The 57671-nt window shown below is 69.4% G+C and carries 46 protein-coding genes and 6 rRNA genes (1 of these 52 running past the window's edge); 40 read left to right on the top strand and 12 right to left on the bottom strand.

Annotation, left to right across the window (positions count from 1 at the left end; genetic code table 11):
- From F8A92_RS08555 to mutM, 4 genes are all read left to right on the top strand, one after another.
- Window positions 1–436 carry the 3' portion of a YceD family protein gene (locus F8A92_RS08555; protein ID WP_153504742.1) on the top strand. 137 nt of this gene lie to the left of the window's left edge, so 436 of the gene's 573 nt are visible here — the last part of the coding sequence; its start codon lies beyond the left edge, outside the window; it ends in the stop codon at window positions 434–436.
- Between the two features lie 54 nt (window positions 437–490).
- Entirely contained in the window at window positions 491–670 is a 180-nt protein-coding gene (gene rpmF / locus F8A92_RS08550; protein ID WP_153504741.1) for a 50S ribosomal protein L32, read from the top strand.
- Between the two features lie 35 nt (window positions 671–705).
- The gene (rnc, locus tag F8A92_RS08545) at window positions 706–1425 is read left to right on the top strand and encodes a ribonuclease III (RefSeq protein WP_153504740.1); all 720 of its coding nucleotides are present in this window, start codon (window positions 706–708) and stop codon (window positions 1423–1425) included.
- A 77-nt stretch (window positions 1426–1502) separates the two neighbouring features.
- Complete coding sequence (gene mutM / locus F8A92_RS08540) at window positions 1503–2348, top strand: bifunctional DNA-formamidopyrimidine glycosylase/DNA-(apurinic or apyrimidinic site) lyase (protein WP_153504739.1); 846 nt, start codon at window positions 1503–1505, stop codon at window positions 2346–2348.
- A 126-nt stretch (window positions 2349–2474) separates the two neighbouring features.
- Here the strand turns inward: mutM and F8A92_RS08535 are convergent, their stop codons facing one another.
- From F8A92_RS08535 to F8A92_RS08515, 5 genes are all read right to left on the bottom strand, one after another.
- Window positions 2475–3887 (bottom strand): amidase family protein, encoded by a 1413-nt coding sequence (locus tag F8A92_RS08535; protein ID WP_153504738.1) that lies wholly within the window; start codon window positions 3885–3887, stop codon window positions 2475–2477.
- Window positions 3884–5299, bottom strand: a complete 1416-nt coding sequence (locus F8A92_RS08530; RefSeq protein ID WP_228389304.1) for a YlbE family protein — start codon at window positions 5297–5299, stop codon at window positions 3884–3886. Before F8A92_RS08530 ends, F8A92_RS08535 begins: the two co-directional genes overlap by 4 nt.
- The gene (locus tag F8A92_RS08525) at window positions 5296–6822 is read right to left on the bottom strand and encodes an FdrA family protein (RefSeq protein ID WP_153504737.1); all 1527 of its coding nucleotides are present in this window, start codon (window positions 6820–6822) and stop codon (window positions 5296–5298) included. The genes F8A92_RS08530 and F8A92_RS08525 overlap by 4 nt, the downstream gene beginning before the upstream one ends.
- A complete protein-coding gene (locus F8A92_RS08520; protein WP_153504736.1) occupies window positions 6815–7600 on the bottom strand; it encodes a DUF2877 domain-containing protein in 786 nt (261 codons plus the stop codon). The genes F8A92_RS08525 and F8A92_RS08520 overlap by 8 nt, the downstream gene beginning before the upstream one ends.
- A gap of 131 nt (window positions 7601–7731) precedes the next feature.
- Complete coding sequence (locus F8A92_RS08515; protein WP_153504735.1) at window positions 7732–8286, bottom strand: AAA family ATPase; 555 nt, start codon at window positions 8284–8286, stop codon at window positions 7732–7734.
- Window positions 8287–8336: 50 nt separating this feature from the next.
- On the opposite strand from F8A92_RS08515, the gene F8A92_RS08510 reads away from it, so the two are divergent.
- The 6 genes from F8A92_RS08510 (at window position 8337) to F8A92_RS08485 (ending at window position 11809) form a co-directional block, all read left to right on the top strand.
- Window positions 8337–8831: a PH domain-containing protein gene (locus tag F8A92_RS08510; RefSeq protein ID WP_153504734.1), complete on the top strand. Its 495-nt coding sequence runs from the start codon at window positions 8337–8339 to the stop codon at window positions 8829–8831.
- Window positions 8828–9262 (top strand): SseB family protein, encoded by a 435-nt coding sequence (locus F8A92_RS08505; RefSeq protein WP_194291417.1) that lies wholly within the window; start codon window positions 8828–8830, stop codon window positions 9260–9262. Before F8A92_RS08510 ends, F8A92_RS08505 begins: the two co-directional genes overlap by 4 nt.
- A gap of 348 nt (window positions 9263–9610) precedes the next feature.
- Window positions 9611–10207, top strand: coding sequence for a translation initiation factor IF-3 (gene infC / locus F8A92_RS08500; protein WP_153504732.1), 597 nt, complete (start codon window positions 9611–9613; stop codon window positions 10205–10207).
- Window positions 10208–10270: 63 nt separating this feature from the next.
- Complete coding sequence (gene rpmI, locus F8A92_RS08495; protein WP_153504731.1) at window positions 10271–10465, top strand: 50S ribosomal protein L35; 195 nt, start codon at window positions 10271–10273, stop codon at window positions 10463–10465.
- 39 nt (window positions 10466–10504) lie between these two features.
- Entirely contained in the window at window positions 10505–10882 is a 378-nt protein-coding gene (gene rplT / locus F8A92_RS08490; RefSeq protein ID WP_153504730.1) for a 50S ribosomal protein L20, read from the top strand.
- Window positions 10883–10894: 12 nt separating this feature from the next.
- Window positions 10895–11809, top strand: a complete 915-nt coding sequence (locus F8A92_RS08485) for a TrmH family RNA methyltransferase (protein ID WP_228389303.1) — start codon at window positions 10895–10897, stop codon at window positions 11807–11809.
- 154 nt (window positions 11810–11963) lie between these two features.
- Here the strand turns inward: F8A92_RS08485 and F8A92_RS08480 are convergent, their stop codons facing one another.
- Complete coding sequence (locus F8A92_RS08480) at window positions 11964–13316, bottom strand: dihydrolipoyl dehydrogenase family protein (RefSeq protein WP_153504729.1); 1353 nt, start codon at window positions 13314–13316, stop codon at window positions 11964–11966.
- A 17-nt stretch (window positions 13317–13333) separates the two neighbouring features.
- On the opposite strand from F8A92_RS08480, the gene F8A92_RS08475 reads away from it, so the two are divergent.
- The 15 genes from F8A92_RS08475 (at window position 13334) to tyrS (ending at window position 31333) form a co-directional block, all read left to right on the top strand.
- Window positions 13334–14746, top strand: coding sequence for an amidase (locus tag F8A92_RS08475; RefSeq protein ID WP_153504728.1), 1413 nt, complete (start codon window positions 13334–13336; stop codon window positions 14744–14746).
- On the top strand, window positions 14743–15186 hold the full coding sequence (locus F8A92_RS08470) for a globin domain-containing protein (protein WP_153504727.1): 444 nt from the start codon (window positions 14743–14745) through the stop codon (window positions 15184–15186). Before F8A92_RS08475 ends, F8A92_RS08470 begins: the two co-directional genes overlap by 4 nt.
- Before the next feature lie 130 nt (window positions 15187–15316).
- On the top strand, window positions 15317–16384 hold the full coding sequence (gene pheS, locus F8A92_RS08465) for a phenylalanine--tRNA ligase subunit alpha (protein WP_153504726.1): 1068 nt from the start codon (window positions 15317–15319) through the stop codon (window positions 16382–16384).
- Between the two features lie 4 nt (window positions 16385–16388).
- Window positions 16389–18866, top strand: a complete 2478-nt coding sequence (pheT, locus tag F8A92_RS08460) for a phenylalanine--tRNA ligase subunit beta (RefSeq protein WP_153504725.1) — start codon at window positions 16389–16391, stop codon at window positions 18864–18866.
- Window positions 18867–18945: 79 nt separating this feature from the next.
- Window positions 18946–19662, top strand: a complete 717-nt coding sequence (locus F8A92_RS08455) for an HAD family hydrolase (RefSeq protein ID WP_153504724.1) — start codon at window positions 18946–18948, stop codon at window positions 19660–19662.
- The gene (locus F8A92_RS08450; RefSeq protein WP_228389302.1) at window positions 19659–22166 is read left to right on the top strand and encodes a glycoside hydrolase family 65 protein; all 2508 of its coding nucleotides are present in this window, start codon (window positions 19659–19661) and stop codon (window positions 22164–22166) included. The genes F8A92_RS08455 and F8A92_RS08450 overlap by 4 nt, the downstream gene beginning before the upstream one ends.
- A 108-nt stretch (window positions 22167–22274) precedes the next feature.
- Window positions 22275–23303, top strand: coding sequence for an N-acetyl-gamma-glutamyl-phosphate reductase (gene argC, locus F8A92_RS08445; RefSeq protein WP_153504723.1), 1029 nt, complete (start codon window positions 22275–22277; stop codon window positions 23301–23303).
- A complete protein-coding gene (gene argJ, locus F8A92_RS08440; protein ID WP_153504722.1) occupies window positions 23300–24454 on the top strand; it encodes a bifunctional glutamate N-acetyltransferase/amino-acid acetyltransferase ArgJ in 1155 nt (384 codons plus the stop codon). The genes argC and argJ overlap by 4 nt, the downstream gene beginning before the upstream one ends.
- A complete protein-coding gene (gene argB / locus F8A92_RS08435; protein WP_153504721.1) occupies window positions 24451–25371 on the top strand; it encodes an acetylglutamate kinase in 921 nt (306 codons plus the stop codon). Before argJ ends, argB begins: the two co-directional genes overlap by 4 nt.
- Window positions 25371–26531: an acetylornithine transaminase gene (locus F8A92_RS08430; protein WP_153504720.1), complete on the top strand. Its 1161-nt coding sequence runs from the start codon at window positions 25371–25373 to the stop codon at window positions 26529–26531. The genes argB and F8A92_RS08430 overlap by 1 nt, the downstream gene beginning before the upstream one ends.
- Window positions 26528–27451 carry an ornithine carbamoyltransferase gene (argF, locus tag F8A92_RS08425; RefSeq protein WP_153504719.1) on the top strand — a complete coding sequence of 308 codons (924 nt, stop codon included), beginning with the start codon at window positions 26528–26530 and terminating at the stop codon, window positions 27449–27451. The genes F8A92_RS08430 and argF overlap by 4 nt, the downstream gene beginning before the upstream one ends.
- Window positions 27448–27933, top strand: coding sequence for an arginine repressor (argR, locus tag F8A92_RS08420; protein WP_153504718.1), 486 nt, complete (start codon window positions 27448–27450; stop codon window positions 27931–27933). The genes argF and argR overlap by 4 nt, the downstream gene beginning before the upstream one ends.
- Before the next feature lie 30 nt (window positions 27934–27963).
- The gene (gene argH / locus F8A92_RS08415) at window positions 27964–29385 is read left to right on the top strand and encodes an argininosuccinate lyase (protein WP_153504717.1); all 1422 of its coding nucleotides are present in this window, start codon (window positions 27964–27966) and stop codon (window positions 29383–29385) included.
- Window positions 29364–29996 carry a DNA-3-methyladenine glycosylase gene (locus F8A92_RS08410; protein ID WP_228389301.1) on the top strand — a complete coding sequence of 211 codons (633 nt, stop codon included), beginning with the start codon at window positions 29364–29366 and terminating at the stop codon, window positions 29994–29996. The genes argH and F8A92_RS08410 overlap by 22 nt, the downstream gene beginning before the upstream one ends.
- Window positions 29997–30058: 62 nt before the next feature.
- On the top strand, window positions 30059–31333 hold the full coding sequence (tyrS, locus tag F8A92_RS08405; RefSeq protein WP_153504716.1) for a tyrosine--tRNA ligase: 1275 nt from the start codon (window positions 30059–30061) through the stop codon (window positions 31331–31333).
- On the opposite strand, the gene F8A92_RS08400 is transcribed toward tyrS, so the two are convergent.
- Entirely contained in the window at window positions 31330–33387 is a 2058-nt protein-coding gene (locus tag F8A92_RS08400) for an acyltransferase family protein (protein ID WP_153504715.1), read from the bottom strand. The two genes, tyrS and F8A92_RS08400, sit on opposite strands and share 4 nt — an antisense overlap.
- 754 nt (window positions 33388–34141) lie before the next feature.
- Here F8A92_RS08400 and F8A92_RS08395 point away from each other — a divergent pair.
- The 3 genes from F8A92_RS08395 (at window position 34142) to rrf (F8A92_RS08385) (ending at window position 39326) form a co-directional block, all read left to right on the top strand.
- Window positions 34142–35663 (top strand): 16S ribosomal RNA (locus tag F8A92_RS08395).
- 359 nt (window positions 35664–36022) lie between these two features.
- A 23S ribosomal RNA gene (locus F8A92_RS08390) occupies window positions 36023–39118 on the top strand.
- Between the two features lie 91 nt (window positions 39119–39209).
- Window positions 39210–39326 (top strand): 5S ribosomal RNA (gene rrf, locus F8A92_RS08385).
- Together the 16S, 23S and 5S rRNA genes form the textbook arrangement of a ribosomal RNA operon.
- An 86-nt stretch (window positions 39327–39412) precedes the next feature.
- On the opposite strand, the gene F8A92_RS19325 is transcribed toward rrf (F8A92_RS08385), so the two are convergent.
- The 3 genes from F8A92_RS19325 to F8A92_RS18580 all read right to left on the bottom strand — a co-directional run bounded on the left by F8A92_RS19325 (window position 39413) and on the right by F8A92_RS18580 (window position 40754).
- A complete protein-coding gene (locus F8A92_RS19325) occupies window positions 39413–39973 on the bottom strand; it encodes a Mu transposase domain-containing protein (protein WP_407643687.1) in 561 nt (186 codons plus the stop codon).
- A gap of 120 nt (window positions 39974–40093) precedes the next feature.
- Window positions 40094–40219 (bottom strand): hypothetical protein, encoded by a 126-nt coding sequence (locus F8A92_RS19205; RefSeq protein WP_267130039.1) that lies wholly within the window; start codon window positions 40217–40219, stop codon window positions 40094–40096.
- A 178-nt stretch (window positions 40220–40397) separates the two neighbouring features.
- Window positions 40398–40754 carry a hypothetical protein gene (locus F8A92_RS18580; RefSeq protein WP_194291416.1) on the bottom strand — a complete coding sequence of 119 codons (357 nt, stop codon included), beginning with the start codon at window positions 40752–40754 and terminating at the stop codon, window positions 40398–40400.
- 1107 nt (window positions 40755–41861) lie between these two features.
- Here F8A92_RS18580 and F8A92_RS08375 point away from each other — a divergent pair.
- From F8A92_RS08375 to rrf (F8A92_RS08365), 3 genes are all read left to right on the top strand, one after another.
- Window positions 41862–43383 (top strand): 16S ribosomal RNA (locus F8A92_RS08375).
- Between the two features lie 359 nt (window positions 43384–43742).
- Window positions 43743–46838, top strand: a 23S ribosomal RNA gene (locus tag F8A92_RS08370).
- A gap of 91 nt (window positions 46839–46929) precedes the next feature.
- A 5S ribosomal RNA gene (gene rrf, locus F8A92_RS08365) occupies window positions 46930–47046 on the top strand.
- A 34-nt stretch (window positions 47047–47080) separates the two neighbouring features.
- On the opposite strand, the gene F8A92_RS08360 is transcribed toward rrf (F8A92_RS08365), so the two are convergent.
- Window positions 47081–48682: a hypothetical protein gene (locus tag F8A92_RS08360; RefSeq protein ID WP_153504714.1), complete on the bottom strand. Its 1602-nt coding sequence runs from the start codon at window positions 48680–48682 to the stop codon at window positions 47081–47083.
- Between F8A92_RS08360 and F8A92_RS08355 the strand changes: the two genes are divergently transcribed.
- The 3 genes from F8A92_RS08355 (at window position 48671) to F8A92_RS08345 (ending at window position 50848) form a co-directional block, all read left to right on the top strand.
- Window positions 48671–49285 carry a tetratricopeptide repeat protein gene (locus tag F8A92_RS08355; protein ID WP_153504713.1) on the top strand — a complete coding sequence of 205 codons (615 nt, stop codon included), beginning with the start codon at window positions 48671–48673 and terminating at the stop codon, window positions 49283–49285. The two genes, F8A92_RS08360 and F8A92_RS08355, sit on opposite strands and share 12 nt — an antisense overlap.
- A 212-nt stretch (window positions 49286–49497) precedes the next feature.
- Complete coding sequence (locus tag F8A92_RS08350; protein WP_153504712.1) at window positions 49498–49863, top strand: single-stranded DNA-binding protein; 366 nt, start codon at window positions 49498–49500, stop codon at window positions 49861–49863.
- On the top strand, window positions 49832–50848 hold the full coding sequence (locus F8A92_RS08345; protein WP_153504711.1) for an HAD-IIA family hydrolase: 1017 nt from the start codon (window positions 49832–49834) through the stop codon (window positions 50846–50848). Before F8A92_RS08350 ends, F8A92_RS08345 begins: the two co-directional genes overlap by 32 nt.
- Window positions 50849–50921: 73 nt before the next feature.
- On the opposite strand, the gene F8A92_RS08340 is transcribed toward F8A92_RS08345, so the two are convergent.
- Complete coding sequence (locus F8A92_RS08340) at window positions 50922–51251, bottom strand: SCP2 sterol-binding domain-containing protein (RefSeq protein WP_194291415.1); 330 nt, start codon at window positions 51249–51251, stop codon at window positions 50922–50924.
- Window positions 51252–51308: 57 nt separating this feature from the next.
- Here F8A92_RS08340 and F8A92_RS08335 point away from each other — a divergent pair, with 57 nt between their 5' ends.
- The 6 genes from F8A92_RS08335 (at window position 51309) to F8A92_RS08310 (ending at window position 57615) form a co-directional block, all read left to right on the top strand.
- Entirely contained in the window at window positions 51309–51830 is a 522-nt protein-coding gene (locus tag F8A92_RS08335; protein WP_153504709.1) for a hypothetical protein, read from the top strand.
- Window positions 51808–52620, top strand: a complete 813-nt coding sequence (locus F8A92_RS08330) for a TlyA family RNA methyltransferase (protein ID WP_153504708.1) — start codon at window positions 51808–51810, stop codon at window positions 52618–52620. Before F8A92_RS08335 ends, F8A92_RS08330 begins: the two co-directional genes overlap by 23 nt.
- 49 nt (window positions 52621–52669) lie before the next feature.
- Window positions 52670–53587 carry an NAD kinase gene (locus F8A92_RS08325; protein ID WP_153504707.1) on the top strand — a complete coding sequence of 306 codons (918 nt, stop codon included), beginning with the start codon at window positions 52670–52672 and terminating at the stop codon, window positions 53585–53587.
- A gap of 7 nt (window positions 53588–53594) precedes the next feature.
- Complete coding sequence (recN, locus tag F8A92_RS08320; protein WP_153504706.1) at window positions 53595–55349, top strand: DNA repair protein RecN; 1755 nt, start codon at window positions 53595–53597, stop codon at window positions 55347–55349.
- A 152-nt stretch (window positions 55350–55501) separates the two neighbouring features.
- Entirely contained in the window at window positions 55502–56686 is a 1185-nt protein-coding gene (gene steA, locus F8A92_RS08315; protein WP_153504705.1) for a putative cytokinetic ring protein SteA, read from the top strand.
- Window positions 56683–57615, top strand: coding sequence for a copper transporter (locus tag F8A92_RS08310; RefSeq protein WP_153504704.1), 933 nt, complete (start codon window positions 56683–56685; stop codon window positions 57613–57615). Before steA ends, F8A92_RS08310 begins: the two co-directional genes overlap by 4 nt.
- Window positions 57616–57671: the final 56 nt, after the last annotated feature.

Genomic DNA, 57671 nt, shown 5'->3' with positions numbered 1-57671 from the left:
AGACCTCATCAAGGTCCCCCCGGGCAGCCCGCTCGATCTCGACCTGCGACTGGAATCGGTCGCCGAGGGCGTTCTCGTCACCGGCACCGTCACCGCGCGGGCCGAGGGGGAGTGTGGGCGCTGCCTGGACCCCGTGGCCGAGACGGTGCAGGTCCAGCTGGTCGAGCTGTTCGCCTACCCGGGCAGCGTTACCGACGAGACCACCGACGAGGACGAGATCGCGCGGCTGGTAGAGGACCGCATCGATCTCGAACCGGTGATCCGCAACGCGATCGTGCTGGCGCTGCCGCTCACGCCGCTGTGCGACCCCGACTGTGCGGGGTTGTGCGCCGGCTGCGGTGAGCGGCTCGACGACCTGCCGAAGGACCACACGCACGAGATGATCGACCCCCGCTGGGCGGGGCTGCGCGAGAAGTTCGACAGCCCCGAGCAGTAACGCGGCGTACGCCGCAGCACGACTAGTCAGCAGTATCAACCGTAGGAGAAGACAGTGGCCGTTCCGAAGCGCAAGAAGTCCCGGGCGAACACCCACTCGCGTCGCTCGATGTGGAAGACCACCGCGACCGCACTGACCACGTGCGCCAACAAGGCCTGCGGCGCCCCGGTGCGTCCGCACACCGCATGCGCCAACTGTGGCCACTACGCGGGTCGACAGGTCCTCGAGGTCTGAGACCCGCGGGGCGACCCGTGAGCGCGACACCATCGATGAGCGATCAGCCGGACGAGGCGATCGCTCATCTTTGCGCGTCCTTGGGCATCGACGAGCCGCCGGCGTCCCTGGAGCTCGCCCTCACGCACCGCTCGTACGCCTACGAGCACGGCGGCATCCCGCCGAACGAGCGGCTGGAGTTCCTCGGCGACGCCGTCCTCGGGCTGCACGTCACCGAGCACCTTTACCGCGCCTACCCGGACCTGCCCGAGGGCAGGCTCGCCAAGCTGCGCTCCGCGGTGGTCAACATGCGCGCGCTCGCCGACATCGCCCGCCGGCTCGGTGACGACGGCCTCGGGCCGCTGATCCTGCTGGGCCGCGGCGAGGTCGTCACCGGCGGCGCCGACAAGGACTCCATCCTCGCCGACTGCTTCGAGGCGGTCCTCGGGTCGATCCACCTCGACCTCGGGCCGGACGTCGCCGCGCAGGTCGTACGCCGGCTGCTGATCCCGGAGATCGACGCGGCGGTGCAGACCGGGGCCGGCCTGGACTGGAAGACGCACCTGCAGGAGCAGTGCGCCGCCGGCGCGCACGGGCTGCCGGTCTACCGCGTCGAGCAGACCGGACCCGACCACAGCAAGTCCTTCACCGCGACCGTCGTCCTCGGCGAGCGCGAGTACGGCTCGGGCACCGGGCGCAGCAAGAAGGAGGCCGAGCAGGAGGCCGCTCGGCAGACCTCGCTGATGCTGTCGGCACCGCATCCCGTCACGCCGTAGTGCTCGCGCTACCCGAGGTGCCGTAGTGCCCGAGCCTGCCGAGGTCCCGTAATGCCCGACCGTCCCGAGGTCCCGTAGTGCCCGAGCTGCCCGAGGTCGAGGTCGTGCGCCGCGGCCTGCACGAGCACATCGTCGGCCGCACCGTGGCCGGTGTCGCCGTCCACAACCTCCGCGCCGCCCGCCGCAACACCGCCGGCCCGCTGCCCGACCTGCTGCCCGGCGCGACGGTGACGGGCACCGCGCGGCGCGGCAAGTACGCCTGGCTGGTCCTCGACGACGAGGACGCGCTGCTGATGCACCTGGGGATGTCGGGGCAGCTGCTCGTCGTCCCCGCCGATGCGCCGGGCGCCGTCCACGAGCGGGCCCGGTTCACCTTCACCGACGGCGGCCCCGACCTGAGCTTCGTCGACCAGCGCACGTTCGGGCACCTGCTGCTCGACCGCGGCGGGGCCGGCCTGCCGGCGCCCATCGCGCACATCGCGCGCGACCCGCTCGACCCCGAGTTCGACCAGGACGCCGTCGTGGCCCGGATCCGGCGGCGCCGTACCGGCCTGAAACGGGCGCTGCTGGACCAGAGCGTCGTGTCGGGGATCGGCAACATCTACGCCGACGAGGCGCTGTGGCGCGCCCGGCTGCACGGCGGTCGGCCCACCGAGCGGTTGACCCGCGCGGAGGTGAACCGCACCCTCGACGCGGCCCGCGAGGTGATGACCGCGGCGCTCGAGCAGGGCGGTACGTCGTTCGACGCGCTGTACGTCAACGTCAACGGTGCCTCCGGCTACTTCGACCGGTCGCTGAACGCCTACGGGCAGCGCGACCGCCCATGCCCCAGGTGCGGGACGCCGATCGTCCGCGAGCAGTTCATGAACCGCTCGTCGTACTCGTGCCCGACCTGCCAGCCGCGCCCCCGGAACCCCCGCTAGTTCTCGCGGTGGCTTGTACCCCGCTCTCCCCGGATGCGGTGGCTTCTGCCCCGGTAATCGCGCGAGAGCGGGGCGGAACCCGCCGCATCAGGGTGGGCCACGCGGGTCGATGACCGCGGCCGTGGGCTACAGGTCCGGGCGGGTCTGCCCGTAGCCGGTGACCGCCTCGAACGCCTTCGCCATCGCCAGCACGCCGAGCTCGTCGCGGTGCCGCCCGACGAGCTGGACGCCGGCCGGCGAGCCGGCGGGCGTGAACCCGGCCGGGACGGCGATCGCCGGGTGCCCGGTGACGGTGACGTCGAAGCACGACTCCATCCAGCCGAGGTAGTCCGGCATCGCGGTGTCGGCGACGATCGTCGGGAACTCCTGCTCGCAGTCGAAGGCGCCCAGCGGCGCGACCGGCAGCAGCAGGCCGTCGTACCGCTCGAGGAACTCCCGCATCCGGTGGAACAGCGCGGTACGGGCGAGCGCGGCCGCGCCGACCTCGGGACCGGTGAGGTCCCGGCCGCGGGCCATGTTCTCGTACAGCGACGGGCGGACGACGTCGCGGTGCGCGTCGAGGTGCGCGCCCATGCCGGCCTCGAACGCCCAGGCCCGCAGCGTGCGGAACGCCGCGGCCGCCCCGGTGAGGTCCGGGCAGTCCTCGACGACCTCCGCGCCGGCGGCGCGGCAGGATTGCGCGGCCTTCTCGACGAGGGCGGCGATGTCGGGTTCCACCGCGATCGCGCCACCGAGGTCGGGCGAGTACGCGATGCGCCTGCCGCGCAGCCCGTCCTCGGGGACCTGCGCGAACGCCGCGCCCGGCGTCTCCAGCGAGTTCGGCGCCAGCCGCGACGGCCCCGCGATCACCGACAGCATGAGCGCGACGTCGTCCACCGAGCGGGCCATCGGCCCGTGCACCGACAGCCCGAGCAGCCCGTCGGCGGCCGGCCACACCGGCACCCGGCCGGCCGACGTGCGGAACCCGACGACGTTGCAGTACCCGGCGGGCAGCCGCAACGAGCCGCCGAAGTCGTTGCCGTCCGCCAGCGGCGCCATCCCCGCAGCCAGCGCCGCGGCGGCGCCCCCGGAGGACCCACCGGCAGTGAGCCGCAGGTCGTACGGGTTGCGGGTGACGCCGAAGACGTCGTTGAAGGTGTTGCCGCCCGCGACGAACTCCGGGATGTTCGTCTTCCCGATCGTCACGCAGCCGGCGGCCTGCAGGCGGGCGACCGTGAGGTCCGTCGAGTCCGGGACGTAGCCGGCGCGCGAGCGGGATCCGAAGGTGGTGCGGATCCCGGCCGTCAGGTGGTTGTCCTTGTGCGCGATGGGCAGCCCGTGCAGCGGCCCGAGCAGCGTGCCGCCAGCGATCGCCTCATCCGCCAGCCGCGCCTTCTCGTAGGCGATCTCCGGCACCAGCGTGACGATCGCGTTGACGCGGCCGTTGACGTCATCGATGCGAGCGAGGTGCGCATCGAGGACCTCCCGCGCCGAGAGCTCCTTGCGCGCCATCCGAGCGACGAGGCTGCTCGCCGAGTCGTAGACGATGTCGGCGTTCATCGCCCCACGCGCTCGGCCAGCGCCAGCACGGCCGCGGTGAAGCACTCCCGCGGCGGGTTCACCAGCCCGGCGCCGACCTGCCCGGTGCCGGCCACCCGGCCGGCCATGCCGGTGTTGATCTGCGGCAGGATGCCGGTGCGCAGCACCCGCGTGACGTCGATGCCGGTCGGTGCGCCGCGGAACTCCAGGATCGGCACGGCGAACGCGGGGTTCTCGCCCTCGGTGATCTCGTACATGCGCGCGGTCGTCTCCAGCGCGTCGGGGACGGCGCCCCCGACCAGCCGGACGATCGCGGGCGCGGTGGCCATCACCATGCCGCCGATGCCCATCGTCTCGGTGATCGCCGAGTCGCCGATGTCCGGGTTGGCGTCGTCCTCGCCGTACCCCGCGAGGAACAGCCCGACCGGGGTTCCTGCCGGGCCGGTGAACCACCGGTCGCCGGTCCCGGAGACCTGGATGCCGAAGTCGGTCCCATTGCGGCACATCACGGTCACCACCGACGAGCCCGGGATGCCGGAGGCCGCCATGCCCATGAGCTTGCCGGTCGGCATGACCACGTTGAGGAAGAAGTGGTCGTTGGCGCCGACGAACCGGCACACCTCGGCGATGTCGGCGCTCGGGAAGCCGCTCGAGACGAGGGCCGGCAGGATCTCGCGCAGCAGCATCAGCGTGCCGGCGCGGTTGCGGTTGTGCCCCTCGTCGCCCATCTGCACCATCTGCCCGACGATCGCGGTGGCGTCGATGGGTCCGGTGGCGCGCACGGCGGCCTGCAGGACCGGGCCGAGCACGTCGGCCATCCAGCGCAGCCGGGCGATCACCTCGTCGTTGTACGCGCCGTACCGCAGCACCTTGCCCAGGCCCTCGTTGAGCGAGCAGTACGCCGTGTTGCCGGTCGAGGTGTCGCGCAGCTTGAACAGGTACATGCTCGGCGAGACGATGCCGGCCATCGGGCCGACCGCGTCGTGGTCGTGGCACGGCGACCACGTGAGGCCGTCACCGGCCGCCAGCCGCCGCTCGGCCTCCTCGGCGTCCGCGGCGAGCCCCTCGAAGATCATCGCGCCGATCAGGCCGCCGCGCATCGGTCCGGACGCGCGCTCCCAGGTGATCGGCGGTCCCGCGTGGAAGAACTCGCCCTCCCGCATGCCCAGCTCGTCACCGGCCCGGACGACGTCGACGATCATCGCGCGAACGTCGCTCATCCGGCGGACCGCCTCGGCGTTCGCCTGCGCGCGTCGCGGGTCGGCCAGCACGGTCGCGAGCGCGTCGGCGACCGCGGGGTCGTCGAACGCGGGCGGGGTGAAGTCGACCGGGACGACGTCGACGGCCTGGTCGCGGAGGGTCTGGGCCAGCAGGTCGACGCCGGCGGTGATGACGGCCGGGGGCGTGCGCAGGACAGATGCGGGCTCGTTCACGTCGCTGCTCCTTCGGATCCGGCGGCGATCGCGGCCGCCGCCCGCGCCGCCTCGGCGTTGGAGGCGTACACGGCCGCGCCGGCCGCGGCGAGGGCCTGTGCCTGCCGCTCGCGGCCCTGCGGATCGGCGTCCGTGCCGCACAGCGACACGACCACCGCCAGCGGGCGGCCCGCCGCGCCGACGGCGTCCCGCAGGACCGGGGCCAGGGTGGCCGCCGGGTCGGGCTCGGCGCCGTGGCCGAGGACGACGTCCAGCAGGATCACCGAGACCTCCGGATTCGCGGCGGCGGCGCGGATCAGCTCGAGCTTGAGGCCGGGGTCGATCATCGGGTGGGGCCGCCCGCGGGTGAGCTCGTCGTCGCCGAGGTCCACCACGACGTGGCCGAGGCCGGCCAGCCGCGGGACGCCGTTCGCGGCGGCGGCGGCCGGGAGCGCCAGCTCGGGCCGCAGCGGGATGTTGGAGCGGATGTCGCCGAGCCGGGCGCCCGCGACGAGCATCGCCTCGTCGGCGAGGGTGCCGCCGGAGAACAGCCCGCGAAGGACGCCGGGGCCGGCGGCGGCCGGCGCGCGCCACGTCCGCCAGGTCGGCACCTCGCGGCCGAGGTCGCGCAGCACCGCGGCGGCGCCGTCGCTGATGGTCGGGCGGCCCTCGCCGAGCAGGATCAGGCTCACCGGCGTGCTGAGCCGCTCGGCGGCCTCGGTGACGGCCCGCGCCACCGCGGGGTGCGGCGGCTTGGAGATCAGCACGATCCGCGCGGTGGCCGGATCCTCGTCGAGCATCCGCAGCGCGCGCAGGGCGCTCCGGCCGCCGACCGCCTCCGACAGGTCGCGGCCGCCGACACCGAGGACGTGCGAGATCCCCACCCCGGCGTCGTCGAGCAGGCAGGTCAGCTGCTGGGCGCCGGTGCCCGAGGCGGCCACCACGCCGACGCCGGCGCCGTCGTGCTCGGCGAGCACGTTGGCGAATCCGAGGCCGACGCCGCCGACGATGGCGGTACCGCAGTCCGGACCCATCACCAGGACGCCGGCCTGCTCGGCCGCGTCCTTGAGTGCGATCTCGTCGCGGACCGGCACGTTGTCGCTGAAGATCATCACGTGCCGCCCGGCGCCGATGGCGTCCAGCGCCTCGCCGAGCACCGCCGGCCCGGGCACGGAGAGCAGCACGAGGGAGGCGTCGGGCCGGGCGTCGGCGGCGGCGCGCACCGAGCGCGGCGTCGGCCCGGAGCCGAGGCCGCCCGCGGTGCGGCCCGCTGCGAGGGCGTCGGCGACCGCGGTCTCGAAGGCGGCGATGCCGGCCTCGATCGCCGCCTCGTCGGCACCACGCAGCGTGATCAGCAGGTCGTTGGGGGTGATCCCCTCGGGGACGGCGAACCCCATGCCGCGGGCCAGATCGACGTTGAGGCCGGTCGCCATCGCGACCTGCGCGTCGGAGATCCCCGCGGCGAGCCGCGCCGACTGGCTGATCCGCAGCAGGGTCACCGAGTCGAAGTAGACGCCGCTGCGGACCTCGATGTGCTCAGCCATCGACGGCCGTGGCGGCGCGGCCGCGGGGCGCGCCCGCGAGGGTCTCCAGGTGCAGCAGCACCCCATGGGCGAGGTCGGCGCCGGAGCTGTGGCCCAGGCGCAGCAGGTCGTCGTACGCCGGGCGCCACGGCCCGCGGGCCAGCCCGATCAGCAGCTCGCGCAGCTCGCCGGCCACGTGGCCCTCGTACGCCGAGCGCAGGAACTGGGCGGACAGGTCGGTCGTCCCGGCGAGGTGCGGGACGATGCGCTGCCAGAGGCGCGACACCTCGTCCGGTCCGCTCCACGCGTGCGCTGCGGCGAGCACGCCGCACAGCAGGTCGTCGCCGGACGGCGTCAGGCCCTCACCGCGGCCGACCAGCGCAGCCGGCTGCAGCTCCGTCGACAGCGGGAGCGCGTGCCGGGACGAGTGCAGCGCGGTCCACAGCTCGCCGGGGATGCGCTCGGGCGGCCGCCGCATGGCACGCACCCGGGTGTCCCACGTGCGGCGGACCTCGATGGCCAGCTGGCCGCTCACCAGCGCCTGCGCCTGGACGTCGAGGTAGGTGGCGGTGGCGAGGTCGGCGAAGGTCTGCGGGTCGACGCGCACGGCGCACACCGAGTGGCTCGCCGTCCGGTCGGTGACGGCCACCAGGCCGCGGCACCCCGCGTACAGGTGGGTGTGCGCGAAGCTGTGCACGCGGCCCAGCACGTCGCCGGGCACCAGCAGCGCGCGCGCCGACCGGGCGGCGCTCGCGACCCGGGTGGTCGAGGGGATGCGGTGGGCGACGCTGGAGCGCACGGGACCTCCACGAGACGGCTCATCGGACGCACCGACAGTAATGGGCCGGATCCCGCCGGGTGCACCCGACCTGCGGCGTACTGCGGTACCGGATCGCCGCCGGTTCGGTACCGCAGTGCGTCGCGAGCGGCTCAGCGCACCGGGTAGCGGCCGTCGATGATCACGTCGGCGCGCTCGCGGGTGGCGTTCGCCGCGAAGTGCGCCTCCTCCTGCCGGGCCCACCGCGCCCAGTTCGCCGCGTAGGACGGGCCGTCCCGCTCGATCGCCCGGTCGCGGCGCAGCTGCGGTGGTGCCTCGACCCACACCAGCGCGTCGACGAGGTCGGCGAGGGAGCGCGCGCCGCTGCCGCAGCCCTCGAGGACAACGGTGCCGGCGGGGGAGCGGTGCAGCTCGGCGCCCCAGCCGTCGCGCGCCCAGTCCCACGTGCGGTACGTCGCGGGGCGGCCCGCCCGCAGGCGCGCGAGGACCGGGCGGATGAGGCGCACCGACTCCTCGAGGCCGTCCCAGCCGGGGACGACGTGGTCCATCCGCACGACGGTGCTCGGGCCGAGCGCCTTGGCGATGCGCCGCGACAGCCGGCTCTTGCCGGCCCCCGAGGGCCCGTCGAGCGCCACCACGAGCGGGCTGCCCGGGATGCGGTGCGCGGCGAGCTGGTCCGCGATCGCGCTCAGGTCGTACGTCGGCACGTGCGCATCGTAGTCGCGGCACGACGCGCGCGATCTGGGACAATGGAGACGTGCCCACTGAAGATCCCCTGGAAGCCCGGTACTCCGACGAGCCGCTCGAGCTGATCGCTCGGCCCCGCAAGCTGATCATCTGGTCGGTGATCGCGGCGGTGGTCATCGTCGTGACGTTCGTGGTGATGGGGGTGCTGCTCAAGCAGTCCGAGGCCGGCACCATCTTCACGCTGTCCGACCAGATCGGCATCGGCGGCATCGGGGTGATCCTGGCCGCCGGTGCGCTCATGTTCACCCGGCCCCGGGTGTGGGCCAACAGCGAGCGGATCAAGGTCCGCAACGTGTTCACCACCAAGTCGCTGCCGTGGGGCGTCATCCGCGACGTCGGCGTGTCGCAGGGCTCGGCGTGGGGGATCCTCGACCTGCACGACGACGACCGGCTCTCCATGCTCGGCCTGCAGGTGGCCGACGGGCAGCGCGCCGTCGACGCCATGCGTCGGCTGCGCCAGCTGCACGCGGCGGCGCTGCACACCGGTACCGAGGACGACGCGTGATCGGCGCCGAGGGCCCCGACGGCGCGCGCCCGCTGCCGCACAGCCTCGCGAAGTCCGCGGACGACGGCCTCCCCGACCCCGAGCTGGAGGCGGCGCTGTACGCGTGGGCGACCGCGGAGGGCGACACGGCGGCGCACCAGCGGGCCGTCGTCGAGGCGTTCCGCAAGGCGCGGGTGTACGTGCCGGCGGTCGCGCCCGAGCCGGACAAGCTCGGCATGATCGCGCTGCGCCGCGAGGACGGCATGACCGCGGTCGCGGCCTTCACCGGCATCGACCGGCTGGTCGCCTGGCGTCCGGACGCGCGTCCGCTGCCGCACGTCGGCGCGGTCGTCGCGTCGATGGCCGCCGACGAGGGCCACCTGGTGTGCATGCTGGACATCGACGGGCCGATCACCGCCACCCTCCCGATCGCGAACCTGCTCGACGACTAGCCCCGTTGTGTTGTTACCGCTTCGGGCGACGTCGCCCGAAGCCGGCACGACACAACGGGCCGGAAGCTGTGACTCGCGCCGCGCGCCCGGATCTTGGGCCGCCACGGCAAGGCTGCTAGACTAGTGAACTGCGACCGCGCGATATCCGTATCGCGTAGCAAGTGGAGTTCACTCCCACCTGAGCGTTCGACCGATTCTCATCGTCACGTCTTGGGTCACGAGGTCGGCGTACGGCGCACCGCCGCACGCCAACGGCCGGCACACCGCCGGCGGTGCCGCTCCGGTACCTCGGAAGTGGCTTCCTCCTTGCACAGTTGCGGCAACAGTCAGTGCTACTGAGGAGGACTCATCAGCGTAGAGCCACGTATCAACGATCGCATCCGTGTTCCTGAGGTGCGGCTTGTCGGCCCCGAGGGCGAACAGGTCGGCATCGTCAAGATCGAGGACGCGCTTCGCCTTGCCCAGGAAGCAGATCTCGACCTCGTCGAGGTCGCTCCCGACAGCCGCCCGCCGGTCTGCAAGCTCATGGACTACGGAAAGTTCAAGTATGAGGCCGCGCAGAAGGCCCGCGAGGCTCGTCGTAACCAGTCGCTGACGGTCATCAAGGAGATGAAGCTCCGCCCGAAGATCGATCAGCACGACTACGACACGAAGAAGGGCCACGTCGTCCGTTTCCTGAAGGCGGGGGACAAGGTCAAGATCACCATCATGTTCCGCGGTCGCGAGCAGTCGCGTCCCGAGCTGGGCTTCCGCCTGCTGCAGAAGCTGGCCAACGACATCGAGGAGCTCGGCTTCGTCGAGTCGGCCCCGAAGCTGGACGGCCGGAACATGATCATGGTGGTGGCCCCGCACCGCTCCAACGCCACCCGCAAGAACCCGCAGAAGGCCGCCCCGCCGGCCCCCGCGAACCCCAAGACTGACGCCGGCTCGGCGCAAGCGCAGTAGCCGGCGCACGCCGGTCGTGCCACCACGACCCGGCACGCACCCAACAGAGGAAATCGATTCCAGATGCCAAAGCAGAAGACCCACAAGGGCACCGCCAAGCGCGTACGCGTGACCGGTTCGGGCAAGCTCGTCCGCGAGCGTTCCAACCGCCAGCACAAGTTCGAGTACAAGACCTCGACCCGCAAGCGCCGCCTCGACGGCATCGAGGTGCTCAGCCCCGCTGACACCAAGCGCATCAAGAAGATGCTGGGCAAGTAGCCCTCGTACTCGTACCGACACTGAAGGACTGAACTACTCATGGCACGTGTAAAGAGGGCCGTCAACGCCCACAAGAAGCGCCGCTCGATCCTCGAGCAGGCCAGCGGCTACCGCGGGCAGCGCTCGCGGCTGTACCGCAAGGCCAAGGAGCAGGTGCTGCACTCGGCGACCTACTCCTACCGCGATCGCAAGGCGAAGAAGGGCGACTTCCGCCAGCTGTGGATCCAGCGCATCAACGCCGGCGCCCGCGCCAACGGCATGACCTACAACCGCTTCATCCAGGGCCTGAAGGCCGCCGGTGTCGAGGTCGACCGCAAGATCCTCGCCGACCTGGCCGCCACCGACGAAGCCGCGTTCGCGGCCCTCGTCGAGGTCGCGCGGGCCAACGTCCCGGCGCAGGCCACGCCCGCCGCCTAGCCGGCCGGCGACTTGCCACTGAACCACCAGCAACCCGGGCCGACCGCCACCGTGCGGTCGGCCCGGGTTGTTGCTGCGCGCAAGCTGCTGCGGCGCGCCGTACGCCGCAGCGAAGGGGCGTTCCTCGCCGACGGGCCGCAGGCCGTCCGTGAGGCGCTGCGCTTCCACTCGCCGAATGGTGGGATCGGCGCCGACCATCCCGTCTACGGTGACGTCGGCGCCAAGCCCACCGGTGGTCCGGCGGGGCGCGGCGGTGTCGTCCAGGTGCGCGAGGTGTACGTCGACGCCGAGCACGCCGAGCGGCACGCCGACCTGCTGGCGCTCGCCGATCGGGCCGGTGTCCGGGTCTTGCCGTGCGAGCCGAAGGCGATAGCGTCGCTGTCCGAGGCGGTCACCCCGCAGGGCATCGTCGCGCGCTGCGCGGTCCTCGACGTCCCGCTCGATCGGGTGTGCGCGGGCGCGCCCCGGTTGCTCGCGGTACCGGTCGACGTCCGCGACCCCGGCAACCTGGGCACCATCATCCGGTGCGCCGACGCCTCCGGGGCGGACGGCGTCGCGATCCTCGGTGACAGCGTCGACCTCTACAACTCCAAGACCGTCCGCGCGACCGCCGGTTCGATCTTCCACCTGCCGATCGCGTTCGAGCACGACGCCGCCGCGGCGATCGGCGCGCTGCGCGCGGCCGGGCTGCAGGTGATCGCGACCGAGGGCGAGGCATCGACGGATCTCGATGACTTCATCGACGCCGGGGGACTCGCCGCGCCGACCGCCTGGCTGTTCGGCAACGAGGCACACGGGCTGGCCGACGAGGTCGCCGCGCTCGCCGATGTACGGCTGCGGATCCCGATCCGCGGCATGGCGGAGTCGCTCAACCTCTCGACGGCCGCGGCCATCTGCCTGTTCGCCTCGGCCCGCGCGCACCGCTGAGGGGTCCAACGGTCGTCGAGCGAGCGAGGAACGAGCGACGTCGAGACGCCGCACGCCGACGACCCGCCGCCACTTCGTCTCGACGTCGCCTCCGCTGGCGCTCCGGTTCGCTCGACGACCGTGAACTCGCTACGCCCGAAGAAGGAGCCGCGCCCTAGCCGCGGGCAGCCTCCAGCAGCCGCAGCCAGACCTCGCTGGCCGTCGGGTAGCTCGGAACCGCGTGCCACAGGACGTCGAGCGACAGCTTCCCGACGATCGCCACCGTCGCCGCGTGCAGCAGCTCGGCGACCTCCGGCCCGACGAACGTCGCCCCGACGAGGCGGTCGTCCGCGTCGACGACCAGCCGAGCCTGCCCGACGAGGTCGTCGCGGATCAGCGCGGCGCCCGCGACCGACGTCAGCGGTACGTCGACGGCGCGCGCGGAGCCGCGCCGCTGAGCCTCCGCCAGCGTCGCCCCGACGGCGGCGACCTGCGGATCGGTGAACACGACCTGCGGCACCGGCACGTCGTCCGGGACGGCCGGCTGCGCGCGTCCGGCGGCGCGCGCCGCCAGCTGCTCGCCGAGCACCCGGGCGCGGTACTTGCCCCAGTGGGTCAGCGGGGCCTCGCCGCTCGCGTCGCCGACCCAGTGCAGCCACGCGGACGCGCCGTCGGCGTCGACGTCGACCGGCCGCCGCGGGCGGCGCCCCGTCGCCACCAGCACCTCGTCGACCACGAGGTCGCCGCCGCCGACGCGGAGCGTGACCGGGCCGCCGTGCAGCCGGCCGAGCCCCGTCGCCTCGGCAGCATCGCGGCGGACGTCGCGCACCTCGGCACCGAAGCGCACGTCGACGCCCGAGGAGCGCAGCGCCTCGGCGACCAGGTCGCCGGCGAACTGCTCGGTGCGGGCCAGCAGCCGCCGGTCGCGCACCAGCATCGTGACGTCGCTGCCGAGGGCGCGCAGCCACCGCGCCGCCTCGCAGGCGACGACCCCGCCACCGACGATGGCCAGCCGGGCGGGTACCTCCCGGACGCCGGTCGCGTCCCGCGACGTCCAGGGGTGGACGCCGTCGTACTCGCCGGGGATCACCGGCTCGCTGCCGGCGGCGACGACGACCGCCTCCCGGGCGGTGATCCGCCGCGCGCCACCGTCCGGCAGCGTGATCGTCACCTCGCGCTCGCCGGTGACCCGCGCGTCGCCACGCACGACGTCGATGCCGGCGTCCTCGGCCCACGACACCTGGGAGGCGTCGTCGTAGCCGTGCACCCACTCGTCGCGGCGCCGCAGCGTGGCGTCGACGTCCAGCGTGGCCGCCCGGACGCCGCCGACGTGCGCGGTGACGTCAGCGAGGTCGACCGGCCGCAGCAGCGCCTTGCTCGGCATGCAGGCGTAGTACGAGCACTCGCCGCCGACCAGCTCGCGCTCGATCAGCACGGCGGTGCGGTCCGATCCCTGGGTCGCATACTGCGCGACGTTCTCGCCCACCGGGCCGGCACCCACCACAACGAAGTCGTATGCGTCGCTCATGCGCCTATCCTCCTCTCATGAGCGACATCCCCTTCATGCCGGCCACCACCCTCGCCGCGGCGCTGCGGGACGGCGAGATCTCCAGCAGGGAGGCGACCGAGGCGGCGCTCGCGCAGATCGAGCAGGTCAACCCGACGGTCAACGCCGTCGTCACGCTGGTCGCCGAGCAGGCGCTCGAGCGCGCGCGGGCGGCCGACGAGCACGCCGCCCACCACGACGACCTCCCGCCGCTGCACGGCATGCCGATGCTGCACAAGGACACCCACGCGACGCAGGGGATCCGCACCACCAGCGGATCGCCGCTGCTGGCCGAGAACCTGCCGGCGGCCGACGACCTGGTGATCGCGCGGCTGCGCGCGGCGGGGGTGGTCAGCCTGGGCAAGACGAACACCCCGGAGTTCGCGGCCGGCTCGCACACCTTCAACCCGCTGTTCGGCCACACCCACAACCCCTACGACCTCTCGCGGTCCGCCGGGGGAAGCTCGGGAGGCGCGGCGGCGGCGCTCGCGACCGGCATGACGTCGCTGGCCGACGGCAGCGACATGGGCGGCTCGCTGCGCAACCCCGCGTCGTTCTGCAACGTCGTCGGGCTGCGGCCGACGCCCGGGCGGGTCCCGCAGCTGCCCGACCCGCTCGCGCAGCTGACGCTGGCCACCAGTGGCCCGATGGCCCGCAGCGTCGACGACCTCGCGTTGCTGCTGTCGGTGATGGCCGGCCCCGACCTACGGGCCGTGGGCTCGCTCGACACCCCGGGCTCGACGTTCCGCACCGTCGGGACGGCGGACCCCGGCCGGCTGCGGGTGGCCGTCGCGGCCGACTTCGGCGGCGGCATCCCGGTCGAGCCGGACGTCGTGGACGTCGTGCGGCGCGCCGGCGCCACCTTCGAGTCGCTCGGGGCGACGGTCGAGGAGGCGCTGCCGGACCTCACCGACGCCGCCGAGGTGTTCAGCATCCGGCGCGCGTGGCAGTTCGCCACCAACCTCGGCCCCGTGGTGGATCGCAACCCCGACCTGGTCAAGGAGACGATCCGGTGGAACGTCGAGCTCGGTCGCTCGCTGACCGTCGAGGACCTGACGCGGGCGATCGTGCACGGCGAGCGCCTCTACCAGCGCGTGGTCGAGTTCTTCGGCCGGTTCGACGTGCTTCTCGTGCCGGCCGCCCAGGTGGTGCCGTTCGACGAGACCCTCGACTACCCGCGGCAGATCAACGGCCGGCCGATGGGCGACTACCTCGAGTGGATGCGGGCCTGCAGCGACATCACCGCGACCGGTACGCCGGCGATCAGCGTGCCCGGCGGGTTCACCGAGCAGGGCCTGCCGGTCGGCGTGCAGATGGTCGCGGCGCCGCGGGCGGACGCCGCGCTGCTGGCGGTCGCCAAGGTGTTCGAGCAGGCCACCGGCCACGCGGCCCGGCGCCCGGCGCTGCCATGACCGGCGAGCGGTCGGTCTACGAGGCTGCCGGGGGAGCCCCCGGCGTGCTGCGGCTGGCCGAGGCGTGGCACCGGCGGGTGCTCGCCGACCCGATCGTCGCGCACGCCTTCCGGCACCACCGCGCCGACCACACCGCGCGCCTCGCGGCGTACCTGGGCGAGGCGCTCGGCGGGCCGCCGACGTACACCGCATCCCTGGGCACCGAGTCGGAGGTCGTGCGGCTGCACGCCGGCAACGGCCCGCACGAGGAGATGGACGCCCGCGCGCTCGCCGCCTGGGACGCCGCGCTCACCGACTGCGGCCTGGACGCCGACCCGCGTCTCGCGGCGACGCTGCACGCGTACTGGGCCGACGGCATCCGCCGGATGGCCGAGCACCACGACCCCGCCGACCACGTTCCCGACGGGCTGCGCCTCGAGACGTGGACGTGGGACGACTGACCGCGACCACCACGAGCGGTGAGCCGTCGGGAGCGGACGTACCGCGGATCCGACCCGGTTAGCCGGCCGACTAGGATTGAGTGGTTGCGCGCGGCCAGCGCGGCGAGCCCAGACGCCCCGAAGGACCGGTATGTCGGCACCCAATGACAACTACGACCCCAAGCAGGTCGCTGCACTCTCCCCGGAGAACCTGCAGCGCGCCGTCGACGCGGCGACCGCCGCGTTCGCGGCCGCCGGCGACCTCGACGCCCTGCACGAGCTGAAGGCGCAGCACCTGGGCGACCGGGCCCCCGTCGCGCTCGCCCGCCGGGAGATCGGCGCGCTGCCGCCGCAGGCGAAGGCGGACGCGGGCAAGCGGGTGAACGAGGCGCGCCAGGCCACCCAGGCGGCGTACGACGCTCGGCTCGCGGTGCTGACCGAGCAGCGCAACGCCCAGGTGCTCCGCGAGGAGACGGTCGACGTCACGATGCCGACCGGATCCGGCGCGCTCGGCGCGCGGCATCCGATCACGACCGTGGCCGAGCGCATCGCCGACGTGTTCATCGGCATGGGTTACGAGGTCGCCGAGGGCCCGGAGGCGGACACCGAGTGGCACGTCTTCGACGCGCTGAACACGCCTCGCGACCACCCCGCCCGCGGCCTGCAGGACACCATCTTCCTCGACCCGCCGGAGCACGGCGTCGTGCTGCGCACGCACACCTCGGCCGGGCAGATCCGCTCCCTGCTGACCCGTGAGCTGCCGGTGTACGTCGTCGTGCCCGGCCGGGTCTACCGCGACGACCCGATGGACGCCACCCACCTGCCGGTCTTCAACCAGGTCGAGGGCCTGGCCGTCGACCGCGGCCTGTCGATGGCGGACCTGCGCGGCACCCTCGACCGGTTCGCCAAGGCGATGTTCGGCGACGAGGCCCGCACCCGGCTGCGTCCGCACTTCTTCCCGTTCACCGAGCCCTCCGCCGAGGTCGACCTGTGGTTCCCGCAGGCCAAGGGCGGCCCGCAGTGGATCGAATGGGGCGGGTGCGGCATGGTGCACCCCAACGTGCTGCGTGCCTGCGGGGTCGATCCGGACGAGTACTCCGGGTTCGCCTTCGGCATGGGCATCGACCGCACGGTGATGTTCCGCAACGGCATCGCCGACCTGCGGCAGTTCGTCGACGGCGACGTCCGGTTCACCCGCCACTTCGGAACGGAGCAGTAATCACATGCGCGTCCAGCTTGCCTGGCTGACCGAGCTCGTCCCGGCGCTCGGCGGGAAGTCCCCGCAGGAGGTCGCCGACCTGCTGACCGGCGCCGGGATCGAGGTCGACGAGGTCGGCGGCCTCGGGCCGGCCGACATCAACGGGCTGTACGTCGGCCAGGTCGTCGACATCGAGGAGCTCACCGGCTTCAAGAAGCCCATCCGGTACTGCCAGGTGCGCTTCGACGACGGAACCGACCCGGCCGCGACCCGCGGGATCGTCTGCGGCGCGCGCAACTTCGCCGTCGGCGACAAGGTGGTCGCGGCGCTTCCGGGCGCGGTGCTGCCCGGCGGCTTCCACATCGCGGCCCGCAAGACCTACGGGCACGTGTCGGACGGCATGATCTGCTCTCCGCTGGAGATGGGGCTCGGCGAGGACCACGACGGCATCCTCGTGCTGCCCGAGGACGCCCCGCTGGGCGCCGACGCGGTCGACTACCTCGGGCTGCACGACGTCGTCCTGGTGACCGAGCCGACGCCGGACCGCGGCTACCAGCTGTCGCTGCGCGGCATCGCCCGCGAGGCCGCGGCGGCCCTCGGCGTCCCCTTCACCGACCCCGCCGACGCGGTCGCGCCCGCGCCGTGCGGCCCCGGCTTCGAGGTGCGCCTCGACGACCCCGCCTGCGACCTGTTCACCACCCGGATCATCCGCGGGTTCGACCCGGCCGCACCCACCCCCGACTGGATGGCGCGCCGGCTCACGGCGTCCGGGATGCGCCCGATCAGCCTCGCCGTCGACGTGACCAACTACGTCATGCTGCTGCTCGGGCAGCCGCTGCACGCCTACGACCGCGCCCGGCTCGCCGAGCCGATCGTGGTCCGCGCCGCGCGCGAGGGCGAGCGGATCACGACCCTGGACGGCGTCGACCGCGTGCTCTCGCGCGACGACCTGCTGATCACCGACGGCAACGGCATCCAGGGCATCGCCGGCGTGATGGGCGCGGCGTACGCCGAGATCTCGGACACCACGACCGACATCGTCCTGGAGGCCGCGCACTTCGACCCGAGCCGGATCAGCCGGGCGGCGCGCCGCCACGGGCTGCTGTCCGAGGCCGGGCGGCGCTTCGAGCGCAACGTCGATCCGGCGCTTCCCGCGCGGGCGAGCGCCCTGGCGACGAGCCTGCTGCTGGAGCACGGCGGCGGCACCGCCGACGACGCGATGGCCTGCGTCGGCGATCCCGCGCTGCCGCCGCCGCTGGCGTTCCGCCCCGGCAAGGTGCGCGCGCTGATCGGCGTCGACTACACCGACGCCCGCATCGTGGAGTGCCTCGAGGCAATCGGGTGCCGGGTCACCGGCGACGGGGACGAGCTCGTCGTCCACCCGCCGTCCTGGCGGCCGGACTTCGTCGAGCCGACCCGCGTCGCGGAGGAGGTGGCCCGCATCGACGGCTACGACAAGATTCCGTCGCGGCTGCCGCACGCCCAGGCCGGCGGAGGCCTGACCCCGACGCAGCGCGCCCGGCGGCAGGCCGGCCGGGCGCTCGCGGCGGCCGGGTTCGTCGAGACGCCGTCGATGTCCTTCCAGGACGACGGCGACCTCGACCGGCTCGGGGTCCCCGCGGACGACGTCCGCCGGCGCACCGTGCGCATCGCCAACCCGATCGCCGCCGACCAGGCCACCCTGCGCAGCACCCTTCTGCCGGGGCTGCTGAGCGCGGTACGACGCAACGTCAGCCGCGGCGTCGACCTGGTCGCCACCTTCGAGACCGGGGTGGTGTTCACCGAGCCCGAGACACCGCGCACCGCGGCGCCGATCATCGACCGCGGCATCCGGCCCACCGCCGAGCAGCTCGCCGACCTGGAGTCGGCGCGTCCGCAGGAGCGGCTGCACGCCGCCGTGGCCGTCGCCGGCCGCTCGGCGGACACCTGGTACGCGCCGGGCGAGCAGCCGACCTGGCGCGAGCCCATCGAGGCGGTGCGCCGCGTCGCGGGCGCCGTCGGCACCGACGTCACGGTGCGGCAGGGCGAGCACGCCCCCTGGCATCCCGGTCGCTGCGCGGAGATCGTGGTCGGCAGCGGGGAGGTCGTCGGCTACGCCGGCGAGCTGCACCCGCAGGTCTGCGACGAGCTGGGGCTGCCGCGGCGCACCAGCGTCGCGGAGATCGACCTCGACGCGCTGATCGCCGCCCGCCGTACCGACGCGACCGCGCCGCGGGTGTCGCCGTTCCCGCGGGCCGTGCAGGACCTCGCCTTCATCGTCGACGCGACCCTGCCGGTCGCGGACGTCGAGCGGACCATGCGCGAGGCGGGTGGGGAGCTGCTCGAGGGCGTGCGGCTGTTCGACGTCTACACCGGCGAGCAGGTCGGCGCGGGGAAGCGGTCCCTCGCGTTCGCGCTGACGATGCGCGCGGACGACCGCACGCTGTCCGGCGACGAGATCACCGCGGTCCGCGAGTCGGTCATCGCGGCGGTGCGCGATCGGCACGGCGCCGTCCTGCGGTAGCCGGTCCCGATTCGGTACGAAAGGAAGTTCACTTTCGCGATCGCGCGGGGCGACCTGCGAATCCACTAGCATCGTGCGGGTGAATTGGGATCAATACCGAGCAGCGCTGTTCGATCTCGACGGAGTGGTGACGCCCACCGCCGAGGTCCACATGCGCGCCTGGGCGCAGATGTTCACCGACTTCCTCGCCGCACAGCCGGGAGCGCATCGCCCGTACACCGATGACGACTACTTCCGGTACGTCGACGGCAAGCCGCGGTACGACGGTGTGCGGTCGTTCCTGGCCTCGCGCGACATCGCGCTGCCGGAGGGCGCCGGCCACGACGACACGTCGGTGGACACCGTCAGCGGGCTCGGCAACCTCAAGGATGCGCTGTTCACCGAGATCCTCGAGCGGGACGGCGTCCGCGCCTACCCGGGCTCGGTCGCGCTGCTGGATCACCTGGCAAGCAAGGACATCGTGCTGGCGGTGGTCTCCTCCTCGCGGAACGCGCCCAACGTGCTGCGCGCCGCCGGGATGCTCGACCGGTTCGCGTTCGTCGTCGACGGCGCGGTGGCGGCCGAGCAGGGCCTGCCCGGCAAGCCCGCACCCGACACCTTCGAGTACGCCGCCCGCAAGGCCGGCACCACCGCGGCGCTCAGCGTCGTCCTCGAGGACGCCGTCTCCGGCGTCGCGGCCGGCCGCGCGGGCGGCTTCGGGCTCGTCGTGGGCGTCGATCGCGGCGCCGGCGCCGAGGCGCTGGCCGCCGCCGGCGCCGACCGGGTCGTGCACGACCTCGAGGAGCTGATCGCGTGAGCACCTCCATGCCGTTCACCGACCCCATGGACCGCAACCGCTTCCCCGTCGACGAGTGGGCGCTGCGCGAGGTCGCCTACGACCCGTCCGACGAGGGCCGGACCGAGACCATCTTCGCCGTCGGCAACGGCTACCTCGGCATGCGCGGCAACTCCGAGGAGGGCCGCGACGCGTACGCGCACGGCACCTTCGTCAACGGATTCCACGAGACGTGGGCGATCCGGCACGCCGAGGAGGCCTACGGGTTCGCCCGCACCGGCCAGACCATCGTCAACGCGCCCGACGCGAAGGTCATGAAGCTGTACGTCGACGACGAGCCGCTGCTGCTGAGCTCGGCCGACCTCGAGCACTACGAACGCGTCCTCGACTTCCGCGAGGGCGTGCTGCGCCGCACGATCCAGTGGCGCACCCCGGCCGGCAAGCGGGTCCAGGTCAAGTCGACGCGCATGGTGTCCTTCACCCAACGTCACCTGGCGATCATGTCGATCGAGATCACGATGCTCGAGGGTGACGCGCCCATCGTGGTGTCGTCGCAGATCCTCAACCGGCAGGACGGCAAGGACGAGTACGACGTGCGCGGCTCGCACGCGATGGGGCGGGGCTTCGACCCGCGCCGCGCCTCGAAGTTCGAGGGCCGGGTGCTCGAGCCGCAGCTCGACTGGTACTCCGACCGGCGGATGATCCTCGGGTACCGCACCGCGAACTCCGGGATGACGCTCGCGGTCGGCGCCGACCACTCGATCGTCACCGACAACGCGTACGAGGAGCTCAACTCCAGCGGCGCGGACCACGCGAAGAAGGTGTACCGCGTGCACGCGCACGAGGGCCGGCCCATCACGATCACCAAGGTGGCGGCGTACCACACGTCCCGCGGCGCGCCGGTGCGCGAGCTGGTCGATCGCGTGCGCCGCACGCTGGACCGGGTCCGCGACCACGGGGTCGAGAGCTTCCAGGTGGAGCAGCGCGAGTGGCTCGACGAGTTCTGGAAGAACTCGGACGTCGAGATCGGCGGGCGCCCGGAGATCCAGCAGGCGGTCCGGTGGAATCTCTTCCAGCTCGCGCAGGCGAGCGCGCGGGCCGACCAGCTCGGCGTCGCGGCGAAGGGGGTGTCCGGCTCCGGCTACGAGGGCCACTACTTCTGGGACACCGAGGTCTACGTGATGCCGTTCCTGACGTACACCGCCCCGCACCTGGCGCGCAACCTGCTGCGGTTCCGCAGCACCATGCTGCCGGCGGCGCGCGAGCGCGCCGACGAGCTCTCCCAGCGCGGCGCGCTGTACCCGTGGCGCACCATCAACGGCGAGGAGGCGTCGGCGTACTACGCGGCCGGCACCGCGCAGTACCACATCGACGCCGACATCGCCTATGCGCTGGTGAAGTACGGCTGGGCCACCGGCGACGCCGACTTCCTCGTGCGGCAGGGCGTCGACATGCTGGTCGAGACCGCGCGGATGTTCGCGGATCTCGGCTTCTGGCGCAACAACGGCCAGCGCAGCTTCCACATCCACGGAGTCACCGGACCGGACGAGTACACGACCGTGGTGAACAACAACCTGTTCACCAACGTCATGGCCCGCTTCAACCTCGAGCAGGCGGCCCTGCAGGTCGAGGCCATCCAGGCCACCGACCCGGAGGCCTACGAGCGGCTCGTCGAGCGGTTGGCGCTCGACGAGGACGAGCCGCGCGAGTGGCACGAGGCCGCCGAACGGATGTGCATCCCGTACGACACCGCGCTGGGCATCCACCCGCAGGACGAGCACTTCCTGGACCGCGAGCTGTGGGACCTGGCGGCCACCGCGCCGGAGAACAAGCCGTTGCTGCTGCACTACCACCCGCTGGTGATCTACCGCTTCCAGGTGCTCAAGCAGGCGGACGTCGTCCTCGCGCTGTTCCTGCAGGGCGACCAGTTCTCGCAGGAGCAGAAGCGGGCCGACTTCGAGTACTACGACCCGATCACCACCGGTGACTCGACCCTGTCGGCGGTCGTGCAGTCGATCATCGCCGCCGAGGTCGGCTACCACGACATGGCCCTGGACTACTTCCTGAAGGGCCTGTACGTCGACCTGGCGGACCTGCACGGGAACACCAGCGACGGCGTCCACGTCGCCTCCACCGGCGGCGTGTGGAGCGCGCTGGTGTACGGCTTCGGCGGCATGCGCGACTACGCCGACGACATCACCTTCGACCCGCGGCTGCCGCTCGGCTGGGAGTCACTGCGCTTCCGGGTGATGCTGCACGGCAACCGGCTCGAGGTCACGCTGCGCCAGGACGCCCTCGAGCTGTGCGTGGACGGCGACGACGTGGAGGTCGGCGTCCGCGGGCAGCGCTACCGCGTCTGCGCCGGTGCGCCGGTCCGCGTCGAGCTGCACGGGCAGGGCGACCGCATCGACGGGATGGTCGGCACGTCGCCGATGATCGGCGGACGCCGGGCGGACGGCTCGGTGATCACCGCCGGCGTCCCCGAGCCGCCGTCGGAGATCGCACCGCCGCTCGTCTCCTCCTGACGTTCTGCGGGGGAGTAGCGCACGATAACCCGCCCATAGCGTGTCGTACTGCCCCGCAGAACCGGGCCGCCACTGAATAAAATTGCACGGTCATGCATAATCATTCGTATGACTGTGAAAGTTGCCGTCGCGGGAGCGAGCGGGTACGCCGGGGGAGAGATCCTGCGGCTGCTGCTGGGCCATCCGGACGTCGAGATAGGCACCCTGACCGCCGCGTCCTCCGCCGGGTCGCTGCTGGGCGAGCACCAGCCGCACCTGCCGTCGCTGGCCGGCCGGACCCTCGAGCCGACCGAGGCCGACCGGCTCGCCGCGCACGACGTGGTGTTCCTGGCGCTGCCGCACGGCGCCTCGGCGCAGATCGCCGCGCAGCTGCCCGAGGACGTGCTGATCGTCGACTGCGGCGCCGACTACCGGCTCGCCGACGAGGCGGCCTGGACCCGCTGGTACGGCGGCGAGCACGCGGGCACCTGGCCGTACGGCCTGCCGGAGCTGCCCGGTCAGCGTGCGGCGCTGCGCGGTGCCCGCCGCATCGCGGTGCCCGGGTGCTACCCGACCGTCTCGACGCTCACCCTGCTGCCGGCCGTCGCGGCCGGCCTCGTCGAGCCCGACGTCGTGATCGTCGCCGCGTCCGGCACGTCCGGCGCCGGCCGGTCGCTCAAGCCCAACCTGCTCGGCAGCGAGGTGATGGGCAGCGTGTCGGCGTACGGCGTCGGCGGCGCCCACCGGCACACACCGGAGATCTCCCAGAACCTGGCGGCGGTCACCGACGCCGCCGTGTCGGTGTCCTTCACCCCGCTGCTGGTCCCCATGCCGCGCGGCATCCTCGCGACCTGCAGCGCGCCGCTCACCGCGGGCGCGGACGCCGAGCAGGTCCGCGCCGCGTACGCCGCGGCGTACGCCGACGAGCCGTTCGTGCAGCTGCTGCCCGAGGGCCAGTGGCCCGCCACCGGCGCGGTCGTCGGCTCGAACAACGTCGCCATCCAGGTGACGGTCGACCCGGACGCCGGGCGGCTGGTCGCCGTGGGGGCGATCGACAACCTCGCGAAGGGCACCGCCGGCGGCGCCATCCAGTCGATGAACCTCGCGCTCGGACTCGCCGAGACCGCCGGGTTGCCCGTGACGGGGGTGGCGCCGTGAGCGTCACTCTCCCCCAGGGATTCCGGGCCAGTGGCGTCACGGCCGGTCTCAAGCCGAGCGGCAAGCCCGATGTGGCGGTGATCGAGAACCTCGGCCCGTCGTTCGCGGCCGCGTGCGTCTTCACCGCCAACCGCTGCAAGGCCAACCCGGTGCTGTGGAGCGAGCAGGTGGTCGCCGACGGAGAGGTGCGGGCGATCGTGGTCAACTCCGGCGGCGCCAACTGCTACACCGGCAGCCGCGGCTTCCAGACCACCCACGCCAGCGCCGAGCGGACGGCCGACCTGCTGGGCATCTCGGCCGGCGACGTGCTCGTCTGCTCCACCGGGCTGATCGGCGAGCTGCTCGACGAGCCGAAGCTGTTCGGCGGCATCGAGGCGGCGGTCGGCGCCCTCGACGCCGACGGCGGTGACGCGGCCGCGCAGGCGATCATGACGACCGACACCGTCCCGAAGATCGCCACGCACCAGGGCGCCGGCTGGTCGATCGGCGGCATCGCCAAGGGGGCCGGAATGCTCGCGCCGTCGCTGGCGACGATGCTCGTGTTCCTCACCACCGACGCGGCGCTCACCTCGGACGAGCTCGACGCCGCGCTGCGGGTCGCCTGCGCACGGAGCTTCGACCGGATCGACTCCGACGGCTGCATGTCCACCAACGACACGGTCGCGCTGCTGGCCAGTGGCGCCAGCAGCGTGCACCCGGATCTCGACGAGTTCGCCGCCGCGCTGTCCGAGCTGTGCCTCGACCTGGCGCTGCAGCTCATCCGCGATGCCGAGGGCGCCTCGCACGACATCGCGATCACCACGGTCAACGCCGCCTCCGAGAGCGATGCGCTGGAGGTCGGCAGGGCCGTGGCGCGCAGCAACCTGCTGAAGTGCGCGATCTTCGGCAACGACCCCAACTGGGGGCGCATCCTGGCCGCCGCCGGCACCACCCAGGCGGCGTTCGACCCGCAGCGGATCGACGTGTCGATCAACGGCGTGATGATCTGCCGCGACGGCGAGCCCGGCGAGGACCGCGAGCTGGTCGACATGGCTGCATCCCGCGACGTGACGATCGTGATCGACCTCAAGGCCGGGCCCGAGGCGGCCACGCTGTGGACGAACGACCTCACGACCGACTACGTCCACGAGAACTCGGCGTACTCGACATGAGCGACATCGCAAGCGCAGCGGACAAGGCGGCCGTGCTGATCGAGGCCCTGCCGTGGCTGACGGAGTTTCGCGACAAGGTCGTCGTGGTCAAGTACGGCGGGAACGCGATGACCAACGACGCGCTCAAGCGCGCCTTCGCCGAGGACATGGTGTTCCTGCGCGCCGTCGGCATCCGGCCGGTCGTGGTGCACGGCGGCGGCCCGCAGATCAGCGCGATGCTCGACAGGTTCGGGATCGAGTCCGAGTTCCGCGGCGGCCTGCGGGTGACCACGGCGGAGTCCATGGACGTCGTGCGGATGGTGCTGGTGGGCCAGGTCCAGCGCGAGCTCGTCGGGCTGCTCAACGAGCACGGCCCGCACGCGGTCGGCATGTCCGGTGAGGACGCGCACCTGTTCACCGCCGTCCGCCGCAGCGCGACGGTCGACGGCGAGCAGGTCGACGTCGGGCAGGTCGGCGATGTCGCCAAGATCAACCCGTCGGCGATCCTCGACCTGATCGACGCGGGCCGCATCCCCGTCGTGTCGACGGTCGCGCCCGACGCGGACGGCGTCATCCACAACCTGAACGCCGACACTGCCGCCGGAGCCCTCGCCGAGGCGCTCGGCGCCCGGAAGCTGGTCGTGCTCACCGACGTCGAGGGCCTGTACATGGCCTGGCCCGACAAGGGCTCGCTGCGCAGCGAGATCGGGGTCAGCGAGCTCGAGGCGCTGCTGCCGAGCCTCGAGGCGGGCATGATCCCGAAGATGGAGGCGTGCCTGCGAGCCGTCAAGGGCGGCGTCCCGCGCGCCTCGATCATCGACGGCAGGCAGCCGCACTCGGTGCTTCTGGAGATCTTCACCAACGAGGGCAACGGCACGATGGTTCGCCCGGATGCCGACCACGACAGCGAACTGACGACCGGCAAGGAGAGCAGCTGATGACCAGCAGCGACTACACGGCGCGGTGGACCGCCAGCCTGATGAACAACTACGGCACGCCGCCGGTGACGCTCGTCCGCGGCGACGGGCCGTTCGTCTACGACGTCGACGGCAAGCGCTACCTCGATCTGCTCGCCGGCATCGCGGTCAACATCCTCGGTCACGCGCACCCCCGGATCGTCGAGGCGGTGTCGACGCAGATCGCGACGCTCGGGCACGTCAGCAACCTCTACGCGCATCCGCGCACCATCGAGCTCGCGGAGCGGCTGCTCACCCTCGCGGGGCGGGCAGGGAAGGTGCTGTTCTGCAACTCCGGGGCAGAGGCCAACGAGGCCGCGTTCAAGCTCTCGCGGCTGACCGGCCGCACGAAGGTGGTGGCCGCCGAGGGCGCCTTCCACGGCCGCACCATGGGTGCGCTGTCGCTCACCGGGCAGCCCGCCAAGGCCGACCCGTTCCGGCCGCTGCCCGGCGACGTCGTGCACGTCCCGTACGGCGACATCGACGCGATGCGTGCCGCCGTGGACGACCAGACGGCGATGGTCCTGCTCGAGCCGATCATGGGCGAGGGCGGCGTCATCGTGCCGCCGGAGGGCTACCTGCCGGCCGTGCAGGACCTGGCGCGCGAGCACGGGGCGCTGTTCGCGCTCGACGAGGTGCAGACCGGCATCTGCCGCACCGGTGACTGGTTCGCGTTCCAGCACGAGGGCCTGCAGCCCGACGTCATCACCCTCGCCAAGGGCCTCGGCGGCGGCCTGCCGATCGGCGCGTGCCTCGCATTCGGCGACGCCGGCGACCTGCTCACCCCCGGCATGCACGGGACGACGTTCGGCGGCAACCCGGTGGCGGCCGCCGCGGGGCTCGCGGTGCTCGACGTCGCCACCGAGAGCGACCTGAACGGCGCCGCGAAGAGCCGCGGCGCGCACGTCGCCGACGCGCTGGCGGACGTCGTGGGCGACGTCCGGGGGCGCGGCCTGCTCCGCGCCTTCGACGTCCCCGCCGACAGCTCCAAGGATCTCGCCGACCGGCTGCGCGGCAAGGGATTCCTGGTCAACAACGTCTCGCCGTCCAGCATCCGCCTCGCGCCGCCGCTGATCATCACCGACGACCAGCTCGACACCTTCGTGGACGCGCTGGCAGCAGAGCTCGAGGAGACCTCATGAGCACGCGGCACTTCCTGCGCGACGACGACCTGTCGCCCGCCGAGCAGGCGGAGGTCCTGGCCCTGGCCGCGACGCTGAAGGCCGACCGGTACGCCGACAAGTCGCTGGCCGGCCCGCGGTCGGTGGCGGTGCTGTTCGACAAGGCGTCGACGCGGACCCGGCTGTCCTTCGCGGCCGGGATATCCGAGCTCGGCGGCAACCCCCTCATCATCGACGCCGGAACCAGCCAGCTCGGTCGCGGCGAGTCGATCGCCGACACCACGCGGGTCCTCGATCGCATCTGCGCCGCCATCGTGTGGCGCACCGGGGGACAGGAGCGGATCGAGGAGATGGCGGCACACTCGGCCGTCCCCGTGATCAACGCGCTGACCGACGAGTTCCATCCTTGCCAGATCCTCGCGGACCTGCAGACGGTCACCGAGCGGCTGGGCAGCCTCTCGGGGCGGACGCTCACCTACCTCGGCGACACCGGCAACAACATGGCGCACTCGTACCTGCTCGGCGGGGTGACCGCCGGCATGCACGTGCGCGTCGCGGGCCCGGCGTCGTACCGCCCGTTGGAGAGCGTCGTCGCGGACGCCGAGGCGATCGCCGCGCGGACCGGGGGCTCGGTGACCGTCACCGACGATCCTGTCGCCGCGGTCACCGGGGCGGACGTCGTCGCCACCGACACGTGGATCTCGATGGGGCAGGAGGCCGAGCAGGGTGAGCGCGGCCAGGCGTTCCAGCGCTACCAGGTGAACGACGAGCTGCTCGAGCACGCCGCCGGGCACGCGATCGTGCTGCACTGCCTCCCGGCCTACCGCGGGAAGGAGATCAGCGCCGAGGTGCTCGACGGGCCGCGCGCGGTGGTGTGGGACGAGGCGGAGAACCGGCTGCACGCCCAGAAGGCGCTGCTCGTGTGGCTACTGCGCCGATGAGCACGCCGGCGACGAAGCCGGCGCGCCAGGCCCGCATCGCCGAGCTGATCGAGACCCACGTCGTCGAGTCGCAGGCCCAGCTGCTCGACCTGCTCGCCGGCGACGGGACCGTCATCACCCAGGCCACGCTGAGCCGTGATCTGGAGGAGATCGGCGCGCACAAGGCCCGCGTCGAGGGCGCTCATCCGAGGTACGTCGTGACCCGCGACGGGATGCCGCTGCCGGTCGGCAGCGACCGGCCGTCGGCGCGGCTCGGCAGGCTCGTCGGCGAGCTGCTGACCGGCATCGACGTCGCCGAGAACCTGATGGTCCTGCGCACCCCGCCCGGGGCGGCGTCGTTCCTCGCCTCGGGCCTCGACCGCGCCGGCCTCGCCGACGTGGTCGGCACCATAGCCGGGGACGACACCATACTGGTGATCGTGCGCAGCGCAGCCCGCGCGCGCGAGCTCGCGCAGCAGATCGGCTCGTTGAGCGGGTCGTAGCCCGCGTCCACAGACATGACAGGAGATTCCATGGAGCAGAACGAGCAGGCCACCCGCCTGTGGGGCGGTCGCTTCTCGTCCGGCCCCTCACCAGAGATGACGGCGCTTTCGCTGTCGGTCCACTTCGACTGGAGGCTGGCGAAGTACGACCTGCAAGGGTCGCGCGCACACGCCCGTGTGCTGGCGAATGCGGGGCTGCTCGACGACGACGAGCTGGACAAGATGCTGGCCGCCCTCGACGAGCTCGAGAAGGACGTCGAGAGCGGCTCCTTCCAGGGCACCGAGGCCGACGAGGACGTGCACACCGCGCTCGAGCGTGGGCTGATCGAACGGCTCGGCACGCTCGGTGGCAAGCTGCGCGCCGGACGCAGCCGCAACGACCAGGTGGCCACCGACCTTCGGCTCTACCTGCGCGACAACGTGCGCACGATCGTCGCCGCGCTGATCGAGCTGCAGAAGTCGCTGCTGGCCAAGGCCGAGGAGTACCGCGACGTCGTCGCGCCCGGCATGACGCACCTGCAGCACGCGCAGCCGATCCTGTTCTCCCATCAGCTGCTCGCGCACGTGCACGCGTTCGCGCGCGACGTCGATCGCTTGCGTGACTGGGATCGACGCGCGGCCGTCAGCCCGCTGGGCGCCGGCGCGCTGGCGGGGTCGTCGTTGGCGCTCGACCCGGTGGCCGTCGCGCAGGATCTGGGCTTCGACCGGCCGGCCGACAACTCGATCGACGCCGTCTCCGACCGGGACTACGTCGCGGAGTTCCTGTTCGCCGCGGCGCTGATCGGCGTCCATCTCTCGCGGATCGGCGAGGAGGTGGTGCTGTGGACCACGACGGAGTTCGGCTGGGTGACGCTGCACGACTCGTGGGCGACCGGGTCCTCGATCATGCCGCAGAAGAAGAACCCCGACATCGGCGAGCTGGCCCGCGGCAAGTCCGGGCGGTTCATCGGCAACCTGATGTCGCTCCTGACGACGCTGAAGGCGTTGCCGTTGGCGTACGACCGGGATCTGCAGGAGGACAAGGAATGCACCTTCGACTCCGTCGAGCAGCTGCAGATGCTGCTGCCGGCCGTCAGCGGCATGATCGCGACGATGAAGGTCAACGCCGACAACGTCTCGCGCGGTGCCGGCGCGGGACACGCGCTGGCGACGGACATCGCCGAATGGCTGGTGCGCCAGGGCGTGCCGTTCCGCGAGGCGCACGAGGTCAGCGGTGCCGCCGTGCGTGAGTGCGACGAGCGCGGGTGCGAGCTGTACGACCTGAGCGCCGCCGACCTCGCCGCGGTCGACGCGCGACTCACCCCCGACGTCCTCGACGTGCTCACCGTCGACGGCGCGCTGGCCTCCCGCTCGACCCACGGCGGCACCGCGCCGTCGGCCGTGCTGACGCAGATCGAGAACATCAAGTCCGCGCTGGCCGAGCAGAGCGCGTGGCTGGCGCCGTCCGGCTGATGCGGGCCCTGGACAGGGAGCTGTTCGCCCGGCCGCCGCAGGTGGTCGCCCCCGAGCTGATCGGCAGGCTGCTCGTCGTCGGGGACGGGCCGGAGCGGGTGGCCGTGCGGCTGACCGAGGTCGAGGCGTACAGCGATGAGGATCCCGCCTCGCACACGTACCGCGGCCGCACGCCCCGCAACGAGGTGATGTTCGGGGAGCCGGGGCACCTCTACGTGTACTTCTCGTACGGCATGCATCACTGCGCCAACGTGGTGAGCCACCTGGAGGGCCGCAGCGGGGGAGTCCTGCTGCGCGCGGGCAACGTCGTGGACGGCGTCGCCCTGGCCCGCTCGCGCCGGGGGCGGCCGAGCAGCGACCACCTGCTGGCCCGCGGCCCGGGGTGCCTCACGCAGGCTCTGGGGCTGAGCCTCGTCGACGGCGGATCCGACCTCTGCAAGCCATCCGCTCGGATCCGGCTGTACGACGACGGGTACCGGTTCGAGGTGAGCTCGGGTCCCCGGGTCGGCGTGCGGCTCGCGGCGGACACGCCGTGGCGGTACTGGGCCGCGGGCGAGCGATCGGTGTCCGCGTACAAGCGCAGCCCGAGGGCCTTGCTGAGCGAGGGGTGAGCGTGAGCAGGCCCTAGACTTGGCGACTGCACAAGCACCGCTGCGACTACGCGAGGAAGACCGTGACCCACCTGCTGGACGACCTGGCCTGGCGAGACCTCATCGCCGACACCACCGACATCGACGCGTTGCGCGCCGCGATGGACGAGGGCCCGATCACCGTCTACGTGGGCTTCGACCCGACGGCGCCCAGCCTGCACCACGGGAATCTGCTGCAGCTGATCACGCTGAAGCGGTTCCAGCTGGCCGGGCACCGTCCGCTCGGCCTGGTCGGTGGCTCGACCGGCCTGATCGGCGACCCCGGTGGCCGGACGTCGGAGCGCCAGCTGAACCCGAAGGAGGTCGTCGCCGAGTGGGTGGAGCGCCTGCAGCGCCAGGTCGCGCGCTTCCTCGACTTCGACGGCGACAACGCGGCGGTCATGGTGAACAACCTCGACTGGACCGGCCCGATGTCGGCGATCGACTTCCTGCGGGACATCGGCAAGCACTTCCGGGTGAACAAGATGATCGCGAAGGAGGCGGTCAGTGCCCGGTTGAGCTCAGACGCCGGTATCAGCTACACCGAGTTCAGCTACCAGATCCTGCAAGGGCTGGACTACCTCGAGCTGTACCGCCGCTACGGCTGCACCCTGCAGACCGGCGGCTCGGACCAGTGGGGGAACCTCACCGCCGGCGTCGACCTGATCCGGCGGGTCGAGGGCACCCCCGTGCACGCGATCGCGACCAAGCTCATCACCAAGGCCGACGGCACGAAGTTCGGCAAGACCGCCGGTGGTGCGGTCTGGCTGGACCCGGAGATGTTCTCGCCGTACGCCTTCCACCAGTTCTGGCTCGGCGCCGACGACCGGGACATCGCAGGCTGGCTGAAGGCGTTCAGCCTGCGTCCCCGCGAGGAGATCGAGGCGCTGATCGCGGAGGGAGCCGAGAAGCCGCAGCTGCGCATCCCGCAGCGGGCCCTGGCCGACGAGCTGACGGAGCTGGTGCACGGGGCCGAGGAGCGGGCCGCGGCCGATCTCGCCGGACGGGCCCTGTTCGGGCGCGGCGACCTCGGCGAGCTGGAGGGCCGCGTCCTGGAGGCCTCGCTGCAGGAAGCCGGCATCACCGAGGTGGTGGCCGACGACGGCGCGCTGCCGTCCGTCGCGCAGCTGATGCGCGACACCGGCCTGGCCTCGGGCCTCGGGGACGCGCGGCGCGCGATCAAGGAGGGCGGCGCGTACGTCAACAACGCTCGGGTCACCGATCCCGAGGCGGTGCTGCGCCGCGAGGACCTCCTCGCCGGCGGTCTCGTCGTCGTCCGGCGCGGCAAGCGGCAGGTCAAGGGCGCACGCGTCGGCTAAGGACGTGCCGTGTCCAGGACCTCCGCGAGGCGCGGCGCCAGCTGGGTGCTGAGCCCCCGCGAGATGTGCTTGCCCTCCCGGTACACGAAGCGACCGTCGCGCACGGTGGCGCAGGTGCCCTCGGCGCAGATGTCCCCGCGCAGGTCGGCGAGCACCGCGCCGGCCTGCTGCGTGGCGGTCCGCTCGGCCGCGATCGCGAGCTGCTGGCCGAAGTCGGCCTCCGGCAACGGGAGCTCCGCGGCGCACGGGGTGTTGGAGCTGGCCATCGCCAGCATCGAGCATTCCGCGGTCGACCAGTACGACCCGTCCGCACCCCGGAAGTGCGGGATCACCTCGAGCACCACCACCGTGTGACCGGCGCTACGCAGCGCCTGGATCGAGGACGTCAGCGCCTGGGTCCACAGCGCCGCCTTCTGCTGCGGTGTGGTCGCCTGCACACCGCTCACGGGGTCGGTCATCGTGGCGTGCGGGTCGGTGATCTGGTCGGCGGCCGCCGCCATCACCACGGTGCTCGGCGCCTGGTGCTGCAGCCACTCGGTGGTGCCCTGCACGTAGTCCCGGCAGTCCGCGCTGTTCCCGGCGCTGTGCAGCACCGCATCGACGAACGGGCAGTTGCTGCGGACGCCGACCACCAGCCGCTGGTTGGTGCGCGCGGTCGCCTCGACCAGCCCATCGGCGTACATGCCGGCGTTGGAGTCGCCGACGAGGTAGACCGTCGAGCCGGCGTCCGCGTGCCAGGTGCATGCCGCGACGTCGCGGTCCGGCAGCGGGGCGCCTTCGTGGCAGCCCTTGTCGTAGCCGATCGGGTAGGACTCCGTCTGGGCGGCGGCCTCGGTCAGCCGGGCGCTGCCCCAGTGGGCGTACGCCGCCTGGCGGTATCCGGCGTACATCAGCAGCGGGACGCCCATCGCGACCGCGACCACGGGCGCGAGCCGGCGCCGGGCGGGGCCGGTGCGCGGCGGGCGCGACCGCCACGGGAGGCCGAACGTGCCGTGCCGGATCGGCGCCTCGACGAACCGATAGCTCAGCCAGGCGGGCAGCAGGCTCAGCGCCGCGGCGAGACAGGCCGCGACCAGGGAGCCGGGCCACAGCAGCCGGGCGAAGACGATGCACGGCCAGTGCCACAGGTACCAGCCGTAGGACTGGTCGCCGAGCCACCGCATCGGCGCCGAGGCCAGCAGGCGCGACGGCGTGGAGCGGACGTGGCCGCCGGCCAGCAGCAAGGCCGAGGACAGCACGGGGACGAGTGCGATGAACCCCGGAAACGGCGTCGACTCGTCGATGATCGCGAGCGAGGCGAGCACGCCGGCGAGTCCGACCCACGCCGCCCAGGGCGCGATCCGCGTGCCGAGCCGGTGCCCGCGCTGCTCGAGGATGGCCAGCACCGCGCCGGCGCCGAACTCCCACGCCCGGGCGGGGGACATGTAGAACGCGAACTCGGTGGGCCGGTCGACCCAGTGCAGGGCGCCGACCGAGGCAGCTGCACCGAACGCGAGGGACGCTGCGCAGACCAGCAGCACCGCGCCCGCGAGCGCGTGCCGATAGCGCCTGGACAGCCGCCACCCGATCAGCACCAGGAGGGGAAAGACGAGGTAGAACTGCTCCTCGACCGACAGCGACCAGGTGTGCAGCAGGGGCAGCTGGTCGGCGGACCGGTCGAAGTAGCCGCCGACCCGGTGGTAGATCGCGACGTTGGCCATCCAGAGAACGGCTCCGAGGCCGACGGTCGCGGTGTCCTGCTGGAAGCCCAGGGGCGACTGCAGCACGATCGAGCCGCCCGCTGTCGCGACCAGCACCAGGGCCAGCGCCGGCATGAGCCGGCGGATGCGCCGTGCGTAGAACCGCCGCAGGTCGAGGCGTCCGCGCGACTCGAGCTCCCGCAGCAGCATCGCGGTGATGACGAAGCCGGAGATGACGAAGAAGACGTCGACGCCGACGAACCCGCCAGGCAGCGGCAGCCCGGCGTGGAAGACGACCACCGCGGCCACCGCGACGGCGCGGAGCCCCTGGATGTCGAGCCGGCGGCTGCCCGCGGCGCTGTGCGTGCTCGTCAATGCGTACTTCCTCGCTATATCGGCGATCCTAGATCGTCAGGTGCACGGCCTCAGTCGTGGACGAACCTGGATCGCATGTATATCAGTGAAACGGCACGGATCGCCGTCGCGCGGGCCGGGATCCACGCTACCGTGGGGAGAGCCGTGCCGCAGGTCACACGCTTGTAGTTTGACACCAGCGTGCCGGCCCCATAAAGTTCTTCTTGCTTCGAGAACAACGCGAAACACCGAGCGGAAACGCACCGGCGAGGAAGCCCCGAGGGTAACCGAACCGAGAACGGCAGTGAGTGGTTTCGCGACTTGAAGGCACCAAGCTGATTCATCGGCTTGCCGCACTGGCCAGATCTGGCGCCGCGGCCGGCGATGAGGAACCAAGCGGCCTCGAGGATGTTTGAAGAGCCACCCCCCTTGAAAGAGGCCGAACCGGGTTGCTATCCTGGTAGACGCACTCGAACGAGAGAGTGAGCAATACAGGTTGCCTCCGAGAGTGACTGGAAGTCACTTGGGGATGTGCGTCCGAACCTTGAGAACTCAACAGCGTACTTGAAAGTCAGTGCCAAATTATTATCCTCCGGCACTGGGACGCAGCTGGCCGTCGGTCAGTGTGCTTCAGTGTGGAGATTCCTTTGGTGATTATGTGATGTCAGCATCGCATACTTGCCAGTATCAAAGCATCGGTTGGCCGAGTGATCGGTTGGTCGGTGTTCTTCGTATGTCACTAACTGTCGGTTTGTGCCGGCGCTAGTTATAAGCATTCACGGAGAGTTTGATCCTGGCTCAGGACGAACGCTGGCGGCGTGCTTAACACATGCAAGTCGAGCGAAGCTCCTTCCTTCGGGAGGGATGACTTAGCGGCGAACGGGTGAGTAACACGTGGGCAACCTGCCCTTAGCTCTGGGATAAGCGATGGAAACGTCGTCTAATACCGGATATGACACGGGACGGCATCATCTCCGTGTGGAAAGAATTTCGGCTAAGGATGGGCCCGCGGCCTATCAGCTTGTTGGTGGGGTAATGGCCTACCAAGGCTTCGACGGGTAACCGGCCTGAGAGGGCGACCGGTCACACTGGGACTGAGACACGGCCCAGACTCCTACGGGAGGCAGCAGTGGGGAATATTGCACAATGGGCGAAAGCCTGATGCAGCGACGCCGCGTGAGGGATGACGGCCTTCGGGTTGTAAACCTCTTTCAGCAGGGACGAAGCGAAAGTGACGGTACCTGCAGAAGAAGCGCCGGCCAACTACGTGCCAGCAGCCGCGGTAATACGTAGGGCGCAAGCGTTGTCCGGAATTATTGGGCGTAAAGAGCTCGTAGGCGGTTTATCACGTCGGCTGTGAAATCCCGAGGCTTAACCTCGGGCCTGCAGTCGATACGGGTTGACTAGAGTGAAGCAGGGGAGACTGGAATTCCTGGTGTAGCGGTGAAATGCGCAGATATCAGGAGGAACACCGGTGGCGAAGGCGGGTCTCTGGGCTTTAACTGACGCTGAGGAGCGAAAGCGTGGGTAGCGAACAGGATTAGATACCCTGGTAGTCCACGCCGTAAACGGTGGGCGCTAGGTGTGGGGACCATTCCACGGTTTCCGTGCCGCAGCTAACGCATTAAGCGCCCCGCCTGGGGAGTACGGCCGCAAGGCTAAAACTCAAAGGAATTGACGGGGGCCCGCACAAGCGGCGGAGTATGTTGCTTAATTCGATGCAACGCGAAGAACCTTACCAAGGCTTGACATATACCGAAAACTCATAGAGATATGGGGTCCTTTTGGGCGGTATACAGGTGGTGCATGGTTGTCGTCAGCTCGTGTCGTGAGATGTTGGGTTAAGTCCCGCAACGAGCGCAACCCTCGTTCTATGTTGCCAGCGCGTAATGGCGGGGACTCATAGGAGACTGCCGGGGTCAACTCGGAGGAAGGTGGGGATGACGTCAAATCATCATGCCCCTTATGTCTTGGGCTGCAAACATACTACAATGGCCGGTACAAAGGGCTGCGATACCGCGAGGTGGAGCGAATCCCAAAAAGCCGGTCTCAGTTCGGATTGGGGTCTGCAACTCGACCCCATGAAGTCGGAGTCGCTAGTAATCGCAGATCAGCAACGCTGCGGTGAATACGTTCCCGGGCCTTGTACACACCGCCCGTCAAGTCACGAAAGTCGGTAACACCCGAAGCCGGTGGCCCAACCCTTGTGGAGGGAGCCGTCGAAGGTGGGACTGGCGATTGGGACTAAGTCGTAACAAGGTAGCCGTACCGGAAGGTGCGGCTGGATCACCTCCTTTCTAAGGAGCATCTGGCTGATCGGTCGCAAGGCCGCGCAGTCCAGGCCCACTCGGAGATGTTCATGCTCCGGTGGAGCTCGTGGGTGGAACACTGACTAGTTCGAGTCGAAGCAATCAAGCATTCAGTACAACCGGTTCGCCGGAGTGGAACAGGCTTGGGGGCGACGGCTCGTAGAGTACGCTGTTGGGTCCTGAGGGCTCGGACGGAAGTCACCCTCGGACTGGAACGAAGCGTTGAGCGCTTCGCTCGGGTCAGGACCGTTTCTGCGCTGAACTACGCCGGCTGGCGAAAGCAGCGAGCACAGAAGACGGGACCGCCCGTACCTTGAGAACTACACAGTGGACGCGAGCATCTTTGTGGCCAAGTTGATAAGGGCACACGGTGGATGCCTTGGCATCAGGAGCCGATGAAGGACGTAGGAGGCTGCGATAAGCCTCGGGGAGCTGCCAACCAAGCTGTGATCCGAGGATTTCCGAATGGGGAAACCCAGCAGGAGTCATGTCCTGTTACCCACGCCTGAACACATAGGGCGTGCGGAGGGAACGTGGGGAAGTGAAACATCTCAGTACCCACAGGAAGAGAAAGCAACCGCGATTCCGTTAGTAGTGGCGAGCGAAACCGGAAGAGGCTAAACCTATTGCGCGTGATAGCCGGCAGGCGTTGCGTAGTGGGGGTCGTGGGACTGCCTAGCTGTTTCTGCCGAGACAGCACAGAGTAAGAAAATCTCGTAGTTAGAAGAAAGCGTGTGGAGCGCGCTGGCATAGAGGGTGAGACCCCCGTATTCGAAAACTCGAGATCTCTGAGGCAGCATCCCAAGTAGCAGCGAGCCCGTGAAATTCGCTGTGAATCTGTCGGGACCACCCGATAAGCCTAAATACTCCCTGATGACCGATAGCGGACAAGTACCGTGAGGGAATGGTGAAAAGTACCCCGGGAGGGGAGTGAAATAGTACCTGAAACCGTGTGCCTACAAGCCGTTGGAGCCTTTAGGGGTGACAGCGTGCCTTTTGAAGAATGAGCCTGCGAGTTAGTCGTATGTGGCAAGGTTAACCCGTGAGGGGCAGCCGTAGGGAAACCGAGTTCGAATAGAGCGAATGAGTCGCATGCGCTAGACCCGAAGCCGAGTGATCTAGCCATGGTCAGGTTGAAGCGACGGTAAGACGTCGTGGAGGACCGAACCCACTTAGGTTGAAAACTGAGGGGATGAACTGTGGTTAGGGGTGAAAGGCCAATCAAACTCGGTAATAGCTGGTTCTCCCCGAAATGCATTTAGGTGCAGCGTCACGCGTTTCTTGCCGGAGGTAGAGCACTGGATGGCCTAGGGGGCCCAACAGCTTACCGAAGTCAACCAAACTCCGAATGCCGGTAAGTGAGAGCGTGGCAGTGAGACTGTGGGGGATAAGCTTCATAGTCGAGAGGGAAACAGCCCAGATCTTCAGCTAAGGTCCCTAAGCGTGTACTAAGTGGAAAAGGATGTGAAGTTGCACAGACAACCAGGAGGTTGGCTTAGAAGCAGCCACCCTTTAAAGAGTGCGTAATAGCTCACTGGTCAAGTGATTTTGCGCCGACAATGTAGCGGGGCTCAAGTACACCACCGAAGCTAAGGCATTCACGCAACATCCTGTCGTTTACGGCCAGGAGCGTGGATGGGTAGGGGAGCGTCGTGTGGCGAGAGAAGCGGCGGGGTAACCCAGCCGTGGACGCCACACGAGTGAGAATGCAGGCATGAGTAGCGAAAGCAGAGTGAGAAACTCTGCCGCCGGATGACCAAGGGTTCCTGGGCTAGGCTAATCCGCCCAGGGTAAGTCGGGACCTAAGGCGAGGCCGACAGGCGTAGTCGATGGACAACGGGTTGATATTCCCGTACCCGCGAAAGAACGCCCATGCTGAACAAGGCAATGCTAAGCGCCCGAGCTCACCGTGGTCCTTCGGGACCTAGTGTGGGGGAGCGCGCGACCCGAACCTTTAGTAGGCAAGCGATGGGGTGACACAGGAAGGTAGTCCTACCGGTTAGTGGTAGTACCGGAGTAAGGCGAAGCGCTGGTGTAGGCAAATCCGCACCGTCAAGCGTGAGAACCGATGCATAGCCGAATGAGGCGAATTGGATGATCCTATGCTGTCGAGAAAAGCCTCTAGCGAGTTCTTAGCGGCCCGTACCCCAAACCAACTCAGGTGGTCAGGTAGAGAATACTAAGGCGATCGAGATAACCATAGTTAAGGAACTCGGCAAAATGCCCCCGTAACTTCGGGAGAAGGGGGGCCGCGGCATGTGACGACACTTGCTGTTCGAGCATGTTGTGGCCGCAGAGACCAGCGAGAAGCGACTGTTTACTAAAAACACAGGTCCGTGCGAAGTCGTAAGACGATGTATACGGACTGACGCCTGCCCGGTGCTGGAAGGTTAAGAGGACGGGTTAGCACTTCGGTGCGAAGCTCAGAATTTAAGCCCCAGTAAACGGCGGTGGTAACTATAACCATCCTAAGGTAGCGAAATTCCTTGTCGGGTAAGTTCCGACCTGCACGAATGGCGTAACGACTTCTCGACTGTCTCAACTATGGACTCGGCGAAATTGCACTACGAGTAAAGATGCTCGTTACGCGCGGCAGGACGGAAAGACCCCGGGACCTTTACTATAGTTTGATATTGGTGTTCGGTTTGGATTGTGTAGGATAGGTGGGAGACTGTGAAGCAGGCACGCCAGTGTTTGTGGAGTCAACGTTGAAATACCACTCTGTTCAAATTGGATGTCTAACCTCGGTCCGTGATCCGGATCAGGGACAGTGTCAGATGGGTAGTTTAACTGGGGCGGTTGCCTCCCAAAATGTAACGGAGGCGCCCAAAGGTTCCCTCAGCCTGGTTGGCAATCAGGTGTTGAGTGCAAGTGCACAAGGGAGCTTGACTGTGAGACAGACATGTCGAACAGGAGCGAAAGCTGGGACTAGTGACCCGGCACCGGCTAGTGGAAGCGGTGTCGCTCAACGGATAAAAGGTACCCCGGGGATAACAGGCTGATCTTCCCCAAGAGTCCATATCGACGGGATGGTTTGGCACCTCGATGTCGGCTCGTCGCATCCTGGGGGTGGAGTCGCTCCCAAGGGTTGGGCTGTTCGCCCATTAAAGCGGTACGCGAGCTGGGTTTAGAACGTCGTGAGACAGTTCGGTCCCTATCCGCCGTGCGCGTAAGAGTCTTGAGAAGGGCTGTCCCTAGTACGAGAGGACCGGGACGGACGAACCTCTGGTGTGCCAGTTGTTCCGCCAGGAGCACGGCTGGTTGGCTACGTTCGGTACGGATAACCGCTGAAAGCATCTAAGCGGGAAGCCGGCTTCAAGATGAGGACTCTCACCGGGTTAACCGGGTAAGGACCCCAGTAGACCACTGGGTTGATAGGCCGGAAGTGGAAGTGTGGCAACACATGGAGCTGACCGGTACTAATAGTCCGAGGGCTTGACCTCAAAGAATGATCTTTAATGGCATTGCTAAATGCCCGCGTCCACTGTGTAGCTCCCGAGGTGCGGTCTTTCCTGACCGACATCTCAATAGAGTTTCGGCGACCATAGCGAGAGGGAAACGCCCGGCTCCATTCCGAACCCGGAAGCTAAGCCTCTCAGCGCCGATGGTACTGCACTAGCGATGGTGTGGGAGAGTAGGACGTCGCCGGACAATTTTTCCCGATAGGGGGCCACTTGCGTGGCCCCCTATCGTTGTTTCCGGGTGCACCAGCACCCAAATCGACGCGAGCGCGGTCCTCATCGGCGCAGACCACCGGGTTGCAGTGCGCCGCACGCCAGGGGACCAGGTCGGTCCGAGGCCGGCCGGTGCGATCGTAGGGCCGCCATCGAAGCCCGGACGGTCATCAAGGGAGCGGGTCGATTCGGTGATTCCCGTGACAACGTGAACCGGTGGCGAGCCTCGCCGGATCGATCCGCGAGGCTCGCGCACGCCGGCCACCCGCGTTGTGCTGCGTGTCGACGCCGCTCGAAGACGAGGTCGATGCGACATTCGAGAACGGGAGCGGTTCGCGGCGTTTTGCTCGAAGGGCAGGTAGCCGACCTCGTCGATGATGATGAGCCCGTAGCGGCGCAGCCTGGTGAGCTCGTGCGTGTCGCGCACCAGCTCGTCGTTCGGCTCGGCGGCCGGCCGGGGCAGCGGGAACTGCTCACGCAGCTCTTTGGCCGCATGCACTGGGCGGGGTCGGTGATGGTCTGTCGGCGTGCCCCGATCCGGTCATGAGCGGCAACCAGGCGTCCTTCGTGGCGAACCTCGACCCGGGACAGGTCAGCGCGGACGTCGACGAACCGGCCAATCACGGCCGCTCCATGGAGTAGTCGTTGCTGTCGACGCGGACGTAGTAGTCACGTCACGACCGGACTCGGTTGAGCCAACCGACCGACGGCGCGACCGGCGGCAACGCGAGCATCGCTGCCCGGTCATCCTCGAGCCGATCGACCGGCCAGGCCCTGGATCGTGCGCACGACTCGGGCGTTCGCCAGCTTCAGCCAGTCACCGAGCTGGGTGGTGAAGTCGGCCGGGCAGTCGAACTCGCGGCGGAGCATGGAGGAGGTCTCGAGGTAGCAGTTCCTGCGTTCGACCAACCTTTTGGACTCGGGATCGTGCGGCTTGAGCCGGTGCAGAGTCGTTGCCAGCGTGCCGTTTCCCGCGGCCGATGCCGGACTCGTTGTCCCAGATCAACCGCCGCGGAACCCGGCCGAGCTGGAGCAGCAGCTCCCGCATTCACAGCTGCAGGTCGATCGTGTGCCGGGTCGGGATCATCCGGGCGAGCATGAACCGAGAGTGCGCCGCGGTGATCACCAGTACCGGCAGCAGGCTCTTGCTGCTGCCGTCCTCGAGCGGGATCGTCGTCGGCGGGAACCACTGGTCGCACTGCGCCGCATCGCCAGGCAACCAGATCAACCGGTCTGCCGAATCGACCGGCTTGTGCGCTGGTCGCAGAAGGCGGACGTTGTCGCGGCACCAGGTTATAGACCCGGTCCACCCGGCGCGCTCGGCGATCACCGTCGCAGGCATATCCGGCGTCACCGCGAGCAGCTGGCGCACCGCCGGCGCGAACGGCGTGAACGCGGTCGCCACCGGCGGCCGCTGGTACTTCGGCGGTCGATCCGAAGCCAGCGCCCGCTCGAGACCTCGTTCGTGCCGGGCGGCGGTGCGCCTCGCCCGAGGATTCCACCGACCGGTTCACCGACTGGCTCCCGGCGGCGAACAGCCGCGTGCGGCGCACGATCAAGGCAGGACCGTCGGAGTTGCTCGAGGCTGCTCGGGCCGCGATGCTGCCGCTGCCGCCGGCCGGGCTGCACCTGCGCTCGCGTCATCACGTGCAGATGGGCCGCGACTCGCCGCCCGCTACGCCTCCGAGGCGCGGTTGCGGATCCGCGCCGCGGGACCGCCGGTGATCAAGACCATCGAGGACTTCGAGCCCGAGCACCAGGCCGCCGCCCGTACCCCGACCCGAGTGGGCCGAGGCGCGGAGGTGTTCTTCGAGCTGGTCTCCAGCCGCTCCGAACACGCCTCGGCTGATCCTCACCTCGGACCTGCTGTTCGGTTCCTGGGGAACAGAATCGTGATACCAGGTCGTGGCTGCCGCGACGATCGACCGCTTCGTCCATCACGCCGACGTCGCCCGCAAAGGCGCCGCAACCGCGGCCGGGGCGTGGAGACGCTGGTCAGCGTCAACGCCGAACAAGAAAACTCGGCTGCGGACCGTGTACAAGTCGACCGCCGGCACCGATCACCTCTCGAGCGTGGCCGACCCCCTTGAACGGGGTGAAACCGGGTTGCTATCCTGGTAGACTCACTCGAACGTGAGGGTGCGAAGCACCAAGAGAAACTTTACAGGCAAGTGGCGCAGGACACAGCGCAAGCGGTTGACGGCGCCAAAGACACCGACTAAAGTTTTACAGGTTGCCTCCGAGAGTGACTGGAAGTCACTTGGGGATGTGCGTCCGAACCTTGAGAACTCAACAGCGTACTTGAAAGTCAGTGCCAAATTATTATCCTCCGGCACTGGGACGCAGCTGGCCGTCGGTCAGTGTGCTTCAGTGTGGAGATTCCTTTGGTAATTATGTGATGTCAGCATCGCATACTTGCCAGTATCAAAGCATCGGTTGGCCGAGTGATCGGTTGGTCGGTGTTCTTCGTATGTCACTAACTGTCGGTTTGTGCCGGCGCTAGTTATAAGCATTCACGGAGAGTTTGATCCTGGCTCAGGACGAACGCTGGCGGCGTGCTTAACACATGCAAGTCGAGCGAAGCTCCTTCCTTCGGGAGGGATGACTTAGCGGCGAACGGGTGAGTAACACGTGGGCAACCTGCCCTTAGCTCTGGGATAAGCGATGGAAACGTCGTCTAATACCGGATATGACACGGGACGGCATCATCTCCGTGTGGAAAGAATTTCGGCTAAGGATGGGCCCGCGGCCTATCAGCTTGTTGGTGGGGTAATGGCCTACCAAGGCTTCGACGGGTAACCGGCCTGAGAGGGCGACCGGTCACACTGGGACTGAGACACGGCCCAGACTCCTACGGGAGGCAGCAGTGGGGAATATTGCACAATGGGCGAAAGCCTGATGCAGCGACGCCGCGTGAGGGATGACGGCCTTCGGGTTGTAAACCTCTTTCAGCAGGGACGAAGCGAAAGTGACGGTACCTGCAGAAGAAGCGCCGGCCAACTACGTGCCAGCAGCCGCGGTAATACGTAGGGCGCAAGCGTTGTCCGGAATTATTGGGCGTAAAGAGCTCGTAGGCGGTTTATCACGTCGGCTGTGAAATCCCGAGGCTTAACCTCGGGCCTGCAGTCGATACGGGTTGACTAGAGTGAAGCAGGGGAGACTGGAATTCCTGGTGTAGCGGTGAAATGCGCAGATATCAGGAGGAACACCGGTGGCGAAGGCGGGTCTCTGGGCTTTAACTGACGCTGAGGAGCGAAAGCGTGGGTAGCGAACAGGATTAGATACCCTGGTAGTCCACGCCGTAAACGGTGGGCGCTAGGTGTGGGGACCATTCCACGGTTTCCGTGCCGCAGCTAACGCATTAAGCGCCCCGCCTGGGGAGTACGGCCGCAAGGCTAAAACTCAAAGGAATTGACGGGGGCCCGCACAAGCGGCGGAGTATGTTGCTTAATTCGATGCAACGCGAAGAACCTTACCAAGGCTTGACATATACCGAAAACTCATAGAGATATGGGGTCCTTTTGGGCGGTATACAGGTGGTGCATGGTTGTCGTCAGCTCGTGTCGTGAGATGTTGGGTTAAGTCCCGCAACGAGCGCAACCCTCGTTCTATGTTGCCAGCGCGTAATGGCGGGGACTCATAGGAGACTGCCGGGGTCAACTCGGAGGAAGGTGGGGATGACGTCAAATCATCATGCCCCTTATGTCTTGGGCTGCAAACATACTACAATGGCCGGTACAAAGGGCTGCGATACCGCGAGGTGGAGCGAATCCCAAAAAGCCGGTCTCAGTTCGGATTGGGGTCTGCAACTCGACCCCATGAAGTCGGAGTCGCTAGTAATCGCAGATCAGCAACGCTGCGGTGAATACGTTCCCGGGCCTTGTACACACCGCCCGTCAAGTCACGAAAGTCGGTAACACCCGAAGCCGGTGGCCCAACCCTTGTGGAGGGAGCCGTCGAAGGTGGGACTGGCGATTGGGACTAAGTCGTAACAAGGTAGCCGTACCGGAAGGTGCGGCTGGATCACCTCCTTTCTAAGGAGCATCTGGCTGATCGGTCGCAAGGCCGCGCAGTCCAGGCCCACTCGGAGATGTTCATGCTCCGGTGGAGCTCGTGGGTGGAACACTGACTAGTTCGAGTCGAAGCAATCAAGCATTCAGTACAACCGGTTCGCCGGAGTGGAACAGGCTTGGGGGCGACGGCTCGTAGAGTACGCTGTTGGGTCCTGAGGGCTCGGACGGAAGTCACCCTCGGACTGGAACGAAGCGTTGAGCGCTTCGCTCGGGTCAGGACCGTTTCTGCGCTGAACTACGCCGGCTGGCGAAAGCAGCGAGCACAGAAGACGGGACCGCCCGTACCTTGAGAACTACACAGTGGACGCGAGCATCTTTGTGGCCAAGTTGATAAGGGCACACGGTGGATGCCTTGGCATCAGGAGCCGATGAAGGACGTAGGAGGCTGCGATAAGCCTCGGGGAGCTGCCAACCAAGCTGTGATCCGAGGATTTCCGAATGGGGAAACCCAGCAGGAGTCATGTCCTGTTACCCACGCCTGAACACATAGGGCGTGCGGAGGGAACGTGGGGAAGTGAAACATCTCAGTACCCACAGGAAGAGAAAGCAACCGCGATTCCGTTAGTAGTGGCGAGCGAAACCGGAAGAGGCTAAACCTATTGCGCGTGATAGCCGGCAGGCGTTGCGTAGTGGGGGTCGTGGGACTGCCTAGCTGTTTCTGCCGAGACAGCACAGAGTAAGAAAATCTCGTAGTTAGAAGAAAGCGTGTGGAGCGCGCTGGCATAGAGGGTGAGACCCCCGTATTCGAAAACTCGAGATCTCTGAGGCAGCATCCCAAGTAGCAGCGAGCCCGTGAAATTCGCTGTGAATCTGTCGGGACCACCCGATAAGCCTAAATACTCCCTGATGACCGATAGCGGACAAGTACCGTGAGGGAATGGTGAAAAGTACCCCGGGAGGGGAGTGAAATAGTACCTGAAACCGTGTGCCTACAAGCCGTTGGAGCCTTTAGGGGTGACAGCGTGCCTTTTGAAGAATGAGCCTGCGAGTTAGTCGTATGTGGCAAGGTTAACCCGTGAGGGGCAGCCGTAGGGAAACCGAGTTCGAATAGAGCGAATGAGTCGCATGCGCTAGACCCGAAGCCGAGTGATCTAGCCATGGTCAGGTTGAAGCGACGGTAAGACGTCGTGGAGGACCGAACCCACTTAGGTTGAAAACTGAGGGGATGAACTGTGGTTAGGGGTGAAAGGCCAATCAAACTCGGTAATAGCTGGTTCTCCCCGAAATGCATTTAGGTGCAGCGTCACGCGTTTCTTGCCGGAGGTAGAGCACTGGATGGCCTAGGGGGCCCAACAGCTTACCGAAGTCAACCAAACTCCGAATGCCGGTAAGTGAGAGCGTGGCAGTGAGACTGTGGGGGATAAGCTTCATAGTCGAGAGGGAAACAGCCCAGATCTTCAGCTAAGGTCCCTAAGCGTGTACTAAGTGGAAAAGGATGTGAAGTTGCACAGACAACCAGGAGGTTGGCTTAGAAGCAGCCACCCTTTAAAGAGTGCGTAATAGCTCACTGGTCAAGTGATTTTGCGCCGACAATGTAGCGGGGCTCAAGTACACCACCGAAGCTAAGGCATTCACGCAACATCCTGTCGTTTACGGCCAGGAGCGTGGATGGGTAGGGGAGCGTCGTGTGGCGAGAGAAGCGGCGGGGTAACCCAGCCGTGGACGCCACACGAGTGAGAATGCAGGCATGAGTAGCGAAAGCAGAGTGAGAAACTCTGCCGCCGGATGACCAAGGGTTCCTGGGCTAGGCTAATCCGCCCAGGGTAAGTCGGGACCTAAGGCGAGGCCGACAGGCGTAGTCGATGGACAACGGGTTGATATTCCCGTACCCGCGAAAGAACGCCCATGCTGAACAAGGCAATGCTAAGCGCCCGAGCTCACCGTGGTCCTTCGGGACCTAGTGTGGGGGAGCGCGCGACCCGAACCTTTAGTAGGCAAGCGATGGGGTGACACAGGAAGGTAGTCCTACCGGTTAGTGGTAGTACCGGAGTAAGGCGAAGCGCTGGTGTAGGCAAATCCGCACCGTCAAGCGTGAGAACCGATGCATAGCCGAATGAGGCGAATTGGATGATCCTATGCTGTCGAGAAAAGCCTCTAGCGAGTTCTTAGCGGCCCGTACCCCAAACCAACTCAGGTGGTCAGGTAGAGAATACTAAGGCGATCGAGATAACCATAGTTAAGGAACTCGGCAAAATGCCCCCGTAACTTCGGGAGAAGGGGGGCCGCGGCATGTGACGACACTTGCTGTTCGAGCATGTTGTGGCCGCAGAGACCAGCGAGAAGCGACTGTTTACTAAAAACACAGGTCCGTGCGAAGTCGTAAGACGATGTATACGGACTGACGCCTGCCCGGTGCTGGAAGGTTAAGAGGACGGGTTAGCACTTCGGTGCGAAGCTCAGAATTTAAGCCCCAGTAAACGGCGGTGGTAACTATAACCATCCTAAGGTAGCGAAATTCCTTGTCGGGTAAGTTCCGACCTGCACGAATGGCGTAACGACTTCTCGACTGTCTCAACTATGGACTCGGCGAAATTGCACTACGAGTAAAGATGCTCGTTACGCGCGGCAGGACGGAAAGACCCCGGGACCTTTACTATAGTTTGATATTGGTGTTCGGTTTGGATTGTGTAGGATAGGTGGGAGACTGTGAAGCAGGCACGCCAGTGTTTGTGGAGTCAACGTTGAAATACCACTCTGTTCAAATTGGATGTCTAACCTCGGTCCGTGATCCGGATCAGGGACAGTGTCAGATGGGTAGTTTAACTGGGGCGGTTGCCTCCCAAAATGTAACGGAGGCGCCCAAAGGTTCCCTCAGCCTGGTTGGCAATCAGGTGTTGAGTGCAAGTGCACAAGGGAGCTAGACTGTGAGAAAGACATGTCGAACAGGAGCGAAAGCTGGGACTAGTGACCCGGCACCGGCTAGTGGAAGCGGTGTCGCTCAACGGATAAAAGGTACCCCGGGGATAACAGGCTGATCTTCCCCAAGAGTCCATATCGACGGGATGGTTTGGCACCTCGATGTCGGCTCGTCGCATCCTGGGGGTGGAGTCGCTCCCAAGGGTTGGGCTGTTCGCCCATTAAAGCGGTACGCGAGCTGGGTTTAGAACGTCGTGAGACAGTTCGGTCCCTATCCGCCGTGCGCGTAAGAGTCTTGAGAAGGGCTGTCCCTAGTACGAGAGGACCGGGACGGACGAACCTCTGGTGTGCCAGTTGTTCCGCCAGGAGCACGGCTGGTTGGCTACGTTCGGTACGGATAACCGCTGAAAGCATCTAAGCGGGAAGCCGGCTTCAAGATGAGGACTCTCACCGGGTTAACCGGGTAAGGACCCCAGTAGACCACTGGGTTGATAGGCCGGAAGTGGAAGTGTGGCAACACATGGAGCTGACCGGTACTAATAGTCCGAGGGCTTGACCTCAAAGAATGATCTTTAATGGCATTGCTAAATGCCCGCGTCCACTGTGTAGCTCCCGAGGTGCGGTCTTTCCTGACCGACATCTCAATAGAGTTTCGGCGACCATAGCGAGAGGGAAACGCCCGGCTCCATTCCGAACCCGGAAGCTAAGCCTCTCAGCGCCGATGGTACTGCACTAGCGATGGTGTGGGAGAGTAGGACGTCGCCGGACAATTTTCCCGATAGGGGGCCACTTGCGTGGCCCCCTATCGTTGTTTCCGGGTGCACCAGCACCCAAATCGACAAGAGTGGAGCGTGGCAGCATGGCGCGCGATGAGCGAGACGATCAGGACCGCGCAGGCGAGCGGCGCCGCGACGGACGCGATGGAGCGGGGGCGCGTGGAGACGGCTCCCGCGGCCAGGACCGCGCCGGTCGGTGGAGCGGGGATCGTGGGCGTGGTCCGGCCGGCCGAGATGATCGCGGGCGGTCCGGGCGCTTCGACGGGGGCCGTGGCTCGTGGGCGCACGGGGAGGGTCGCGGAAGCGGCCGACCTGGTGATCGCGGACGCGATAGCGGCGGCTCCGGCGGACGACGCGATGACCGACGCCCCGAGTCCAGGGACGGAGCTCGCGACGCGCGCTGGGGCCGGGACGGCGGCTCGAGCCGGCCCTCGGGCGACTTCCGCGGCGAGGGACGCCGCTCCGGTGGCTTCGCGGGCGGTGATCGCGGGGGCCGGGGCTTCGGCGGTCACCGCAGCGATGCCGGTGAGTATCGCGGCTCGGGCGGCGGTACCCGCGGCCGTTCCGGTGACCGCGACTGGGGAGCGCGGCCCGTGGGCCGCGACGACGCGCGGTCCGACTCGCGCGGCGGCTTCGGTGGAGCAGCGCGCAGCAGCGGACGCCCGTGGCGGGACGGCAGCGATGCCCGTGGGCCGCGTCGGGACAATCGCGAGGGCTTCCGTGGCGCGCAGCGCGATGACCGCCGGCCGCGTCGCGACGATCGCGAAGGCTTCCGTGGCGCGCAGCGCGATGACCGCCGGCCGCGTCGCGACGATCGCGAAGGCTTCCGTGGCGCGCAGCGCGATGACCGCCGGCCGCGTCGCGACGATCGCGAAGGCTTCCGTGGCGCGCAGCGCGATGACCGCCGGCCGCGTCGCGACGATCGCGAAGGCTTCCGTGGCGCGCAGCGCGATGACCGCCGGCCGCGTCGCGACGATCGCGAAGGCTTCCGTGGCGCGCAGCGCGATGACCGCCGGCCGCGTCGCGACGATCGCGAAGGCTTCCGTGGCGCGCAGCGCGATGATCGTGGTCCGCGTCGCGACGATGGCGGGTTCGGCGGGTCGCGTGATGGTGTCCGGGGTCCGCGTCGCGATGATCGTGACGGTCCTCGAGGCGCGCGTCGGGACGACCGCGGCGGCTTCGGCGGTCCCCGAGGTGCGCAGGGCGCTGCCGGCCGCGAGGATCGCGCGGGGTTCCGCGGCCGTTCCGAGGACGGCCGCGGCTTCCGCGGCCGTGACGACCGCGGCGGTTTCGGTGGTCCGCGCCGCGACGACCGTGACGGCTACGGTGGTCCCCGTCGCGACGACCGGGGTGGCTTCGGCGGCCGCGATGATCGTCCGGGGCAGGGACGTGCTGAGCGAGGCAACCGCTACGGCGGTCGCGATCGGGCCGGATCGAGCGACCGCGACGTCTGGGAACGCCGCTCCGAGCGCGCGGCCGGCGAGGGCTACGACCGCCGTCGTCCCGAGCGGGAGGACCGACCGAAGGCGCCGCCCGTTCCCGACGGCATCGAGCCGAGCATGCTCGATCGCGCCGTCCTCCGGGACCTCAACACCCTCGGCCCCAAGGCGGACACGGTGGCGGTGCATCTCGTTGCCGCGGGCAGCCTGGTGGACGAGGATCCGCAGCGCGCGCTCGAGCACGCCCGCTATGCCCGCGACCAGGCCCCGCGGCTGGCCGCCGTGCGGGAGGCGGCCGGCATCGTGGCCTACCAGGCAGGAGAGTGGGCCGAGGCGGCGCGCGACCTCCGCGCCTGCCGCCGGATGACCGGCGACGCCGGCCATCTGCCGATCATCGCCGACTGCGAGCGCGCGCTCGGCCGCGCCGACCGCGCCATCACGCTGGTGACCGCCCCGGAGGCGGCCGCGCTGCCGCGCGCCGTCCAGGCCGAGCTGGTCATCGTGCACTCCGGTGCCCGGCGCGACCTGCACGAGGTGGACGCCGCGCTGCGGGTGCTCGAGAAGTTCGGGCTGGACCGCGCTCAGCAGCGGCCGTGGAACGCCCGGCTCTGGTACGCCTACGCCGACGCGCTGCTGGACGCCGGTCGCCGCGACGAGGCCCGCGAGTGGTTCGCGGCCGCCGCCGAGGCCGACACCGAGGGGGAGACCGACGCGGCAGAGCGCCTCGACGAGCTCGGCACCGCCGAGCAGGCGGGCGAGCCGGCCGACCCCGACAGCGGGTCTGCTGGGTAGCAGCGACGCCCGGCCGGGCCGCAGCACGACAGAGCGGGCTTTGTCGGCAGAAGCGGGGAAGTTTTCCCGCTTTCGCCGACGAGGCCCGCTTTCGTGTGGTTTCTCCCCAACCGGCCGCGGCTGTCCACAGGGCGCCGCCGGCGGCTTCCCGGCGCGGGCCACGGCCGACACACTCGTCGCAAGATTCCGGCGGTGAGAGATGAGGGCCCGCGATGAGCACGTCTGAAGGTTCCCCGGTCAACGAGGTCCGGCTGCGCGGGCGGCTGTCCGGCACGCCGGAGGTGCGGACGCTCCCGAGCGGCGACCAGGTCGCGGTCTGGCGGCTGGTCGTGCCACGCTCGGCGGACGGCGGTGCCGTGGACACCATCGACTGCGAGGGTTACTCCCGGGCCGTCATCCGGCTGGCGGGCGGCTGGCCGGAGAACGTACAGCTGGAGGTCGACGGGGCGCTCCGCCGGCGGTTCTGGCAGACTCCCGGCGGGGCCCGCAGCAGGTACGTCGTCGACGTGCGGGCGGCCCGACGAGTCCGCACGACCAAGGAGCGCGATGACCCCCGACCCGCTGTGCGAGCACTATGACGTGGGGCTGTTCGACCTCGACGGCGTGGTCTACGCCGGAAGCCGGCCGATACCGCACGCCGCCGACAGCATCGCCGCCGCGCGTCGCGCGGGCATGCGCGCCGGGTACGTCACGAACAACGCCTCTCGCACGCCGGAGGACGTCGCCGCGAAGCTCGCCGACGTGGGCGTCGAGGTCGACGTGGCCGAGATCATCACGTCCGCCCAGGTCGCGGCGCAGCTGCTCGCCGAGCGGCTGCGCCCCGGCTCCCGGGTGCTCGTGGTGGGCGACGTAGGGCTACGAGAGGCGGTCGCCGGCGCGGGGCTGGAGCCGGTCGACACCGCGGAGGTCGACCCCGGCGCCGTCGTGCAGGGCCACTCGCCGCACACCGGCTGGATCCTGCTCTCGGAGGCGACGATCGCGATCCGGGCCGGGGCGCTGTGGGTGGCCACGAACACCGACTCGACTCTCCCGACCGACCGCGGGATCCTGCCCGGCAACGGCGCTTTCGTGTCGGTCATCGGCAACGTGCTCGGGCGCCGGCCGGACGCCGTAGCGGGCAAGCCGGATCGCGCGATGCACCGTGCGTCGGTCGAGCGGACGGGCGCGCGACGACCGCTGGTGATCGGCGACCGGCTCGACACCGACATCGAGGGCGCGACGTCCTCCGAGTGCGACAGCCTGTACGTGATGACCGGGGTGAGCCGGCCGCTCGACGTCCTGCACGCCACGCCGGCCCAACGGCCGACCTACATCGGATCCGACCTGCGCGCGCTGCTGCGGCCGGGCCTGTCGATCGCGGACGCCGGACAGGCGGCGCGAGCGGGCCGGTGGCGCACCGACGACAGCGGCATCCGAGCCGGCGACGACCCGGCGGGGGACGACGACACCGCCGACTACGCGACGCTCGCCTGCGCGCTGGCCTGGACGGACCGGAGCTGCCGGCCGGCGGACGAGACCGCCCGCGCCGTCGCCGCCTCGTTGGGCCTGGCCGACGAGAGCTAGGCCGGGATGATCCTCGTCCCCTCCGAGCGGGACCGGTGGAGCGCCGCGGCGCGCGGTCGCGGATCGAGCGGCGCTACTTGAGCAGCTTGCGCAGCTTCATCATGTCGCCCATGCTGGCCTGCAGCTTGAGCTTGCCGGTGGCCATCGCCTTCATGGCGTGCAGCTCGCCGCGGCACAGCGCGATGAGATCGTCCGAGGTGAGGGTGAGCCGGACGTCGGCGGCCGGATCGCTCGCCACGTCGACATCGGACAGCCGACCGTCGATGAAGTGGCCCTTCAGGACGGTGTCCAGGTCGGTCACCGTCGCGCTGAACGATCGATCGAAGTCGATCTTCTCGTCCGAGTCGGCGATGTCCTTCGTGAGCTCGGTCAGCGCCTCGCGGCACTCTTGGAGGGTTGCCATGGGTGGGTCTGCGTCCTTTGCTCGTCGGCTGTGGGCCGTGACGAGCATAATCGAAGAATGACCTCCGACGAGCCAACCGCAGCACGTCCCGTGCCCAAGCCTCCGGCGACCGGGGCCGACGCCTGGAAGAACCGGCCGACGAGCTGCTGGCCCACCCCGGCCAGCATGGCCAAGGCTCGCGAGCACCGCGCCCCGCTGGACCCCGCGTACGGTGCGCCTGAGACCGCCGGTGCCGCCGAGTCGGCCGAGACCGCCGAGTCCGCCGGTGCCGCCGAGTCGGCCGGTGCCGCCGAGTCGGCCGGTGCCGCCGAGTCGGCCGAGCCCTCCGCGAACGAGGACTCCGCGGCCGCGCCCTCCGCGGACGTCAACTCCGCGGCCGAGCCCTCCGCGGACGAGGACCACCGCCGCGACGAGCGTCCGTCGCTGGCCGACGACCCACGGGTGCCCGAGCGCTTCCGGGAGACGGTGCGCCGGCTGGACGACGTCCCGGAGCGTCCGGTGACCGAGCACGCCGAGTCCTACGACGCCGTCCACCGGGACCTGCGTCAGGCCCTCGATGGCATCGAACGCACCGGCTGAGGCGGACCCCACCGGGCGGTTGGACGCGGCGCTGGTCGATAGGGGGCTGTCGCGGTCGCGGCAGACCGCCGGCGAGGCGATCCGCGGGCGCCGGGTGCGGATCAACGGCGTACTGGCGACCAAGCCCGCCACGCGCGTGCGGCGCGGCGACCAGATCGAGGTCGCGGCGGGCGACGGCGACCACCTGGTCTCCCGCGCAGCGCACAAGCTCGCCGGTGCCCTCGACGCCCTGGGCATCGACGTCCGCGGACGGCGCTGCGTCGACGTCGGCGCGTCGACCGGCGGGTTCACCCAGATCCTCCTGGAGCGCGGCGCCGCGCACGTCACCGCGATCGACGTGGGCACCGACCAGCTGGTCGCGGTGCTGCGCGACGACCCGCGGGTGACCTCGATGGAAGGGGTGCACGTCGGCCGCGACGACCTCGGTGCCGTCGCGCCGGCGCCGGTCGTGGTCGCGGACCTCTCGTTCATCTCGCTGCGGCACGTGATGGGGCCGCTCGTGTCGCTGGTCGCGCCCGGCGGCACGCTGCTGCCGATGGTCAAGCCGCAGTTCGAGGTCGGCCGCACGAACCTGGGCAGGGGTGGCGTGGTCGACGACCCCGGGCTGCATCGGGAGGCGGTCGCGCAGGTCGTCGCCGCGGCGGCCGGGTTCGGGTTCGGGCCGGTGGCGATCGTGACCAGCCCGCTACCGGGGCCCGCGGGCAACCTCGAGTTCTTCGTCCAGCTCCGCGAGGGCGAGCCGGACGCCGGGTTCGACGCCCTCTGGGCGGCTCGCGCGCCGCAGCCGTGACAGACTGGTCGCACCTGCCACGAGCACGGACCGAGCAGCGAGGAGAGCGGTGAGCAGCACACGGGAGTTCGCCCTGGTGACCCACTCCGGGCGAAACGACAGCATCGAGCTGGCCCGCGGCATCGTCACCCGCCTCACCGCGGCGGGCGTCTGCGTCAGCGTCCCGGACGAGGAGCTGGACATGTTCCCGGACGGCGCGGTCCGCCCCCTGCCGGTCCCGATGGACGACCCCGACGTCCCCGCCACCCCCGACGACCACCGGCCCGAGGTGGTGATCGTGCTCGGCGGCGACGGCACCTTCCTGCGCGCGGCGCGGTACGCGCGCCCGTACGGCGCGGCCATGACCGGGGTCAACCTCGGTCACGTCGGCTTCCTCGCCGAGACCGAGCCGGAGATGATCGACACGGTGGTCGACCGGCTGCTCGCCGGCGCGTACAGCGTCCAGGAGCGGATGACCCTCGACATCGACGTCTTCGACCCGGCTCGCCCGCACGCCAAGCAGCGCACCTGGGCGCTGAACGAGGCCTCCCTCGAGCGCACCCAGCGCGAGCGCATCCTCGAGGTCGCCATCGGCGTCGACGGGCACCCCGTCACCAGCTTCGGCTGCGACGGCGTCCTGTGCAGCACGCCGACCGGCAGCACCGCCTACGCCTTCAGCGCCGGGGGCCCGGTGATGTGGCCGCAGGTCGAGGCGATGCTGATCGTCCCCAACGCCGCACACGCGCTGTTCGCGCGGCCGCTCGTCGTCGCGCCGTCCTCGGTGGTGAGCGTCGACGTCGCCGACCGCGGGCAGGACGCGCTGCTCGCGGCCGACGGACGCCGGGTGCTCGACGTCCCCGCCGGTCACCGGGTCGTCGTGCGCGCCGGGCGGCAGCCGATCCGGATCGCGCGGCTCACCGACGCCGACTTCGCCGGACGGCTCGTGGCGAAGTTCCACCTGCCCACCACGGGCTTCCGCGACTCCTAGGCCCGTCGTGCTCGAAGAAGTCCGCATCCGCAACCTCGGCGTGATCGCCGACGCCACGCTGCCGTTCGGTCCCGGCCTGACGGTCGTCACCGGCGAGACCGGCGCCGGCAAGACCATGGTCGTGGCCGGCCTGACGCTGCTGTTCGGGGCGCGCTCGGACTCCACGCAGGTCACCCGCGGCGCGGCCGCCGCTGACGTCGAGGGCAGCCTCGTCGTCGACCCGGAGGGACCCGCCGCCGAGCGCTGCCGGGACGCCGGCGGGACCCTCGACGACGACCGGCTGATCCTGGCGCGGTCCATCAGCGCCGAGGGCCGCTCGCGGGCCACCGCCGGCGGCCGCTCGGTGCCGGTCGGCGTCCTGGCCGACATCGGCGAGACCCAGCTGACCGTGCACGGGCAGTCCAGCCAGCTGGCGCTGGCCCGGCCGGGCGCGCAGCGCGCGGTCCTCGACCGGTTCGGCGGCGCGGGGCACGCGAAGATCCGCACGGCGTACACCGAGGCGTTCACCGCCTGGCAGGACGCCGTGCGCACGCTGGCGGACCTGCAGCGGGACGACGCCGCGCGCCAGCGCGAGGTGGCGCTGCTGCGCTTCGGTCTGGAGCAGATCGAACGCGCCGCACCTCAGGAGCGCGAGGACGACGACATCGACGCCGAGGTGCACCGGCTGGCGAACGCCGACGCTTTGCGGCAGGTCGTCGCGACGGCGTCCGCCGCGATCGACGGGCCGCCCGAGGCGTACGACGCGAGCGGCGCCGACGCGCTGCTCGGCCAGGCCGGCCGGGCGCTCGCGGACGCCGGCGTCCCGGAGCTCGACACGCTCGCCGAGCGGCTCGCCGAGCTCGGCGTCCAGCTGCGCGACATCGCCGGCGAGCTGTCGGCGTACGGCGCCGGCATCAGCGACGACCCCGAACGCCTCGGGCAGCTTATGACCCGCAAGGCCGAGCTCAAGGAGCTCGTCCGCAGCTACTCGGGCTCCGGTGACGTGGCCGGCGTCCTCGCCTGGGCGGCCGACGCCCGCGACCAGCTGCAGCGCCTGGACGGCTCCGCGGAGCGCCTCGAGCAGCTCGCGGCCGAGCGCGACCAGGCAGCGCAGCGGGCCGCCGAGGCCGCCGCGGCCCTGTCGAAGGCGCGGACCGCGCTGGCCCGGAAGCTGCAGAAGCAGATCAACGCCGAGCTCGCCTCCCTCGCCCTCGGCGGCTCGCGGGTGAGCGTGCAGGTGACGACGCGCCCGGCGACCGAGGGGCTGCCGGCGCTACGGGTCGGCCGGGCGCTCGCCGGCGCGAACGAGTCGGGTACCGACCAGGTGCGGATCCTGCTGGCGCACGGCGCCGACGACCCCGGCCGGCCGATCGACAAGGGCGCCTCCGGCGGCGAGCTGTCCCGCATCATGCTGGCCATCGAGGTCGTGCTCGCCGGCACCGACCCGGTCGCCACCATGGTCTTCGACGAGGTCGACACCGGCGTCGGGGGAGAGGCCGCCATCGAGATCGGAAGACGGCTGGCGGCGCTGTCGCGCAGCCACCAGGTGGTGGTCGTCACGCATCTGCCGCAGGTGGCGGCGTACGCCGACCAGCACGTCAAGATCAGCAAGCGGGCCAGCGGCGGAGTGCTCACCAGCGGTATCGCCGCCTTGGGGGAGAAGGAGCGGCTCGACGAGCTGACCAGGATGCTCGCTGGCCTCTCCGACAGCGACTCCGGGAGGGCGCACGCGGCGGAGCTGATCGCCGCCGCCGAGCAGGACAAGAAGCGCGCGGCGCGGTAGCGCCGCTCGACCGGGCACTTCCAGCGGCCGCCGGAGGCGGCCCTCCGGTGACCGTCGAACCGCCTGAAAAGCGGTCGTAGATCACCATTACACGCGGCGAAAGGCCCGACAAATCCCGGGCAACCGGCGCGCTCGATGGAAGGATGGCGGGCATGAAGATTGCCACCATCCGCAAGGGACGACCGCAGCCGGCCAGTCCCAACGCCGAAGGGGTGGCTCGGCTCGATCGTCGTACCAAGAACCTGACCAAGCGGCTCAAGCCCGGTGAGGTGGCGATCATCGACCACGTCGACATCGACCGGGTGAGCGCCGACGCGCTGGTGGCCTGCGGTGTGTCGGCGGTCGTCAACGCCTCGCCGAGCATCTCCGGTCGCTATCCCAACCTCGGCCCCGGCATCCTGGTCGACGCCGGGATCCCGCTGCTGGACAACGTCGGCAAGCAGGTGTTCACCGACCTCAAGGAGGGCACCCGGGTCCGCGTCGAGGGCGACCGGCTGTACGCCGGCACCAAGGAGGTCGCCTCCGGGTTCCGCTACGACGACGAGTCCATCACGGCGGCGATGACCGAGGCCCGGGCCGGGCTGTCCACCCAGCTCGAGGCGTTCGCGGCCAACACCATGGAGTACATGAAGCGCGAGCGCTCGCTGCTGCTCGACGGCATCGGCGTCCCCGAGGTGCACACCGAGTTCCAGGGCCGGCACGCGCTCGTCGTCGTCCGCGGCTACGACTACAAGGAAGACCTCAAGCACCTGCGCTCGTACATCCGCGAGTACAAGCCGGTCCTCGTGGGCGTGGACGGCGGCGCGGACGCGCTGCTGGAGATGAAGCTGCAGCCGGACATGATCATCGGCGACATGGACTCGGTCTCCGACCACGTGCTCAAGTGCGGCGCCGAGGTCGTGGTGCACGCCTACCCCGACGGGCGCGCCCCCGGCCTGCAGCGCGTCCAGGACCTCGGTGTCGAGGCCGTCACCTTCCCGGCCGCCGCCACCAGCGAGGACATCGCGATGCTGCTGGCCGACGAGAAGGGCGCCGACCTGATCGTCGCCGTCGGCACGCACGCCACGCTCGTCGAGTTCCTCGACAAGGGCCGCGGCGGCATGGCCTCCACCTTCCTCACCCGGCTGCGGGTCGGCGGCAAGCTCGTCGACGCCAAGGGGGTCAGCCGCCTCTACCGCAGCCGCATCTCCACCGGCTCGCTCATCGCCATCGTGCTCGCCGCGCTGGTCGCCATCGCCGTGGCCATCGCCATCTCGGAGGCGGGACAGACCTACTTCGAGATTCTCATCGACAAGTGGCAGAGCTTCGTCTTCTGGGTTAAGGACCTCTTCTCGTGATCGATTTCAAGTACCACGTCGTCTCGCTGATCTCGGTGTTCCTCGCGATCGCGCTGGGCATCATCATCGGTACGACGGCGCTCAACGGCGGCATCGTCACCAACCTGCAGTCCAACGTCTCGGGCCTGAAGAACGACAAGCGCACCCTGGAGAACCGGGTCACCCAGCTCGACCAGGCGCTCACCAACAACAGCGGCTTCGACGCCTCCGTCGCCCCGCAGCTGGTCAACGGCGTGCTGAAGGACCAGAACTTCGTCGTCATCACCGCCGGCGACGCCGTGACCGCCGAGCTGCGCGACCCGATCATCAAGATGATGCAGGCGGCGGGCGGCAAGAACACCGGCGCGATCTCGCTCACCGACGGCTACACCGACCCCTCGCACGCCGACGAGATGCTCAAGTACGCCTCCAGCGACCTGCCCGCCGGCGTCAACCTGCCCGAGAGCAACGATCCCGGTACCGTGGTCGGCTCGCTGCTCGCGGCGATGATCGTCGCGCCGAACGGTGGCCCCGGCCAGCCCGCGGCGGCGATCACCACCGTGCTGTCCGGGCTGGGCAGCCTGGGCGTGCTCAAGGTCGACTCCACCGACATCCAGCCGGCGTCCAACGTCGTCATCGTCACCTCGGGAGCGCCCTCCAGTGACGCCAAGCAACGCAACCAGATGCTGCTGGCCCTCGCCTCCGCGCTCGACAAGGCCGGCGCCAACGTCGTCATCGCCGGAGACGACAGCGCTGCCGGCGCCAAGGGCCTCATCGGCGCGGCGAAGGCCGACGCCACCGTCGCGACGAGCATCTCGACCGTCGACAACGCCGACCGCGCCTCCGGGCAGGTCAACGTCGTGTGGGCGCTGAAGGCCGAGGACGGCGGCACGTCGGGGGCGTACGGCGCCCGCGCCGACGCCGACCCCATCGCGCCGGCGCCGAAGTAGCCCGGCGTGCCCAGCGAGATCCTGCGCCGCGCGGCGCTCGGCGCCGCCGGGGCGGC

This window comes from Cumulibacter manganitolerans, assembly GCF_009602465.1.
GTDB lineage: Bacteria > Actinomycetota > Actinomycetes > Mycobacteriales > Antricoccaceae > Cumulibacter > Cumulibacter manganitolerans.
Note: the sequence above shows the minus strand (reverse complement) of the source record. Positions and strands in the feature narration are given on the sequence as shown.

Coding starts and splice junctions, on each gene's coding strand:
- rnc (WP_153504740.1), top strand. CDS start 706: ATGAGCGATCAGCCGGACGAGGCGATCGCTCATCTTTGCGCGTCCTTG.
- F8A92_RS08535 (WP_153504738.1), bottom strand. CDS start 3,887: ATGAACGCCGACATCGTCTACGACTCGGCGAGCAGCCTCGTCGCTCGG.
- F8A92_RS08525 (WP_153504737.1), bottom strand. CDS start 6,822: ATGGCTGAGCACATCGAGGTCCGCAGCGGCGTCTACTTCGACTCGGTG.
- rpmI (WP_153504731.1), top strand. CDS start 10,271: ATGCCAAAGCAGAAGACCCACAAGGGCACCGCCAAGCGCGTACGCGTG.
- rplT (WP_153504730.1), top strand. CDS start 10,505: ATGGCACGTGTAAAGAGGGCCGTCAACGCCCACAAGAAGCGCCGCTCG.
- F8A92_RS08480 (WP_153504729.1), bottom strand. CDS start 13,316: ATGAGCGACGCATACGACTTCGTTGTGGTGGGTGCCGGCCCGGTGGGC.
- F8A92_RS08475 (WP_153504728.1), top strand. CDS start 13,334: ATGAGCGACATCCCCTTCATGCCGGCCACCACCCTCGCCGCGGCGCTG.
- F8A92_RS08470 (WP_153504727.1), top strand. CDS start 14,743: ATGACCGGCGAGCGGTCGGTCTACGAGGCTGCCGGGGGAGCCCCCGGC.
- pheS (WP_153504726.1), top strand. CDS start 15,317: ATGTCGGCACCCAATGACAACTACGACCCCAAGCAGGTCGCTGCACTC.
- pheT (WP_153504725.1), top strand. CDS start 16,389: ATGCGCGTCCAGCTTGCCTGGCTGACCGAGCTCGTCCCGGCGCTCGGC.
- argC (WP_153504723.1), top strand. CDS start 22,275: ATGACTGTGAAAGTTGCCGTCGCGGGAGCGAGCGGGTACGCCGGGGGA.
- argB (WP_153504721.1), top strand. CDS start 24,451: ATGAGCGACATCGCAAGCGCAGCGGACAAGGCGGCCGTGCTGATCGAG.
- F8A92_RS08430 (WP_153504720.1), top strand. CDS start 25,371: ATGACCAGCAGCGACTACACGGCGCGGTGGACCGCCAGCCTGATGAAC.
- argF (WP_153504719.1), top strand. CDS start 26,528: ATGAGCACGCGGCACTTCCTGCGCGACGACGACCTGTCGCCCGCCGAG.
- argR (WP_153504718.1), top strand. CDS start 27,448: ATGAGCACGCCGGCGACGAAGCCGGCGCGCCAGGCCCGCATCGCCGAG.
- argH (WP_153504717.1), top strand. CDS start 27,964: ATGGAGCAGAACGAGCAGGCCACCCGCCTGTGGGGCGGTCGCTTCTCG.
- F8A92_RS19205 (WP_267130039.1), bottom strand. CDS start 40,219: ATGCTCCGCCGCGAGTTCGACTGCCCGGCCGACTTCACCACCCAGCTC.
- F8A92_RS08360 (WP_153504714.1), bottom strand. CDS start 48,682: ATGCACCGCCACCGTGTCCGCCTTGGGGCCGAGGGTGTTGAGGTCCCG.
- F8A92_RS08350 (WP_153504712.1), top strand. CDS start 49,498: ATGAGCACGTCTGAAGGTTCCCCGGTCAACGAGGTCCGGCTGCGCGGG.
- F8A92_RS08345 (WP_153504711.1), top strand. CDS start 49,832: ATGACCCCCGACCCGCTGTGCGAGCACTATGACGTGGGGCTGTTCGAC.
- F8A92_RS08340 (WP_194291415.1), bottom strand. CDS start 51,251: ATGGCAACCCTCCAAGAGTGCCGCGAGGCGCTGACCGAGCTCACGAAG.
- F8A92_RS08335 (WP_153504709.1), top strand. CDS start 51,309: ATGACCTCCGACGAGCCAACCGCAGCACGTCCCGTGCCCAAGCCTCCG.
- F8A92_RS08330 (WP_153504708.1), top strand. CDS start 51,808: ATGGCATCGAACGCACCGGCTGAGGCGGACCCCACCGGGCGGTTGGAC.
- steA (WP_153504705.1), top strand. CDS start 55,502: ATGAAGATTGCCACCATCCGCAAGGGACGACCGCAGCCGGCCAGTCCC.